General features: G+C 34.3%; 51 protein-coding genes (2 of these 51 only partly in view). 36 read left to right on the plus strand and 15 right to left on the minus strand.

Features of this window, described 5'->3' with window-relative positions; translation table 11 throughout:
- From QUH73_RS02670 to QUH73_RS02720, 11 genes are all read left to right on the plus strand, one after another.
- Positions 1 to 356, plus strand: partial view of a C25 family cysteine peptidase gene (locus QUH73_RS02670; protein ID WP_289528934.1) — the 3' end only. 2,596 nt of this gene lie to the left of the window's left edge; 356 of the gene's 2,952 nt are visible here — the last part of the coding sequence; its start codon lies off the left edge, out of view; its stop codon occupies positions 354 to 356.
- Between the two features lie 139 nt (positions 357 to 495).
- Positions 496 to 900 carry an acyl-CoA thioesterase gene (locus tag QUH73_RS02675; protein WP_289528935.1) on the plus strand — a complete coding sequence of 135 codons (405 nt, stop codon included), beginning with the start codon at positions 496 to 498 and terminating at the stop codon, positions 898 to 900.
- A 396-nt stretch (positions 901 to 1,296) separates the two neighbouring features.
- Positions 1,297 to 2,523: an ABC transporter permease gene (locus QUH73_RS02680; RefSeq protein ID WP_289528936.1), complete on the plus strand. Its 1,227-nt coding sequence runs from the start codon at positions 1,297 to 1,299 to the stop codon at positions 2,521 to 2,523.
- Positions 2,524 to 2,549: 26 nt separating this feature from the next.
- On the plus strand, positions 2,550 to 3,812 hold the full coding sequence (locus QUH73_RS02685) for an ABC transporter permease (protein ID WP_289528937.1): 1,263 nt from the start codon (positions 2,550 to 2,552) through the stop codon (positions 3,810 to 3,812).
- Between the two features lie 410 nt (positions 3,813 to 4,222).
- Positions 4,223 to 10,036 carry a gliding motility-associated C-terminal domain-containing protein gene (locus QUH73_RS02690; protein WP_289528938.1) on the plus strand — a complete coding sequence of 1,938 codons (5,814 nt, stop codon included), beginning with the start codon at positions 4,223 to 4,225 and terminating at the stop codon, positions 10,034 to 10,036.
- A 1-nt stretch (position 10,037) separates the two neighbouring features.
- Complete coding sequence (locus QUH73_RS02695; protein ID WP_289528939.1) at positions 10,038 to 10,958, plus strand: PorP/SprF family type IX secretion system membrane protein; 921 nt, start codon at positions 10,038 to 10,040, stop codon at positions 10,956 to 10,958.
- A 10-nt stretch (positions 10,959 to 10,968) separates the two neighbouring features.
- Complete coding sequence (locus QUH73_RS02700; RefSeq protein ID WP_289528940.1) at positions 10,969 to 13,068, plus strand: PKD domain-containing protein; 2,100 nt, start codon at positions 10,969 to 10,971, stop codon at positions 13,066 to 13,068.
- A 26-nt stretch (positions 13,069 to 13,094) separates the two neighbouring features.
- Positions 13,095 to 14,093 carry a hypothetical protein gene (locus tag QUH73_RS02705; RefSeq protein ID WP_289528941.1) on the plus strand — a complete coding sequence of 333 codons (999 nt, stop codon included), beginning with the start codon at positions 13,095 to 13,097 and terminating at the stop codon, positions 14,091 to 14,093.
- Between the two features lie 14 nt (positions 14,094 to 14,107).
- The gene (locus QUH73_RS02710; RefSeq protein ID WP_289528942.1) at positions 14,108 to 17,239 is read left to right on the plus strand and encodes a ligand-binding sensor domain-containing protein; all 3,132 of its coding nucleotides are present in this window, start codon (positions 14,108 to 14,110) and stop codon (positions 17,237 to 17,239) included.
- Positions 17,240 to 17,318: 79 nt separating this feature from the next.
- Positions 17,319 to 20,507 (plus strand): ligand-binding sensor domain-containing protein, encoded by a 3,189-nt coding sequence (locus tag QUH73_RS02715; RefSeq protein ID WP_289528943.1) that lies wholly within the window; start codon positions 17,319 to 17,321, stop codon positions 20,505 to 20,507.
- A gap of 158 nt (positions 20,508 to 20,665) precedes the next feature.
- Positions 20,666 to 21,346, plus strand: a complete 681-nt coding sequence (locus tag QUH73_RS02720; protein WP_289528944.1) for a TonB-dependent receptor plug domain-containing protein — start codon at positions 20,666 to 20,668, stop codon at positions 21,344 to 21,346.
- A 90-nt stretch (positions 21,347 to 21,436) separates the two neighbouring features.
- On the opposite strand, the gene cysK is transcribed toward QUH73_RS02720, so the two are convergent.
- Positions 21,437 to 22,348: a cysteine synthase A gene (gene cysK, locus QUH73_RS02725; RefSeq protein WP_289528945.1), complete on the minus strand. Its 912-nt coding sequence runs from the start codon at positions 22,346 to 22,348 to the stop codon at positions 21,437 to 21,439.
- 109 nt (positions 22,349 to 22,457) lie between these two features.
- Positions 22,458 to 23,297 (minus strand): serine O-acetyltransferase, encoded by an 840-nt coding sequence (locus QUH73_RS02730; protein ID WP_101311488.1) that lies wholly within the window; start codon positions 23,295 to 23,297, stop codon positions 22,458 to 22,460.
- Positions 23,298 to 23,752: 455 nt separating this feature from the next.
- Here QUH73_RS02730 and QUH73_RS20835 point away from each other — a divergent pair, with 455 nt between their 5' ends.
- The 3 genes from QUH73_RS20835 to QUH73_RS02740 are packed head-to-tail and all read left to right on the plus strand — an operon-like array spanning position 23,753 to position 25,347.
- A complete protein-coding gene (locus QUH73_RS20835; RefSeq protein WP_442913378.1) occupies positions 23,753 to 24,001 on the plus strand; it encodes a zinc ribbon domain-containing protein in 249 nt (82 codons plus the stop codon).
- Between the two features lie 9 nt (positions 24,002 to 24,010).
- A complete protein-coding gene (locus QUH73_RS02735; protein WP_289528946.1) occupies positions 24,011 to 24,481 on the plus strand; it encodes a low molecular weight protein-tyrosine-phosphatase in 471 nt (156 codons plus the stop codon).
- Positions 24,478 to 25,347, plus strand: coding sequence for a fructosamine kinase family protein (locus QUH73_RS02740; protein WP_289528947.1), 870 nt, complete (start codon positions 24,478 to 24,480; stop codon positions 25,345 to 25,347). The genes QUH73_RS02735 and QUH73_RS02740 overlap by 4 nt, the downstream gene beginning before the upstream one ends.
- A 4-nt stretch (positions 25,348 to 25,351) precedes the next feature.
- Here the strand turns inward: QUH73_RS02740 and QUH73_RS02745 are convergent, their stop codons facing one another.
- Both QUH73_RS02745 and QUH73_RS02750 read right to left on the minus strand, forming a co-directional pair.
- Positions 25,352 to 26,650 (minus strand): cobyrinate a,c-diamide synthase, encoded by a 1,299-nt coding sequence (locus QUH73_RS02745; protein WP_289528948.1) that lies wholly within the window; start codon positions 26,648 to 26,650, stop codon positions 25,352 to 25,354.
- A gap of 130 nt (positions 26,651 to 26,780) precedes the next feature.
- Positions 26,781 to 27,485 carry a TapB family protein gene (locus QUH73_RS02750; RefSeq protein WP_289528949.1) on the minus strand — a complete coding sequence of 235 codons (705 nt, stop codon included), beginning with the start codon at positions 27,483 to 27,485 and terminating at the stop codon, positions 26,781 to 26,783.
- A 191-nt stretch (positions 27,486 to 27,676) separates the two neighbouring features.
- Between QUH73_RS02750 and QUH73_RS02755 the strand changes: the two genes are divergently transcribed.
- The gene (locus tag QUH73_RS02755) at positions 27,677 to 28,183 is read left to right on the plus strand and encodes a CAP domain-containing protein (RefSeq protein WP_289528950.1); all 507 of its coding nucleotides are present in this window, start codon (positions 27,677 to 27,679) and stop codon (positions 28,181 to 28,183) included.
- 101 nt (positions 28,184 to 28,284) lie between these two features.
- Here QUH73_RS02755 and rplI read toward each other — a convergent pair whose 3' ends face one another.
- The 3 genes from rplI to rpsF are packed head-to-tail and all read right to left on the minus strand — an operon-like array spanning position 28,285 to position 29,371.
- The gene (gene rplI, locus QUH73_RS02760; RefSeq protein WP_101311495.1) at positions 28,285 to 28,728 is read right to left on the minus strand and encodes a 50S ribosomal protein L9; all 444 of its coding nucleotides are present in this window, start codon (positions 28,726 to 28,728) and stop codon (positions 28,285 to 28,287) included.
- Between the two features lie 22 nt (positions 28,729 to 28,750).
- Complete coding sequence (rpsR, locus tag QUH73_RS02765; RefSeq protein ID WP_101263476.1) at positions 28,751 to 29,020, minus strand: 30S ribosomal protein S18; 270 nt, start codon at positions 29,018 to 29,020, stop codon at positions 28,751 to 28,753.
- 3 nt (positions 29,021 to 29,023) lie between these two features.
- Positions 29,024 to 29,371, minus strand: coding sequence for a 30S ribosomal protein S6 (gene rpsF / locus QUH73_RS02770; RefSeq protein ID WP_197092725.1), 348 nt, complete (start codon positions 29,369 to 29,371; stop codon positions 29,024 to 29,026).
- Between the two features lie 228 nt (positions 29,372 to 29,599).
- Between rpsF and QUH73_RS02775 the strand changes: the two genes are divergently transcribed.
- Positions 29,600 to 30,724 carry a universal stress protein gene (locus QUH73_RS02775; RefSeq protein ID WP_289528951.1) on the plus strand — a complete coding sequence of 375 codons (1,125 nt, stop codon included), beginning with the start codon at positions 29,600 to 29,602 and terminating at the stop codon, positions 30,722 to 30,724.
- Positions 30,725 to 30,770: 46 nt separating this feature from the next.
- Here QUH73_RS02775 and mtaB read toward each other — a convergent pair whose 3' ends face one another.
- The 8 genes from mtaB to bioA form a co-directional block, all read right to left on the minus strand.
- A complete protein-coding gene (mtaB, locus tag QUH73_RS02780; RefSeq protein WP_289528952.1) occupies positions 30,771 to 32,051 on the minus strand; it encodes a tRNA (N(6)-L-threonylcarbamoyladenosine(37)-C(2))-methylthiotransferase MtaB in 1,281 nt (426 codons plus the stop codon).
- Entirely contained in the window at positions 32,048 to 33,391 is a 1,344-nt protein-coding gene (gene miaB, locus QUH73_RS02785; RefSeq protein ID WP_289528953.1) for a tRNA (N6-isopentenyl adenosine(37)-C2)-methylthiotransferase MiaB, read from the minus strand. The genes mtaB and miaB overlap by 4 nt, the downstream gene beginning before the upstream one ends.
- A gap of 104 nt (positions 33,392 to 33,495) precedes the next feature.
- Positions 33,496 to 34,140, minus strand: a complete 645-nt coding sequence (locus QUH73_RS02790; RefSeq protein ID WP_289528954.1) for a ferredoxin--NADP reductase — start codon at positions 34,138 to 34,140, stop codon at positions 33,496 to 33,498.
- Between the two features lie 404 nt (positions 34,141 to 34,544).
- The gene (bioD, locus tag QUH73_RS02795) at positions 34,545 to 35,228 is read right to left on the minus strand and encodes a dethiobiotin synthase (RefSeq protein WP_289528955.1); all 684 of its coding nucleotides are present in this window, start codon (positions 35,226 to 35,228) and stop codon (positions 34,545 to 34,547) included.
- A 2-nt stretch (positions 35,229 to 35,230) separates the two neighbouring features.
- Positions 35,231 to 35,998 carry a malonyl-ACP O-methyltransferase BioC gene (gene bioC, locus QUH73_RS02800; protein WP_289528956.1) on the minus strand — a complete coding sequence of 256 codons (768 nt, stop codon included), beginning with the start codon at positions 35,996 to 35,998 and terminating at the stop codon, positions 35,231 to 35,233.
- On the minus strand, positions 35,979 to 36,671 hold the full coding sequence (locus tag QUH73_RS02805; RefSeq protein WP_289528957.1) for a DUF452 family protein: 693 nt from the start codon (positions 36,669 to 36,671) through the stop codon (positions 35,979 to 35,981). The genes bioC and QUH73_RS02805 overlap by 20 nt, the downstream gene beginning before the upstream one ends.
- Complete coding sequence (locus QUH73_RS02810) at positions 36,661 to 37,782, minus strand: aminotransferase class I/II-fold pyridoxal phosphate-dependent enzyme (protein WP_289528958.1); 1,122 nt, start codon at positions 37,780 to 37,782, stop codon at positions 36,661 to 36,663. The genes QUH73_RS02805 and QUH73_RS02810 overlap by 11 nt, the downstream gene beginning before the upstream one ends.
- Before the next feature lie 7 nt (positions 37,783 to 37,789).
- Positions 37,790 to 39,079 (minus strand): adenosylmethionine--8-amino-7-oxononanoate transaminase, encoded by a 1,290-nt coding sequence (gene bioA, locus QUH73_RS02815; protein WP_289528959.1) that lies wholly within the window; start codon positions 39,077 to 39,079, stop codon positions 37,790 to 37,792.
- Positions 39,080 to 39,269: 190 nt separating this feature from the next.
- Here bioA and QUH73_RS02820 point away from each other — a divergent pair, with 190 nt between their 5' ends.
- From QUH73_RS02820 to QUH73_RS02915, 20 genes are all read left to right on the plus strand, one after another.
- Positions 39,270 to 39,755, plus strand: coding sequence for a thioredoxin family protein (locus QUH73_RS02820; protein ID WP_289528960.1), 486 nt, complete (start codon positions 39,270 to 39,272; stop codon positions 39,753 to 39,755).
- Positions 39,756 to 39,888: 133 nt separating this feature from the next.
- Positions 39,889 to 40,431 carry an FKBP-type peptidyl-prolyl cis-trans isomerase gene (locus QUH73_RS02825; protein WP_289528961.1) on the plus strand — a complete coding sequence of 181 codons (543 nt, stop codon included), beginning with the start codon at positions 39,889 to 39,891 and terminating at the stop codon, positions 40,429 to 40,431.
- Between the two features lie 105 nt (positions 40,432 to 40,536).
- The gene (locus QUH73_RS02830) at positions 40,537 to 41,820 is read left to right on the plus strand and encodes a dicarboxylate/amino acid:cation symporter (protein ID WP_289528962.1); all 1,284 of its coding nucleotides are present in this window, start codon (positions 40,537 to 40,539) and stop codon (positions 41,818 to 41,820) included.
- Positions 41,821 to 41,948: 128 nt separating this feature from the next.
- Positions 41,949 to 42,236 carry a hypothetical protein gene (locus QUH73_RS02835; protein ID WP_289528963.1) on the plus strand — a complete coding sequence of 96 codons (288 nt, stop codon included), beginning with the start codon at positions 41,949 to 41,951 and terminating at the stop codon, positions 42,234 to 42,236.
- Positions 42,237 to 42,287: 51 nt separating this feature from the next.
- Complete coding sequence (locus QUH73_RS02840; RefSeq protein WP_289528964.1) at positions 42,288 to 43,010, plus strand: M48 family metallopeptidase; 723 nt, start codon at positions 42,288 to 42,290, stop codon at positions 43,008 to 43,010.
- Between the two features lies 1 nt (position 43,011).
- Positions 43,012 to 43,389, plus strand: a complete 378-nt coding sequence (locus QUH73_RS02845) for a hypothetical protein (RefSeq protein ID WP_289528965.1) — start codon at positions 43,012 to 43,014, stop codon at positions 43,387 to 43,389.
- A gap of 1,060 nt (positions 43,390 to 44,449) precedes the next feature.
- A complete protein-coding gene (locus QUH73_RS02850) occupies positions 44,450 to 44,878 on the plus strand; it encodes a helix-turn-helix transcriptional regulator (protein WP_289528966.1) in 429 nt (142 codons plus the stop codon).
- Between the two features lie 62 nt (positions 44,879 to 44,940).
- Positions 44,941 to 45,702 (plus strand): dihydroorotate dehydrogenase electron transfer subunit, encoded by a 762-nt coding sequence (locus QUH73_RS02855; RefSeq protein ID WP_289528967.1) that lies wholly within the window; start codon positions 44,941 to 44,943, stop codon positions 45,700 to 45,702.
- Positions 45,696 to 46,610 (plus strand): dihydroorotate dehydrogenase, encoded by a 915-nt coding sequence (locus tag QUH73_RS02860; RefSeq protein ID WP_289528968.1) that lies wholly within the window; start codon positions 45,696 to 45,698, stop codon positions 46,608 to 46,610. The genes QUH73_RS02855 and QUH73_RS02860 overlap by 7 nt, the downstream gene beginning before the upstream one ends.
- A gap of 170 nt (positions 46,611 to 46,780) precedes the next feature.
- Positions 46,781 to 47,809: a pyridoxal phosphate-dependent aminotransferase gene (locus tag QUH73_RS02865; RefSeq protein WP_289528969.1), complete on the plus strand. Its 1,029-nt coding sequence runs from the start codon at positions 46,781 to 46,783 to the stop codon at positions 47,807 to 47,809.
- Positions 47,788 to 48,735: an adenosylcobinamide-phosphate synthase CbiB gene (gene cbiB / locus QUH73_RS02870; RefSeq protein WP_289528970.1), complete on the plus strand. Its 948-nt coding sequence runs from the start codon at positions 47,788 to 47,790 to the stop codon at positions 48,733 to 48,735. The genes QUH73_RS02865 and cbiB overlap by 22 nt, the downstream gene beginning before the upstream one ends.
- Positions 48,736 to 48,834: 99 nt before the next feature.
- Positions 48,835 to 49,347 carry a bifunctional adenosylcobinamide kinase/adenosylcobinamide-phosphate guanylyltransferase gene (locus tag QUH73_RS02875; protein ID WP_289528971.1) on the plus strand — a complete coding sequence of 171 codons (513 nt, stop codon included), beginning with the start codon at positions 48,835 to 48,837 and terminating at the stop codon, positions 49,345 to 49,347.
- Positions 49,348 to 49,382: 35 nt separating this feature from the next.
- Complete coding sequence (gene cobT / locus QUH73_RS02880) at positions 49,383 to 50,435, plus strand: nicotinate-nucleotide--dimethylbenzimidazole phosphoribosyltransferase (protein ID WP_289528972.1); 1,053 nt, start codon at positions 49,383 to 49,385, stop codon at positions 50,433 to 50,435.
- Between the two features lie 39 nt (positions 50,436 to 50,474).
- On the plus strand, positions 50,475 to 51,524 hold the full coding sequence (gene cobT, locus QUH73_RS02885; RefSeq protein ID WP_289528973.1) for a nicotinate-nucleotide--dimethylbenzimidazole phosphoribosyltransferase: 1,050 nt from the start codon (positions 50,475 to 50,477) through the stop codon (positions 51,522 to 51,524).
- Entirely contained in the window at positions 51,525 to 52,286 is a 762-nt protein-coding gene (locus tag QUH73_RS02890; RefSeq protein ID WP_289528974.1) for an adenosylcobinamide-GDP ribazoletransferase, read from the plus strand.
- A 1-nt stretch (position 52,287) separates the two neighbouring features.
- Positions 52,288 to 52,824, plus strand: coding sequence for an alpha-ribazole phosphatase (gene cobC / locus QUH73_RS02895; protein WP_289528975.1), 537 nt, complete (start codon positions 52,288 to 52,290; stop codon positions 52,822 to 52,824).
- A gap of 197 nt (positions 52,825 to 53,021) precedes the next feature.
- Complete coding sequence (locus QUH73_RS02900) at positions 53,022 to 53,867, plus strand: glucosaminidase domain-containing protein (RefSeq protein ID WP_289528976.1); 846 nt, start codon at positions 53,022 to 53,024, stop codon at positions 53,865 to 53,867.
- Positions 53,868 to 53,993: 126 nt separating this feature from the next.
- On the plus strand, positions 53,994 to 54,725 hold the full coding sequence (locus QUH73_RS02905; RefSeq protein ID WP_289528977.1) for a tetratricopeptide repeat protein: 732 nt from the start codon (positions 53,994 to 53,996) through the stop codon (positions 54,723 to 54,725).
- A 366-nt stretch (positions 54,726 to 55,091) separates the two neighbouring features.
- Positions 55,092 to 57,350 (plus strand): NADP-dependent malic enzyme, encoded by a 2,259-nt coding sequence (locus QUH73_RS02910; RefSeq protein ID WP_289528978.1) that lies wholly within the window; start codon positions 55,092 to 55,094, stop codon positions 57,348 to 57,350.
- A 105-nt stretch (positions 57,351 to 57,455) separates the two neighbouring features.
- On the plus strand, positions 57,456 to 57,671 hold the 5' end (the start) of the coding sequence (locus QUH73_RS02915; protein WP_289528979.1) for a trimeric intracellular cation channel family protein. It continues 390 nt past the right edge of the window; the window shows 216 of its 606 coding nt (coding positions 1–216); its start codon is at positions 57,456 to 57,458; the stop codon falls past the right edge of the window.

The following is a 57,671-nucleotide window of genomic DNA, read 5'->3' on the forward strand; positions in this document are numbered from 1 at the left end:
TTCGTGTTACCTATGACACAACACCTTTGGCTTGCGGCAATACAAGCTATGGCGAAATAGAAGATTATGGAATACAAGTACAGGATAGCAGGAGTGAAAGAGAACGCGCTATTGCTGACAATGTAACAATCAGCCTCTATCCCAATCCAGCCAGTGATTCTTTCAAAATAGAATTCAACGGCATTTCAACCCAGCTGACTGTTAAAATTGTTAACCTTACGGGAAGTGTAATTCGAAGTTTTAAGATGGATGTTTCAAAAGAAATTGATGTAAGTGGTTTGAATACAGGAATGTATATGGTTCAAGTTGATGCAAATGGCAAAAGCTGGACTAAAAAATTGATTGTAAACCGATAAATTGATATGCTTTACAATTCAGAACTGTTGAGATTCCCGCTCAGCAGTTCTTTTTATTTTGATGATTTGTTGAAATGTAATTTAACCGTTATTTCTTTTATTATTATTAAATTTAGCTTTTCAATAAAAAACGAATTTAATGGTAAATTATCTATACAAAATTAAGTTGAAAGTACGCGATTACGAATGCGACATTCAGGGAGTTGTGAATAATTCCGTCTATCAGAATTATTTAGAGCATGCACGTCATGAGTTTTTAGAGTCCATAGGAACTAATTTTAAAACATTGCATGAACAGGGAACAGATGCTATGGTTTCGAGAATCGAGATAGATTACAAAACTTCACTAACCAGCGGCGATGAATTCGAAGTGCGCTTAAGTATTGAACGGGAAGGAGTGAAGTTGGTATTTAATGAGGATATCTATCGTTTATCTGACAACAAGCTCTGTGCAAAGGGGAAAGTATATACAATATGTCTGGTAAATGGTCGTCTTTCCAAAGGAGAAGTGTTTGATGAACTGTTTTCTGAATATCTGGCTTAGATAAAAGGAATTTTGTTACAAAAAAAGGATCAGCAACCAACTGATCCTTTTTAAAACTAAATTTTAACCTTAATCTCAATCTATGATAAAACTACTTATTTTTATTTCCTTTTGTCTACATTACAAATGTAAGGCAATGCATGGTTAAGAGCTGCTAAGGAACGTTAAATAAGATTAAAAGAATACTGTATCCGCGATAGAATCCTATCTGCCAATTCGCAATATATAGCTTGGTTTACTATTTTTTTTTGATTTCTTTCAAATCTTTCTATAACTTGCGAGTAAGAAAACCTTCCGTTATTAAATACCACCAAAATTTCAGGACATCACAATTGTAACGTATAGCATGCTTCGCGCGTCTATACTTAAGTATTGTGAAATTCTAAATTGAAAATCATGTTTGATCTTGATAAGTGGCAGGAAATTTTTGAAACCATTCGAAAAAACAAACTTCGTACTATTCTTACCGGCTTCAGTGTATCCTGGGGTATTTTCATGTTAATTATTTTACTGGGATCGGGTAATGGTCTGCAAAATGGTGTTTTGGATCAATTCAAACAAGATGCCGTGAATAGCCTCTGGATTTACAGTGGTAGAACCAGTATGCCATTTGATGGCATGAAGGCTGGCCGAAGAATTCAATTTACTAATGATGACTATGAAAAAACAAAAAATTCTGGTTTAGATGTTGATAAAATAAGTTCAAGATATTCCATTTTCAGGAATAATTTAATCTCTTACAAAACAGAGTTTGTCAATTACAATATTATTGCAGTTCACCCTGATACAGAGACTTTAGAAAGCACTTCGAATATAAAAGGACGTTTCTTAAATGATATAGATGTCAAGAATTTTAGAAAGGTAGTAGCTATAAGTACTGTAGTTGAAGAAGCCTTGTTTAAAAGAGAAGATCCTATTGGTAAATACGTGAAAATAAACGGAATTCCATTTCAGGTTGTAGGAACTTTTACAGATTACTCAGAAAGGGATCTGCAACGCGTATATGTTCCTATATCTACGGCTCAAAAAGTATTTAACGGAGCCAATCGAATATCAAACATGTCCTTCACAACAAATACTCCGGATATTGAATCACTTCAGGCCATGGAGCAATACTTAAGAAAATCATTTGCCGCCCGGCATAAATTTGACGTTACAGATAGAAGGGCTATGTGGATCAATAACAATATGGAAAACTATCAACGGACAATGGCTCTGTTTTCCGGAATTCGAATTTTTGTATGGATAATAGGCGTATTTACAATTATAGCAGGAATTGTCGGAGTCAGCAACATCATGATAATTGTTGTGCGTGAGCGTACCAAAGAAATAGGTATCCGCAAAGCATTGGGAGCTACTCCAAATTCAATAGTTGGTTTGGTGTTACTGGAATCAGTTTTAATTACCAGTGTGGCCGGATATATTGGCTTGGTTCTCGGGGTAATACTCTTGGAAGTGCTGGCACCACATACTCAAATAGAGTTCTTTATGAATCCATCGGTTGATTTAAGTGTTGGCATACAGGCAACCTTGGTACTGGTTTTTGCCGGACTGCTGGCTGGTTTTTTTCCGGCTCGGAAAGCCGCCAATGTTCGACCAATAGAAGCTTTGGCTCACGAATAAAATACTAATCTGAAAAATTTAACAGGATGTTTGATCGAGATAGATGGACTGAAGTATACATGGCTCTTAAAAGCAATAAATTAAGAACCTTTTTAACTGCATTTGGAGTTTTTTGGGGAATTTTTATGCTCATTATTATGCTGGGTTCCGGGAAAGGACTTGAAAATGGTGTGTATTATGGAATGGGGGATTTTGCAACTAATTCAGTTTTTATCTGGACCCAACCAACAAGCAAACCCTATAAAGGATATAAGCAGGGGCGCAGGTATCATTTTACAAATCAAGATACTAAAGCAATTTTAGATAATATTCCTGAAGTAAAACTGTTAGCTCCAAGAATTCAGGCTCGTGGTGGTGATGGAGATAATAATGTTATCAAAGGTTTAAAAACCGGAGCTTTTAGTATTCTTGGTGATGTTCCTGAAGTGAACTTAATTGATCCGGTAATTATAACCAATGGGCGATTCCTGAATCAGGTTGATATTAATAATACAAGGAAAATTGCCGTAATTGGAGAAAGGGTGATTGAGGTATTGTTCGAAAAAGATGAAAATCCAATAGGCGAATACATTAAATTGAATGGTGTTTACTTTCAGGTGGTTGGAACCTTCAAATCCATGCACAATCAAGGATGGGGCGAATGGCAGAATCAATCTATTTTTATACCGTTTACAACGCTTCAAAAAACATATAATTATGGGAATAGGGTCGGTCATTATTCCATTACATCTAAAAGTGAATATACTGCAACCTTTGTTGAGGAGAAAGTTAAGGCTTTACTTAAAAGGCGTCACTCAGTTCATCCGCATGATGATCGTGCCATAGGCAGTGAGAATATAGAAAAGGAATTTATTAAAATCAACAATTTATTTATTGGTATAGCAGGATTAATTTGGATTGTAGGCATAGGAACGCTTATTGCCGGGATAATTGGAGTCAGTAATATTATGCTTTTTATTGTGAAGAAGCGCACAAAAGAAATCGGAATTCAAAGGGCTTTGGGAGCTTCACCATCTGTAATTATTAGTTCTATTTTAACTGAATCGGTTGTTTTAACCGCAATCGCTGGATGGTTCGGACTCGTTTTTGGAGTTATTATTTTGGAACTCATAAATAAAGCCATTCAAAATAGTGGTGGCGATAATTCCATGTTTACAAATCCAGAAGTAGATTTTAATGTGGCAATGATTGCTCTGGGAATTTTAATTTTCGCTGGAATTTTTGCAGGGATAATTCCAGCTAAACGGGCAATGGAAGTTCGTCCGATAGAAGCAATACGTGATGAATAATTGAAGAACTTTACTTTCATTCGTAAAACAGCTTCTGTAATTTTAATTGCAGAAGCTGTTTTTTTGATCAATACATCCTGAAAACTTGCCATTACAGATGTTTTCTTTGTTTTTTAGTGGAGGAAATTTACGGATTGGTGGAATCAATACTAACACTCGGAGAAGTTTTTCTTTATTAATTCGTATAAACTTGCAGTATTATTTTGTTTAATATCAGCAAGTTATGATGGCTTTTGCTTCGTGTTAAACAACAAAAAACAATATTTGAATGGTTTGTGGAACCAACCATATTATTTGTATTTTTTGTAGATTTACTTTTGCGAAGGAATATCGATAATATATATAATAATTAAATGAAAAGACCTTTACTCCTTGTTGTACTTTTTTTAATATTATTTACATCGGTTGTAATGGGAACATTTAGCCGATTATCGGCTAGTAGAAATTTTATAGATAATGTTTTCCCTGAACTCCTGTCACTTCCCAGTACACCTCCTCCTGCACCGACAAATGATTTGCCATGTAATGCAACACCTCTTTCAGTTAGTTCAACTTGTTCATTAGCTCCATATAATAATATTGATGCTACTGATAGTTGGGTTACTGATAATACGATACCTGTTCCTTCATGCGGAAGTTATAGTGGCAGCGATGTTTGGTTTACTGCTGTTGTTCCAAGTTCCGGTGAAATGGTAATTTTAACATATTCTGAAAGAACAGCAGGGTGGCTCGACAAAGTAAATTTTGCAGTATATAGCGGATCATGTACAGGTTTAACTGAAATAGGCTGTTATACTCCAACCAGTTCAGGCTTGTATATTACAACTGCTGTACTTTCTGGTAGAACAGCAGGAGAAATTCTCTACATTAGGGTATACGATCAAGAAAATACTATAGGTAATTTCCAAATTTGTGCTTCGGGTCCATGTGGTGATATTATTGCTAATGCAGGTTTAGGAGGAGAATCCTGTGATTTAAATTTTAAATTTAGTGGTACTGCACCAGTCAATGGAACAGGTACCTGGTCTATTGTTTCAGGTCCAGGCACTGCTAGCTATTCTACCAGTCCTGCTGATCCTGTCGCTACAGTTTCTGTAACAGCACCTGGCACTTATAGATTTGCATGGACTGTTGATAGTGGAACTTGTACAGATGCTGATTCGATAAATGTTATTTTTAGTCAGCCCGTTTTTTCGGCTCCGGAGGATGACAAAGATCTCTGTAATACTTTAAGCAGCACACTAACAGTATTTAGTGCGAGTGTTGGGAATCCAGAATGGAAAAAAACTTCAGGTCCGGGTATTGCTCATATAAATACGCCAAACTTATTTACTTCTAATGTTGATGTTACAGAATATGGTGTTTATGTATTCACATTAACAGTTACCAATGGAACTTGTTCTGCTTCAGATGATTTAACGATTGGTTTCTATGAAGAACCAACCGAGGCAAGTGTTGCCGGATCCATAAGTAATTGCGGAACATTAACAAGTGATCCTCTTGGTGGAAATACGCCTACAGTTGGAACAGGTGAGTGGTCTAAGATTTCAGGTCCCGGAACTGTTAGTTTTAGTAATATCAACTCAGGGAGTTCAACTGCAACAGTTAATGCATATGGCACATATGAATATCAGTGGAAAATAAGTAATGGATCTTGTACTGCGAGTGCAGTAACTTTAACAGTTACATATTTCGATCCTCCAACTGCTGATGTCGGTACAGGAGGCGATGAATGTGATTTGGATTTTTCCTTATCTGCAGTACCGAGTATTGGAACAGGAACATGGACAAAGACAGGTGGTTCAGGTAATGCTGTTTTTTCACCAAATGTTAATTCTCCAAATGCAACGGTAACTGTTGATGCCTACGATGCTTATCAGTTTACATGGTCAGAGATTAGTAACGGTTGTTCAGATGATGATACTGTGGGTGTCAACTTTTTCGAGCAACCAATAGCCGATGCCGGCACAGGAGGTGATGAATGTGGTTTGAATTTTATTTTATCGGCAGTGGCTAGTTCAGGTACTGGAACCTGGACAAAAACAGGTGGTTCAGGCAATGCTGTTTTTTCACCAAATGTCAATACTCCAAATGCAATGGTAACGGTTGATGCCTACGATACTTATCAGTTTACATGGTCAGAACTTAATAATAGCTGTACGGATAGTGATGCAGTAAGTGTCAACTTTTATGAACAACCAGTTGCAAATGCCGGTTCCGGAGGAAATGAGTGTGATTTGAATTTCACTTTGTCAGCAAGCGCAAGTTTAGGTATAGGAACCTGGACGAAGACAGGTGGTTCAGGTAATGCTGTTTTTTCACCCAATGCCAATACTCCCAATGCAACAGTAACAGTAGATGCCTACGATGCTTATCAGTTTACCTGGACAGAGATTAGTAATGGCTGTTCAGATGATGATACTGTGGGTGTCAACTTTTTCGAGCAACCAGTTGCAAATGCCGGTTCCGGAGGAAATGAGTGTGATTTGAATTTTACCTTATCGGCAACAGCAAGTGTTGGAACAGGAACGTGGACAAAACAAACGGGTACCGGAAATCTTAGTTTCGCTCCTAATGCCAATGATCCAAATGCGGTAGTAACCTCAGATACTTACGGAAGCTTTACATTGAGATGGACAGAAGTAAATGGAAGCTGTTCCGGTTTTGATGATGTAGTTGTTAATTTTTATGAGCAGCCAATTGCAAATGCCGGCTCTGGGGGAAATGAATGTGATTTGGATTTCGCCTTATCTGCAACACAAAGTGTTGGAACAGGAACTTGGACAAAACAAACGGGTACCGGAAATCTTAGTTTTGCACCCAATGTCAATGATCCAAATGCTGTTGTAACTTCAGATACTTACGGAACCTTTACATTAAGATGGACTGAAGTAAATGGAAGCTGTTCCGGTTTTGATGATGTAGTTGTTAATTTCAATGAGAAACCAGTTGCTAATGCCGGCTCCGGGGGAAATGAATGTGATTTGGATTTCACTTTGTCAGCAATCGCAAGTTTAGGTACAGGAACTTGGACGAAGACAGGTGGTTCAGGCAATGCTGTTTTTTCACCAAATGTTAATTCTCCAAATGCAACGGTAACCGTTGATGTTTACGATACTTATCAGTTTACATGGTCAGAACTTAATAATAGCTGTACAGATAGCGATGCAGTAAGTGTTAACTTTTATGAGCAACAAATAGCTGACGCAGGTTCTGATGGAAATGAGTGCGGTTTGAATTTTACTTTATCCGCTGTGGCTGGTGTCGGGGTAGGAACATGGTCACAAATATCAGGACCTGGTACAACACTATTCAGCAATATTAATTCCGGCACTTCAATGGCTATTGTAACTGACTACGGAACTTACATTTACAGATGGACAATTAGTAATGGAACTTGTACACCATTAAGCGATGATGTTACAGTAAATTTCTATGAAACACCAACAATAGCCACAGTAGGAACAGATCAGGACATTTGTGATGCCAAAGTTAGTTATGCATTACTTGGAAATACTCCAAGTGTTGGTATTGGTTCTTGGTCACAAGTATCAGGTCCCGGCACAACTACGTTTAGTAATGTTAATTCCGGTGGTTCAACTGCAAGCGTAAGTGAATATGGCATCTACGTATACAGATGGACAATAAGTAATGGAACCTGTACTTCCAGTAAGGCTGATGTAACAGTAACTTACTTTCAAAAACCATCTCTCGCAAGTGTTGGGGGAGATCAGAATCATTGCAGTAATCTTTCAAGTACGAGTTTAGGTGGTAATACTCCTTGGGTCGGAATTGGTTCTTGGTCTCAGGTATCAGGTCCCGGTACAACATCATTTAGCGATGTTAATTTTGGAAATTCAACAGCAACTGTTAGTCAATATGGAACATACACTTATAGATGGACTATCATCAATGGATCTTGTGCTTCATCTGAAGCGGATATTGTAGTAAATTTTAATGAAGAACCAACCGCTGCAAGTGTTGGTAGTGATCAAAATTATTGTGACGGATTAATAAGCGGAAGTTTGGGAGGAAACACTCCGACAATAGGAGTTGGTTCTTGGTCTCAGCTATCAGGGCCCGGCACAACAACTTTCAATGATGTTAATGCCGGAACCTCAAATGCTGCAGCAACAGATTACGGAACCTACATTTACCGCTGGACAATTACCAATGGCATATGTGTTAGTTCAGATGATATCACCGTTAATTTTAATCAAACTCCAATTTCATATGCTGGTGCAGATGATAATATTTGTGGGGGCAACAGTTATACTATTTCCGGCAGCAATTCTGCAAATGGCCCCATTGTATGGAGTACCAATGGCAACGGAACATTTGATGATAACACCATTGATAATCCGACCTATAATTTTGGAATTGGCGAATCGGGTATTATAACGCTTACAAAAACGGTTGAGAACCCATCTTGCTCTTCAGTTAGTGATGATATGATCATAACATTTTCGCCGGAGCCAATAGCCAATGCAGGTTTAGGAGGTAATGAATGTGATCTTGATTTCAGTTTATCCGCAACAGCAAGCGTTGGTATAGGAACATGGACAAAGACCAGTGGATCAGGGAATGCAGTTTTTTCACCTAATGCGAATACTCCCAATGCTATTGTAACTGTTGATGTCTACGATACTTACCAGTTTACCTGGACAGAAGTTCGGGATGGTTGTACAGATAGCGATAATATAAGTGTAAGTTTTTATGAGCAACCCATCGCAAATGCAGGAGTTGGTGGTGATGAATGTGATTTAGATTATGATCTTTTGGCAACACAAAGCTCAGGTACCGGAACATGGACAAAAGAATCCGGTCCGGGGAATCTTAGTTTTTCTCCTGATGCGAATGCACCCGATGCAAAAGTTACGGCCGATAGTTATGGATCCTATAAATTAAGATGGACAGAAGCAAATGGAGCCTGTTCGGAATTCGATGAAATAATTGTTAATTTTTATGAGCAACCGATTGCAGATGCCGGAGTTGGTGGTAATGAATGTGATTTAGATTTTATTTTTAATGCAAAACCAAGTGCAGGATCAGGGAAATGGACACAAGTATCAGGCTCAGGAATATCAAGTTTTTTTCCAAATAGTAGTTCTTCCAATGCTGCCGTAACTGTTAGTGATTTTGGATCTTATCAGTATTTGTGGACTGAAACGAATGGAAATTGCACTGATTCTGAAATGATTGATGTTAACTTTTACGATCAGCCAGCAACAAATGCAGGTGTTGGTGGAAATATGTGTGGTTTAACATTTTCTTTATTGGCAACACCAAGTTTGGGTACTGGCACGTGGACCAAAACTTCCGGTAATGGCAACGCAAGTTTCTTCCCAAATCCCAATTCCCCGAACAGTGCAGTCACTGTAGATAGTTACGGAATATATTCATTTAGATGGACAGAAGATAATGGTACATGCTCTGCAAGCGATGAAGTTGTTGTTAATTTCTACGAACAACCAATCGCTGATGCCGGCTTTGGAGGGGATCAATGCGGACTTGAATATTCTCTTGCAGCAACTTCAAGCGCAGGAATAGGAGTTTGGACTAAAATATCAGGAGTTGGGAATGTTACCTTCACTCCAGATGCTAATTCTCCTAACGCCACAGTCATGGTTGATGCGTATGATAGCTACCAGCTTATGTGGACCAAAACAAATGGTGACTGTACCGATAATGATGTTATTGATATTACTTTCGAGGAACAACCGATTGCTAATGCCGGTATGGATATAAAAATGGAATATTCTGACCGGGCACAGTTAGGAGCTGTTTTGTCAACTGCAGGTATCGGCGAATGGACTGTAGTAAGTGGTTATGCTAATTTATTTGATCAGTATTCTCCAAATACTGAAGTAGATAAATTAGGAATAGCTGAAAACATTCTTCGATGGACAGAAACAAATAAATTCTGTAGTGATTATGATGATGTGAAATTAACAGTAGACAAATTGTTCATTCCTACGGTAATAACACCTAATGGTGATGGTAAAAATGAATTTTTCATGATTAGTGGTTCTGATAATTTAGAGAATATTCAATTAACTATTTTTAATAGAAATGGGGTAGAGATATACACCGATTCAAATTATAAAAACGATTGGAACGGACTGGATCGAAATGGAAATGAATTAGTGACGGACACTTATTTTTATGTGCTGAAAATAGAAACAAAAAAGGTTTTTAAAGGATGCATTGTTATAAAGAGATAGAATGAGAAAAACGATTATCATCATATTTTGGCTTCTTGTTCCTCTTTTTATATTAGGACAGAATACTCAATTCACAAACCAGTATATATTTAACCCAATAGCCTTAAATCCTGCTATCGCCGGTAGTGGAGATGCGTTAAGTGCTAATATGTTATACCGAAATCAATGGGTTGGTTTCCAAGGTGCTCCAAAAACATTATCATTTTCGGCACATTCACCAATGAGGAAACAAAATATGGGACTGGGAATTTCAGTCATCAATAATAAAATTGGAGTTAGTGACGAAACAAGTGTAATTGGCAATTATTCCTTTAAAATAAAGATGAGAGAAGGGAATTTGGCTTTGGGATTAGGTGGTGGATTTATCATGATGAACACTGCTTGGACTGAACTACGGGCCAATGATCCCAGTGACGAATTAATTCAAAACAATTCTCCTACCTACTTAATTCCTGAAGTAAGTTTAGGAGTGTATTATTCAATGAAAAAGTATCATGTTGGATTTTCATTGCCTTGCATGCTTTCCTATACATTTAATTCATCGAGAGATAAATATCTGGTAACTAATGATATTTCGAAATATAATTATATTCTTAGTGGTGATTATGAATTTGACTTACAACAAAATTTCCAGTTTGTTTCAAGTATAATGTTGAAATATCAGAAAGAAGATAAATTAGATTTAATTCTTATAAACAAACTAATTTACATGACTAAATATTCAGTTGGAATGGCTTATGACAGCCAACAGAAATTTTTCAAAGGATTGTTTCAATTTCAGCTAAACAAACAGTTTCAATTAGGATATGCCACCGATTTTAATTCAAATAAATTAAGCGAGTACAAAATTGGTTCACACGAATTAATGATTCGTTATGATTTTAAATATACAATTAAAGTTCACAGTCCTAGAAATCTATAAAGAACGAATTATGAATAGAATTTTCACCATAATACTATTAATTCTATCTATTTTGGTTTTTCCATTTTTTGCGAACGGACAAACAGTAAACTATGAGGTCAATCCAGCTTCTTTTTGTTCTGCACAAGATGATGAGTATTCATCTGCATACCATAAAGATGGAATCGTATTTTGTTCGAATAGAAGAACGGATCTTTTTGTTACATTTTCAACTCCTGAAGACAAGGAACTATTTAATATGTTCTATGTTCCCGTTCAAGGAGATAGTTTAGGTAAATCTCCTACAATTCTGGCTACGGAACTAATGACCAATTTTAACGATGGTCCTGCCTGTTTTGGAGCTAATGACTCAATTATAATATTTTCAAGAAATAATGAAGTAACCAGTAAAAAAAAGGATACTAAAGATGATAAAAATACATTGGGTTTATTCACCTCATATTTAAATGGAATTATATGGAGTGATCCCGAACCTTTCGAATACAATAGTTTGAATCATCATATAACCATGCCTTCCCTAAGTAAAGATGGATCGCAATTGTTCTTTGTTTCTGATATGTCGGGAGGATTTGGCGGATTAGATATATATGTATGCAAAAAAGTCAATAATGCATGGGGTACTCCCAAAAATTTAGGAGCTAAAATTAACACCAAAGGGAATGAGAGTTTTCCTTTCATTTCTGATTCAGGCGAACTGTTTTTTGCCTCCGATGGTCATAATGGTTTAGGTGGTTTAGATATCTTTTCAAGTAAAATGATTGATGGTGAATGGCAAGAGGTTTTGCACATTAATACACCAATTAATTCAGAGTTTGATGATTTTGGACTAATTACTGATCGTAATTTTGAAAAAGGCTATTTCTCAAGCAATAGAAATGGCAGCGATGATATTTTTGATTTTAAAACAATGTTTCCACAATTTACCAATTGTGATACAATTAAAGAAAATCAATATTGTTTCCTGTTTTACGATGAATATTATACTCCGGTGGATACTGCAATGACCTATTATGAATGGATTCTTGGTGATGGTGTAAAAGTAAAAGGGAAAGAAGCAGAACATTGTTATGACGGGCCGGGAAAATACGCTGTAGAGCTAAATATAATCGACAAGCGTACAGGAGAAGTCTTTATGAGACAAACCAATTATGAATTTGAACTTCTGGACTTTGAACAAGCTTATATCAGTTGTGTTGATGAAGCTTTAACCAAAAATCAGATCAATTTTGAAGCATCTAAAACGAACTTACCTTCAATTAATTTGGAGAAGTATTTTTGGGATTTTGGTGATGGTATCCTTGATGAAGGAATCAGTGTAAATCATTCATACAGTGACGCAGGAGCATATAAGGTTGTTTTGGGTGTTCTAAGTGAAAAAGACAGTTTAGGAGATAGAAAAAAAATATGTGTTGAGAAAAATTTGACTGTTGTTAAAAACCCAACCGCATTAATGCAGATGAAATCAGAAAATGAATCGGGTCGAGATGAAAACGCTTTTACAAACCTAAACTTTGTTGAGAAACAACAACTATATGATTCATTTATACTTAAACCAAAACTTATTCAGATTACTACTGATGCAAGAAGTATTATGAAGGCGTTTGATTTGGCTTTTTTTGAATCTTTTGAGAAAGAGAAGCATTTTATTAATTCTTATAAAGAAGAAAGTGAATCTGAAGAGATCGATTTAAATAGTAATCCAGCAAAAGCATTGGCTCTGGAAAGCTTATTGAATTCAAGCAGAAAAAGTAATGCCAAAATACATTCAATTGAAAAAGAATTGCAGGTTCTTTCAACTCAGTTTCAATATTCATTTATAGAGGTTGAAAAACAATCTTTTTCAGATTCGGCAGTACCAATATTGAATCGATTGTTAAAAATTTTACTGTCAAATCCACTGCTCGAACTTAAAATTGGCTTTCACGTAAACACGAAAAGTAACCATTTTTTTGATAGTGCAGGAAAAGTGACTCAAGGAATTGCTGATTATCTTATTGAACGCGGTGTCGAAAAATTCCGCTTACGAACCGCAGTCTATGAAATAACAAATGAATTAGGCGAAGAGAATAAAAATCCGAACAGTCTGGAGTTTAAACTAATAAAGGAATAGTCCTAACTAAAATCCCAAAAAAAAGAATGGCAAAAATTAAAATATTCATCTTTAGTCTTATTATCTGCAGTGTTTTATCAAATGCAGCCACCGTTAACGCTCAGGCAGTTCCTGCAGCAGAAGAAAATATACCCTATTTAGTCACTTTTGGAGCTGATGCGGAAACCTCTTGGGGTGATGATGATTTTAATCAAATTTATTTTTTCCTAATCCCGGAAAATCATACCGAACCTGTTTATTTTAGAGTTTATGATCCTGAAATTGGAGGCATGAATGATGAACAAAAAGGAGAATACAATACTAAAGTTAATTTTTCTGTTTACGGAGGATTTGAATGCTGGTCTAATAAAGATGCTCAGAATATAGATCCAGTTGGGAAATTTGATAGCGGAAATCTTCTGGCTTCGGTGAATTTTGATAATGACCCTAAATATGATAATGATTGGTATACTTTTGGCCCGTTTAATCCTTTCGAAGGCGAAATGATAGAAAAATTTGGAGGAAGGGTTTTCAAAGTTATTGTAACAGGGAAATCAGGTGATGATGGAAATCTCTACCGCTTTTTTCTGAGTACAAGCTCCAAAGAAAATAAGGAAGTTGAAGGTGGAAATGTTTTTACTTACGAGTATACCTTTCGCCTTTCGAATGATATGAACGATATTTCTCAAATTTATCCTTTTGCAGATGACAGAACTATTTCTGTAGAAGTAACAAATTTTGATTGGGATAATGATGGATACATTAGAATTAATTCTGTCGCAAAAAATGGGATGCTTTGCGATTTGTCAAGCGAAAATCAATGGATTAGAAATAAATTTCCAATAAGTGACCGAGAAAAAAATTCATCTCTGGAAATACAATTTATTAAACGTCGTACCGAATTAGTGAAAAATAATAATGTGGTTATCTCAATTAAAAATCAATACGGTGAGGCATTGCCTTTCTTTTCAATACCAATTGGAGGTGTTCCTGTTTATACGCCAAAAATTAAAATGAAGGCAATTGGTAAAAAGAAGAAGAGTTGAAAATATTTATTTGGATGGGACAATATAAAATTTTGATCAAACTTTTAGGGGTATTCCTACTCTTAGTTCCTGCGTTTGCTTTTTCACAAGAAAACAGATTCATCAACTTTAGTGTTGATGATGGCCTTGCTCAAGCCTATGTGTATAATATTACGCAAGATGCAAAAGGAAATTTGTGGGTTGGCACTGGCAATGGTTTATCAAAGTATGATGGTTATACATTTAAAAATTATACAGAACAAGATTCTCTTGGTGGAGACTTTATAACATGTAGTCTTAAAACAAGCAAAGGATTATGGTTTGGACATTTGAACGGACGAGTAAGTTTCTATGACGGCGTTTCTTTTAGATATTATATTAATGAGACAAGCAGTATTGTAGATATTGAACAAGATTCGGACACAAACATTTGGATTGCCAGCCAAAATAAAGGTTTCTTAAAAAGAATAAGTGAAACTTCCAAAGGTGAATTGTACCATAATTCCTTTGCGCAACCTATTTTCACTTTTAAGTTTATTAATAAAGATAAACTATTGGTGGGAACCTCAGAAGGAGTTAAGTTGTGTCAAATAACTAAGAACAATGAAGTTGAAGTAAATAATGATATTCTTGAAATTCCTCATAATAAAGTGGTTGATATAGTTCAATCCCAAATAAATGATCAATTATATATTCTGACAGAAAACGAAGGTTTGTATCAAATTAAACTGGATTCAATTCATTATAAAGTCAGTAAAATTGCAGGTAATTATGAATTCTCAAAAGCCCAGAATCTATTTGAAGACAAACAAGGAAATTTATGGATAAGTACATTGGGAAGTGGTGCTTATAAACTTAAGTTTTCACAGAATCAAAAGCTCACCGAAATTGAAAATTACGGTGAAAATAATGGTTTGCAAACCAATGCAGTTAAATCTGTTTTTGAAGATAGGGAAGGGAATATTTGGATAGGTAAGTATGGAGGAGGTATAAGCCGTTTAGTGCCATCTGCAAACTCATTCATAAATTTCGATGAAAAACGATACAGTAATAGCATCCATTCCATATGTATTACAAATGAAATAAAATGGATTGGAACCGGAAGTGAGCTTTTAAAAGTTGATGCAAAATCAAACAAAGTATTACATTCTTATGACGTGAATGGTATTTTGGAGAATGAAAAAATTACAGCTCTTGCTGATTGGAATGATGAAGAACTATGGATTGGAACTGAAAAATCAGGAGTTTATCGTTTAAATTATAAGACTGGCATTATAAAACCTCAATTTCTTCGTCTTGGGAATCTAGAGAAATCAATTAATTCAATTCTAACCGAGAACCAATACATTTGGATTGCAACACAAAAGGGACTTTGCAGATACAATATCAACACCAATAATAAAAAGTGGTTTACGATGCAGGAAGAGGGATTGCCACATAATTCCGTAAATCATATTACTAAGGATCATCAAAACCGTATTTGGGTAGGAACACTTAGCAATACATTATCATACATTCAGGATGGTGAATTAACAAATATCAGATTAGCCAATAGAAATAGTCTTTTAAATATTACTTCTATTTTGGAAGATAAAGATGGTCTGATTTGGGTTGGGACTCAAGGTAATGGGGTTTATGTTTTGAATCATGATTCGATAATGAATATTAACTATCAGCATGGATTATTATCTGATTATTGCTATTCCCTGAATTGTGATGAAAAGCGCGTGTGGGTAACTCATAGAGGAGGAATAAGCCAAATTCGACTCTCCGATTATCATGTAAAAACAATACAAAAAAATGCTGGAATTCAATCATCAATTGAGTTTAATAAAAATTCTACTGCTATAGGGAAAGAAAATACATTGCTTTTTGGATCTAATCAGGGAATTTACTCTTATGCTGTTTCTCAGGAAGTCAATAGCGTAGTTCCCCCAAGTTTGGAGATTTCAGCATTACATGTAAATGGGGATGATTATCCGGTTAATAAAAACTTGGTGTTACCTCCTGGATATTATAAAATTCAGATTGGATTCAAAGGAATTAACTTAAATGAACCGGAACTAATTCAATATCAGTATGTATTGAAAGGTTATGAGCAAGATTGGTCAAAACCTGATAGCAGACGAGCAACTGAATACAAACAATTAGGATCAGGAGAGTATGAGTTTCAATTAAGTGCCGTGAATGGCAATGGAATAAAATCAGAGAAGCCCTTAAGTTTTAAGATTAGAATTAAATATCCTTTGTGGCAAAAAACATGGTTCCAGATATTGGCTCTTGTTAGTCTTATTTTCGGAATCTATTTTCTGGTTGTACTCCGAGAGAAAAATTTAAAAAGAATTCAAAGAAGATTAATACAAAACTTAGATGATAAAACCAGAGAAGTTATTGCTAAAGAAGAGGTGATAAAAGAACGGAAAAGAACGGAAAAAGAATTAATTCTGGCAAAAGATAAAGCTGAAGAATCGGATCGTTTAAAAACAGCTTTTTTATCAAATATGTCCCACGAAATAAGAACTCCCCTAAACGCTATTGTTGGTTTTTCAACCATGCTTCAGGAACCAAATATAAATCCCGCTTCTAAAGGTAGGTATATGTCAATACTTAAGTCTAACACAAACGATTTATTGTCATTAATTGATGATATAATGGATATCTCAAGTATAGAAGCAGGACAACTTAAAATGAAAATACAGGAATGCAATTTGCATGAAATATTCTTAGAATTATATGAGGTTCACGTTAAGAAATTATCAGAGTTAAAAACAGAAAATATAACGTTAAATTACATTGAAAAATTTACAGATCTTACGATTCAGTCAGACCCTTTACGATTGAAACAAATCTTATCTAATTTGATAGGAAACGCAATAAAATTTACTGAAGAAGGTTCTATTGATTTTGGTATTGTATATCATAAAGAAGGAATGGTTAAATTTTTTGTAAAAGATACAGGGATAGGAATTCTAGAAGATCAAAAAGAAGTTATATTTGAGAGGTTTAGAAAAGAATTTAGAGATGGATGGAAAAAAATCTATAGGGGAGCAGGCCTGGGTTTGGCAATTTCAAAAAGTATTGTGAGTTTGCTTGGTGGTGAAATTGGTGTAGAATCGGTTCCCGGAGAGGGCTCATATTTCTATTTTACTTTGCCTGCGAACAACTAAGTTCTGTTAAAACCTGATGAAAATAAAGTTGACATAATTTTTTGGTAATTTTTTTATAAGTTGCGGTACAAATAATTGAATGAAAAAACCACAAAAATACCTATTGCAAACATTGTTGCCCTTGCTAATGTTTTTCCTATCTCAGGAAATGCTGAAAGCTCAGGATAATCGGTTTATTACTTATGGTGTCGATCAAGGCCTCCCTCAGGCTTATGTTTATACTATAAGTCAGAATTCGGAAGGCTATTTGTGGATAGGAACCGGAGATGGACTTGCAAGTTTTGATGGAGTTAATTTTACTAATTATAATACATCTGATTCTCTCGCAGACAACTTTATTTCATGCAATCTAAACACTCCAAAAGGAGAATGGTTTGGCCATATGAATGGTAATTTAAGCTACAAAAGTAAAGCTGGCTTTCAGAAGTTTATTTCTGGCACCAATACTAAAAGTAGTGTAACAAATATTCATATGCATAGCTCAGGAACCATTTGGTTTTCCAATCAAAACGATGGCCTAATGCAAATTGGTGAAAATGGTAAGGTTGAGCCAATCGTTTTTTTGGACGGTGCATTTCCTGTTTTCTCTTTTGAATTTATTAATTCGAATGAGCTTTTAGTCGGAACCATCGATGGATTAAAACATTGCCGGATCAATGAAAATAAACAACTGGTTATTGTTAGTGACATTAATGGAATCAATAAAAATAAAATAAATTGTATTTGCAAAGCTAGAAGCGGGAAGGGGTTTTTTATTTTAAGTGGTACCAACAGTATTTATTTTTTAGAAGTAACAAAAAATGGATTTACCACTTCTAAAATTGGAGAAGGAACTGATCTACAAATGGAAGGGATTCAAAATATTTTTGAAGATCAAGATTCCAATTTATGGATTTCTACATTTGGTGAAGGAGTTCATAAACTGACAAAAGATGAAAAAGGATTTCATTTGGATAAAACTTATGATACAAGTAATGGACTTCAAAGTGACAATATAAAACTCGTTTTTGAAGATTCTGAAGGAAATATCTGGCTAAGCGTTTATGGGAAAGGTTTAGCGCGTTTAATTGATCCTGCGTACACATTCTATTCTCCGGAAGAAGAACAATACGGTTCAGAAATTTCTGCTATTTCAATAGATGAAAAGTACGAATGGTTTGGTTCCGAGAAAGGCTTACTACGAAGAAATATTTCAAATCACAACGAAATTCGTCTTTTCGATAGTTACAGAGGATTGCCATTTGATAAAATTACAGCACTATATCCTAGAAATGAGAATGATTTATGGATTGGTACTGAAAAAAATGGTGTTTATCGATTGGATATCAAAAATGATATGTTAGTTCGTCAATTTATTGCCAATGGAATATTGGAGAATTCTATTAATTCAATTACAGGAACTAAAGATCAGATTTGGATTGCAACTAAAAAAGGAGCTTGCTCTTATGACGTGTCTGCAGATAAATTTAATTGGTATACAATTAGTAAGGGTGGCTTACCTCACAATTGTGTTAACCACATAATGATAGATTCTAAAGATCGAATTTGGTTGTCCACACTTAGTAATTCTATTGCTTTTATTCAAAAAAATGAAATTACAAAGTTTAATTTGTCAGCTGACAATTCTTTTATAAATATTCGTTCTATTTCAGAAGACTCTAAAGGGAATATCTGGGTAGGAACACTAGGCAATGGTGTTTTTATCTATCAGGAAGACTCCATTACTAATCTGACATCAAATGATGGGCTCTTATCTGATTATTGCTATTCTCTGACACCAGATAAGCAAAATAGAATGTGGGTAACTCATCGTGGCGGATTAAGTAGGATAAATATATCTGATTTTGAAATTAAACTGCTTCAAGAAAATATAGGCATTAGTAAAAGTGATGAATTTCAGGTTAATTCTAGTTTTATTGATAGAAATGACAACCTGTGGTTCGGTCTAAATAAGGGTTTACTAAGATTTAACCCTTCACTTGAAAAGGTAACAACTTCACCTCCTGTACTCAAAATTAAAGATGTAAAAATTAATGACGAATCAGTTCCAATAAATGAAAAAATCATACTGTCTCCAGGTCGATATAAAATTAAAATAGCGTTCATTGGGGTATATTTTAAGGAACCGGAACTAGTTAAATATCGCCATATACTTGAAGGATATGACGAAAAATGGACTGATTTTTCAACAACCAGTGAGGTTACCTATCATGGAGTAAGTGATGGTCGTTTCAAATTCATATTAGAGGCCTCAAACGGTGATGGTATTATTTGTGAATATCCTGTAAGTATTAATATTTATATTAAAACTCCTTTTTGGAAACAGGCATGGTTCTACTTGTCGTTATTTTTCCTTTCAGTACTATTAATTGTACTCTACATTAAAAACAGAGAGAAAAAATTAAAGAAGGAAAACCGAATTTTAGAGGAAAAAATCAATGAAAGAACTATTGAAGTAGTCAGACAAAAAGAAGAAATTGAGAAACAGAAAGACCTTATAGAAAGTGCTAACAAAGACATCACCGATAGTATTAAATATGCCAGTAAAATTCAAGCCGCTGTTATCCCGCCCATTAAATATTTAGAAAAGGTTCTTAACGAAAGCTTTATAATAAATAAACCAAAGGCAATCGTAAGTGGTGATTTTTATTGGGTAACTAAAGTTGATGACAAAACTATTGTTGCCTTGGCTGATTGTACAGGTCACGGTGTTCCCGGAGCCTTTATGAGTATGTTGGGGGTTACGCTTTTGAACGAAATAGTAAACCACAAAAAGATTACCAATACAAGCGAAATTTTAAATATTCTACGTAAGAATATCATCATTTCACTTCGACAAAGTCATGAAGATACCACGCCAAGTGATGGCATGGACATATCTTTAATAGTACTTGACCATGCCAATAATAAATTAACTTTTTCAGGGGCCTTTAATCCCCTCTTAATATTGCGAAATGATAAAATAATTACCTTAAAGGCCGACCGGATGCCAATTGGAATTTATCATCAAAATAATATTGATTTTACCAGTCATCAAATTGATTTAAATACTGGTGATATGCTATATCTGTATACTGACGGATATCCTGATCAGTTTGGTGGGGAAGATGACAGAAAATTTACTACCCGTCAATTTAGAGATGTTTTGTTAGATATCCATCAAAAACCTATGATGGTGCAGAAAATAATTTTAGAAAACACGATGGAGAAATGGATGAACGGTACTGAACAATTGGATGATATCACTGTTATGGGCATTCGGATTTAAATATATTTCAAACTAATTAAGTATTTATTTTTTTAATAAATACTTAATTAGTTCATAGTAATTAGCTGATAAATCTATTTTGTTTTAACTTAGTTCAACGTTATGAGAAATATAAAGCTTAAGTTTAGATGTCTATTAGGAATCAAATCTATCGTAAAATGAAAAAACTAAACGTTTATGGATTGTTAATTTTATTTTTATTTATTTTTTCATCAAGCTATGGTCAGAAAAGAACATTTACAGGAACCGTTTTTGTTTTTGATAGTATTCCTGTCATGAATGCAGAAATTTTGATTTCCAGCTCAAAACAAATTGTAAAAAGTGACTCAGAAGGGAATTTTAGTTTTGATGGAGTATTAAATGAAAAAATAAAAATAAGTGCAGATGGATTTGTAAATAAAAGTCAAAAATTAACAGGGGATTCAAATTTTTACAAAGTTAACCTTAACTTAAAAAATTCTAAAAAATCTCAGAAGTTAGCCGTTGATTCCGGGCACATAAAAGATTCAGATCAATTTTCCACTTTAATACTGTACTTTAAAAACAACACTGATTATTCGCATTATACAAACACTCTTCAGATTATTAAGGATAAATATCCCGGGGTAAGAATAGAAGATAACGGAGTTATAATTAGAGGAAGACAATCTATAAACGGTCCTAATGATGCCATAATTGAAATTGACGGTATAATAGTAGATTTTAATGCTCTTGAAAATCTGGCACCTGCCACAATAAAAAGTGTAAAAATTCTAACTCAAAGCTCATCAGGAATGTATGGATCAAGAGGTGGGAATGGAGTTGTTGTTATTAAAACTAAAGATGGGGTTAGAAAGTAATTCTCCTAATTATATTAGGACGGCAATCAGTTTTGAACAACACCCTAAATTTTCACTTAGGGTGCTGTTTGTTTGATATCCTCTTTCAGTCTAAAACAATCCTTCAATTGAAAGGTATCTTTCACCAGTATCATAATTAAAGGTGAGTACAGTGGCACCATTTTCAATTTCAGTAAGTTTTTTGGCAACTGCAGCAAGTGAAGCTCCCGTCGAAATTCCTGCGAGAATCCCTTCCGAGACAGCTAATTCTTTCACTTTCATAAATGCTTCCTCTTTCCCAACAGAAATAGCACCGTCTAAAATCTCAGTATTCAGATTTTTTGGTAAAAAGCCCGCACCAATACCTTGTAATGGGTGAGGCCCCGGTGCACCTCCTGCAATTACAGGTGAAGCTTCGGGCTCAACTGCAAACACTTTTAATTTAGGAAATTTAGCTTTCAATATTTCTGCGACACCGCTAATGTGGCCTCCGGTTCCAACACCTGTAATAAGATAATCCAGGCCATCAGGAAAATCAGCAATAATTTCTTTAGCGGTTGTAGTTCTATGAATCTCAACATTTGCTTCATTGTCAAATTGTGAAGGCATCCATGAATTTTCATTACTGGCAAGTAACTCTTCTGCCTTTTGAATAGCACCTTTCATTCCCAGTTCTCTTGGTGTAAGTACAAATTCAGCTCCATAGGCAGCCATTAAACTTCTTCTTTCAACCGACATAGACTCAGGCATTACCAAAATAATTTTATATCCCTTAACGGCAGCAACCATTGCTAATCCAACTCCTGTATTACCAGAGGTCGGCTCAATAATTAAAGATCCTTCTTTAAGGGATCCATCTTTTTCCGCTGCTTCGACCATTGACAGAGCAATTCTATCCTTAATACTTCCACCAGGATTAGATCGTTCCAACTTCATCCATACATTAGAATTCTTACCAAAAACTTTATTAAGTTTTACTATTGGAGTATTCCCAATCGCCTCTAAAATGTTATTAATTTTCATATGATTATAATTTGTTTTTTAATTGCCATATGGAACTTCCATACTGAGATAATCATCTCCCTGTGTGTCAAAATCGCTTTGACATGGACGTTTCATACAACTACATTTTTTATATTTGAAAATTTATGATTTTACTTTCATCAAGGTTTGTTCTAACCTTAGTCTCGTGTTTGTGATATACAATACTATTTGACTCTACACTTGACGTTAACCAAACATTACCGCCAATAATACTGTTTCTTCCAATTACCGTATCACCTCCTAAAATGGTTGTGTTTGAGTAGATTATTACATTGTCTTCAACAGTCGGATGTCGTTTTTTCTTGGCAAGACTCTTCTTCACCTGCAATGCCCCAAGTGTAACTCCTTGGTAAATCTTAACGTTATTTTTAATAATTGCCGATTCTCCAATAACAACACCTGTACCGTGATCTATAAAGAAAGATTCCCCGATAGTTGCTCCGGGATGAATATCTATACCTGTTTTTGTATGCGCGTACTCACACATTAAACGCGGAATTAAAGGAACATTTAAAAGATAAAGTACATTGCTTAGGCGATAGACCATAATTGCAAAAAAACCAGGGTAAGCAATAATTACTTCACCTATACTGCGTGCAGCAGGGTCAAATTTCTGAATTGCTTCAGCATCCATTAATAAATCACGATATACTTTTGGTAAAGTCTTCATAAAATCATGAGTAATCTTTTCCAGTGGCACATCCAGTTCATTTTTGACCGGAAGCAGCAATAATCTCAATAATGACTCTAATTGATACAATAATGACTCTTGCTCATAGCAACTATTAGACCGACGGGCATTGATAGGAAACAAAGAATTCATAGCTTCTTCCACAAACCGATGAGCTAAATCCCTGCCAGGCATATCGTATTCTGAATTTTTTCTGGAAGCTTGCAGTTCTTCCATAACTTTGGACAAATAGGACATTGTTTTCTTTATTTAGAAAGTGATGAAAACACGTATGGAAAACTTATGGGATACAAGAATCCTTAGTGCAATATTTAATTATTTTGAAGTGGTTTGTCTTTTATTACCAACAACAAGAATATGAGCAACAACAGCAACATATTTGATTGTTATTATAGTTGAAAGCAAATAATCTTTGGCAATAAATTGGAATTTGAGATTCAACAGAGTGCATAACTAATTTATCCGAAGAGATTCGGATTTCATTTTTGTTGGCGTTATGCATTAATTCTCTTTCCATTTAGAAGTTTCTTGCTACAAACTTATAAAAAAAATATTAAAAGGAGTTATAGGTCTTAATTTTTTTTCAGATAATAGAATGCTACCCATTAATTTTAAAAAATGAAATATTTACACAATTTTGTTACTTCCATTGTGAAAGGGTAAAAATCATTTGATTCTGAATCAAACAGGTTATTAAGTGTACTAAATGCGGAAATAAAAATTATGAAACAGATGAATTCCAGGTTGCTGGTGGCATCTTTTCAAAAGTATTCAATATTCAAAATAAGAAATTCACCACTGTTAGTTGCACCAGATATTTTTATCTGAAATTTATACAGCAAGTAGTAGTCAATTGGAAAATATATTTTATTTCTTCAAGAATTAAATTAGTAAATTTTCATTTTAGAATTCATATTTATACTTTGCTTAATAAACTTTAATTATTTTGAATGAAAAAGCGATTACTTTTTGTTTGTTTGGGAAACATTTGCCGATCTCCTAGTGCAGAAGCCGTAATGAACGGCTATATAAAAGCAAATCAACTTGGTGATAAGTTTGAATGTGATTCAGCAGGAACAGGAGGGTGGCACGCCGGCGATAAAGCCGATGAAAGAATGCGGCGACACGCTTTACGAAGGAATTATAATTTAACGAGTATTGCAAGAAAATTTGATGCGAAAATAGATTTCGATAAGTTCGATCTTATTTTTGGAATGGATCAGCAAAATGTTAATGATCTTAAAGTTTTAGCAAGAAATGAAGCTGATTTAAAAAAGATCAAATCAATTACAACTTATTGTTCTCATTATTCAAATTACAGCTCAGTCCCAGATCCCTATTACGGCGGGGATGATGGATTTGAATTAGTACTTGATATTCTTGAAGATGCCTGCAAAGGTTTACTTAATAATTTAACATGAGAATTGAGGGAGTTTTTTCTAGAATTGAAGATTTAATTGGTCAGAAAATTACTGGTTTTAAATCTATTTCTGGTGGGAGTATTGCCACAACAAATCAAATTCGGTTTGAGAATGGTCATTACGCCTTTTTAAAAACAGAACCTTATTCTGATGATATGTTTTTTAAAGAAGCAAATGGCTTAAAGGAAATTCGTAAAACTGCATGCATAAGAGTTCCGGAAGTTCTATTGGTTGATTCAGACGTTTTGTTGCTTGAATTCATTGAGGAGGGAAGAAAGGATAAAGATTTTTTCAGTCGTTTTGGAACACAAATGGCAAATTTGCATAAAATAAGTGCAGGTAAATTTGGATTTAAAGAAGACAATTACATCGGAGCTACACCTCAATTAAACATCGCTGTAAATACAGAAAGTGATAATTGGTGTGATTTTTACTATAATAGACGTTTATTATATCAATACAAATTAGCCGAAAAAAACGGGCTGGTTGGAAATGAATTAAAAAATGGCTTTTTGGTTTTAGAAGGACGAATTGAAGAAATTTTAGAAGGGAGTGAAGAAAAACCAACTTTATTGCATGGTGATTTATGGAGTGGTAATTTTATCTGCGATAAAGATTCGAATCCTTGCTTAATTGATCCTGCAGTATACTACGGTCACCGAGAAGCCGATTTGGCCATGACAAAGCTATTTGGAGGCTTCAGTAATGATTTTTACAATTCATATCAAAAAAAGAAGCCTCTCCCGCAAGGATATGATTACAGAGAGAATATTTATCTTTTATACCATGTTCTTAATCATCTGAATTTATTTGGAAACAGCTACTATGGGCAAGCAGTTCGGCTTGTGTGGTCTTATCTTCATTAGAAGATCAAGATAACAAATCCATAATGTTTTTTTCTCCCCAATAAAAATGGATATAAGAAGCAATTGTGTTGTTTTTTCTAAACAAAAATGTGTCTAACTTTTGATCTCTGGCCGAATAAATTTCGCCAACAGAAAATTCAGTTAATGGATTAACAATATGAGAATAATGAAATTCATGTCCGAAAAAAATATTTCCATTTACATGAATCTTTCGATATCCCAATTTCAATTTCATATTCTCCATACTGGTTTTCTGATCAAAATATCCAACCATTGGGAATTCATTAGAATTTGAATCGATTATACTATCACCTAAATACATCATACCACCACATTCCGCTAAAACACGTCCTCCTTTTGAACAGAACTCCTTTACGGCATTTCTCATAGATTCATTTGAACTCAATTCATTAAGATAAAGTTCAGGATAACCGCCTGCAAAATAGAGCAAGTCCGTAGCCGGTAAATACTGATCCCTTAGGGGAGAAAAGAAAGTAACTTCGCCTAAATTTTCTAACGCAGCTAAATTTTCATGATAGGTAAAGTTAAATGCTTCATCTCTGGCAACTAAAATTTTAAGTTTGCCTCGTTCAATAGTTTCATCAACTTCCGGTTCCTGAAATGGAATTGCAGTTAATTCCAATAATTTCTCAATATCAACTGTTTTAGAGATATGTTTCGCAATTTCTTCAATAGTAGAGTTATATTGTGACGAATCAGAAATCTGCAAACCAAGGTGTCGTGAAGGCAGATGAAGTTTTTCATTTTTAGGAACGTAACCAAGTGGTATCACTCCAACATCTTCACATGCATCTTTTAAAAACTGATAATGTGATTCACTTCCTACAAAATTGAAGACTACACCGGCAATCTTAATAGCTGGATAAAAGTTTTTAAACCCAAATAGTAAGGGCGCAACCGAATAAGCCGTTGCCTTAGCATTAACCACCAGTATTATGGGAATATCTAATAACTCAGCAATTTGCGCAGAACTTCCTTCCATTTTCTTTGCTCCGTCAAACAAACCCATTACGCCCTCAACAACAGAAACATCAGCCTGAATAGAATATTTACCGTAAATATTCTTAACATGATTATGGCTGCTCATAAAGGTGTCTAAGTTGATTGAGACACTGCCAGCCGCCCATGAATGATGTTTTGTGTCAAGATAATCCGGACCGCACTTAAATGGCTGAACTTGTAGCCCTTTGTTCTTTAAATAGCGTAATATTCCTTGAGTAATAGTTGTTTTTCCTGACCCGCTGGAAGGTGCAGCAATTAAAAACTGAGGTTTCTTCTTCATATCTAACTTTCAAAAACGAAAGGTCAAAAATAAATGAATATTCTTAGCATTAAAGCAAGATTTGGAATTCATTTCTAGAAAAGTTGAATGTTCGCGGTTAAGAAAACGATAAAATCTGTTGTATAATATCTTAAGGCAATAAAAAATCTTCGGCGAGAGATTCCAATATTTTATATGAAATTAATTTTCCATTAGGATGATGTTCCTCCATTCGAACCAACCCCACATTAATAGCATACCATTCAAATACCTTGGTCTTATTTTTTGAAATTCCTCCATAGGTAATTTTATCTGTCGAAATTTTGAAACAGTTAAAGTTTCCTGCCAAAGTTCTTATATTTTCAATCGCATCCACCTTTCGATTAATAAGAAGAACATTCATCGACATCAAAACAGATCCGGTTCCTCTTAATATGCTAGCCTCACAACCCGATTCCGGCAACATTTGTCCAACCGTTGGTTTAATAGGAATAACAACACTATCCGACGAAATTTTTATAACCATCTTCTGATAGGAATCCAATTTTATAGGATCCATATATCGCTCTGAACCCACAAAAAAAGTAGAGTCATTGCTAACCAAGCGAAAATACTGGTAAAAGGTGTTTTTCTTTCTGGTAGTAATCTCTGACTCAATGTTATACTGAATTAATCCATCTAGTTTTGATTTACCAACCAATTGCCATACCTCTGAATATTGTCTTCTATCTTTAGAATCGTATGAAATGTATTTAATTCTGAAATTCCTTTTTGAAGGCAAATAAGTATTGTCCCTTTGTCCGAAAGAAGAAAGTGAAATTGAAAACAATAGTAATGTGGTGTAAAATATTCTCATATACAGTGTTTTATGGCTTATCAGTACTTAAAATTACACATAATCCTTCAAGTTGAAAATAAAATTTTACATATTTAAGAAAATCAATCCAAATTGACCTCCTGGCAGTTAAGAAATATAAAAAATATTTATCTTCCCCCGATAACTAAGCTCACGCTTATCCAACTTTTAATTTTCTCAAATTATTCACTATGAATAAAACTTTTTTTTCTGCTTCTATGATATTATTATTATCAGGAATATTTATTTCTTGTTCCAAGACTGATATCGATTCTAATGATCCGATTACTGAAAATAATATCGATACACAAAAGTTATTAGATTTAGTTAATGATGTAAGATCTACTGGAACTACCTGCGGAACTACATATTACTCTCCGGTTGATGCAATTGTTTGGAATTGCAAACTGGAAAAAGCAGCTCTAAAGCATAGTAAAGATATGATGGACAATAACTTTTTTAGTCACACATCATCAAATGGGGATAAATTTGTTGACAGATTGAATGATGCAGGATATAGCTACAACAAGGCAGGTGAGAATATTGCTCTGGGTTATTCATCAGAGGAAAGTGTTATTAATGGTTGGTTGACCAGTCAGGGACATTGTGCCAATATAATGAATCCTAATTTCACCGAAATGGGAGTAGGGCGAATAGGGGACTACTGGACTCAGGATTTTGGAAAAACTAAGGAATAAAAAAACCACTCCAAGCGTTAATCGGAGTGGTCTTAATCTGTTTGTTTGAAAAGATTTAAGTTTGTCTGTTATAAACTTAAATTAATTAATTATCGAAGCGATTATTCTGAAACAACGTCAAATTCGATATCAACCTTAACTTCTTTATGAAGTTTGATGGTTGCGGTATATTTACCAATCTCTTTAACTGCGTCTTTAATTGCAATCACTTTTCTGTCAATTTCAAATCCCTGAGCAGTTAATGCTTCAGCAATTTGAATGTTGTTAACAGAACCGAAAATTTTACCGGTAGTACTAGTTTTAGCACCTACACTTAAGGTAACACCTTCAAGTTTTTTCGCAACTTCTAAAGCTTCGTTTTTGATTTTTTCTTCTTTATGAGCTCTTTGTCTCATATTTTCAGCATTCATTTTCTTAGCTGATTCCGTTGCCAGAACAGCTATTCCTTTAGGAATTAAATAATTTCTACCGTAACCGTTTTTTACAACTACGATGTCATTCATATATCCTAAACTATGAATATCTTGTTTTAAGATTACTTCCATTTCGTTTCCTCCAGTTTAAAAATTATTTCATCATGTCAGTTACGTATGGCAGCAATGCAATGTGACGAGCACGTTTAACAGCTGTAGCTACCTTTCTTTGGTATTTCAAAGAAGTACCAGTGATACGACGAGGTAAAATTTTACCTTGTTCGTTTAAGAATTTTTTCAAAAACTCAGGATCTTTATAATCGATGAATTTAATCTTGTTTTTCTTGAAACGACAATACTTTTTCTTTTTAATCTCAACTGACGGAGGTGTCAAATATCTGATTTCTGATTGATTCTGTGCCATAGCTTACTTCTCCTCTTTAGATTTAAGTTTTCCTTTTCTTTTAATAGAATACTCAAAAGCATACTTATCAAGTTTGAAAGTTAAGAAACGGATGATTCTTTCATCACGTCTGTAGTTAAGTTCCAATTTCTCGATTAGTTCACCTGGAGCATCAAATTGAAGCAATTGGTAAAAACCAGTGCTTTTCTTTTGAATTGGATAAGCCAGCTTGCGCAGTCCCCAGTTCTCCTCATTAACCATCTCACCACCATTCTCGGTGATAAGGGCTTTAAATTTTTCTACCGCCTCCTTTACCTGAGCCTCAGATAAAACGGGAGTTACAATGAAAACGGTTTCATAATGATTCAACATAACTTTAATTGTTTAATTAATTACTTAGTAAGTAACTGTTTTTTATTGAGCCGCAAAATTAACGATTCTTTTTTGATATTTCAAGAATGCCATAGATTTATTGCGATTTAGAATACATATTATCTTACAAACCTACTTTAATGCACGAATTTCCTGTATCCTAAGTCTTCTTGTTAGCTTTGGCTTTTTTTTGTAACTTAAACGTAAGGATTAACTAAACCTACAGCTATGAAGGATAGGATGATAACATTAGCAACTTATGGCTACTCCAGAGCGCAGTTACTTAAAACTCGCTTAGAATCAGAAGGTGTGGAGTGCTTTCTGAAAAATCTTAACTTAATTCAATCTGCTGTAGGAGGTGGCGTAAAATTAAGAATAAGAGCGCAGGATTTAGCTCAGGCTCTTGAAATAATTGAAGAATTGGAATTAAGCTACGCTCAGGAGGATTTTAAAAAATCCTTTCCACGGAAAAAAATAGATGTAAACCGAATTTTGGTTCCCATTGACTTTTCTGACTTTTCGCCACGCTTATGCGAGTATGCTATGAGTATTGCGAAGACGTTTAATGCGGATATTTTGTTATTCCACACCTATTTTGCTTCAGCAATCGAAACAATTCCATTTTCTGATAGTTACACTTATAATGCTACTGTTGTAGAAGTTCTTTCAGAGGTAGAAAAAAATGCCAAAGCAAGAATAAAGGAACTGTATTACGATATACGTAACAAATTGGAATTAGAGCAAGTTGAAGGAATTGAAGTCGATTATGCTTTAAGCGGAGGTACAGCTTCTTCGGAAATATTAAATATTTGCAATACCTACCAACCCGACTTAGTAATTATGGGAAGTCGAGGTGAGTCCGCAGGAACAACTAATCTTTTGGGAAGTGTTGTTTCCAACGTCATCGAGGAATCCAAAGTTCCAATTCTTGTTTTGTCTGATCAAGGAGAGGATGTAAGCCTTGAACAGATAAGAAACATAATGTACGCAACAAACTTTGATAAAGCTGATTTCAGAGCAATTGCCAATCTTAAATTTATAACTAAGCCATATGACATAAAAGTTCATTGTGTCCATTTTAATGATATTGATGATGACAATGTAACGGAACAACATCAAATGGAAGTATTGAGGAAATATTTAGATAAAACACTTGGCGATTCAAATGTTAATTGCTCCATAATACAGTTTGAGGAAAAAATGAAGGGAATTGAAGAGTACGTACAGAAAAATGATATTGGTATGATTGCCATTTTAGCAAGAAAACACAATTTATTAGAGCGTTTGTTTTTTGGGCAAATGTCAAGAAAACTATTTATAAAAACTCATATCCCAATTTTGGTATTTCACTAAACCATGGTATCAAAAAAGGCGCAATTTATAAATTGCACCTTTTTTGTTATATTATTTCTCCTTTTAAAACAGGATCAGAACCGTCTTCAATACTTGTAATCTTAACTTTATAGAATTGATTCTTTTCGATGTTTTCACCAGTGAACTGAACAGGAATATAATGTTCCCCATAGCCATTCGCAATATTTCCTTCAATCTTTTCAACTAAAACAGATTGGGTTTTCCCGATAAAGCTTTTTCTGTAATTAACTTTTATTTCATCAGATAGATTTCTGAGAATCTCACTTCTCTCGGTTTTTATTCTTTCATCCACCTGATTAAGCATTCGCTCAGCTCTTGTTCCTTTTCGAATAGAATATTTAAAAGTATGAACATGTCCAAAATTCAATTCTTTAATTGCATCACAAGTGGCTGAAAAATCTTCTTCACCTTCATTAGGAAAACCTATTATGATATCGGTTGTAATGTTGAAATCAGGGTTTTTAGCTCTTACGGTTTGCACTATTTCTTTAAATCTTTTGGCCGTGTACATTCTTCTCATTTGAAGTAAGACAGGTTCAGATCCACTCTGTAAACACAAGTGCAAATGCGGTGTCATTTTAGGATGATTCAAAAGTCCAAGAAATTTCTCTCCAAAACCATCAGGTTCTATAGAGGAAATACGAAGTCTAAAATCACCTTCAAGATTAAGAATTTGCTCGACAACATCATCAAATTGATATCCTTCAAACTCATATCTTCCAATATTTACACCGGTTATTACAATTTCCTTCGCTCCATGAGAAATTACTTCACGGATATTTGTCAGAATATCCTGTATCGGTCTGCTTGCAGCCCTTCCCCGAACCGAAGGAATAATACAAAACGTACAAAAATTATCACATCCATCTTGTATTTTAATCATACTTCGGGTATGAAAACCTTTATCTGTAGCTCCATAAGAAAATAGATCTGCATTCAATTTTGAAGGATGAATAATTTCGCCATCAAAATGTGCTTCAACCAAAGAAAACACAGAAGTTTTCTGATCATTTTCAACTACATAATTAATTTCTTCTCTACTTTCTAACTCTTCCTTTGCATTATTGGCCATGCAACCGGTAACAACAAGAACCGAATTTTTATTTCGTCTGTTCGCCTGATTAATAAAGTTTCTCGATTTGTGATCGCTTTGATGAGTTACAGTACATGAGTTAATTACGTATACGTCAGCAGACTCATCAAATTGAACAAGCTCATAACCTTTATCTTGAAATTGAGACGCCAACGCATCCGTTTCATATTGGTTTAATCTACACCCTAAGGTTTTAAACGCCACTTTCTTCACGCTACACTTTCTTTTATCGTTATCATTTCACCTTCAACTGAAAAATCAGCGGCTGATGTAATTTTTACATCTACAAATTGGCCTATCAAATTCTCTTCCTGTGATAAAAACCGTACATTAATTCTTCCTTCTGTTAATCCCGCAAGGTAACCATCGTGTTTAGCCTGTCCTTTAACCAACACCCGATAGGTTTTGCCCACCATTGAAGAATTATAATTTTTAGAATGAATCTTCAAATCCTGAGTTAAAATATGGTGTCGCTCTTTCTTAATATCCAGGCTGATATCATCAAACCAACGATGACTTAATGCGCCCGGACGGGGAGAGTACATTGCAATGTAAGCCATGTTGTATTTGAACTCATTCATTGCTTTTCTGGTATTTTCAAATTGTTCATCTTTTTCTCCTGTAAAGCCAACAATAATATCTGTAAAAAGGGTAGCCTCAGGAATTAAGCGTTTAATTGTATGAACAATTTGCCTGTACTTTTCCATTCCATGCTTACGATTCATGTGGATAAGGACTTTATCATCACCCGATTGAATTGGTAAGTGAATTTGCTTGGCAAGACATTTATACTGAGCAATTACTTCAATAACTTCATCAGTCATATCGCGCGGATGCGGAGAAGTAAAGTATATCCAAAACTCTTTGTTGAGTTGATTTCCCAAATTTCCAACTCTACGCAATAATTCAGGAAAATCTATTTCATCACCTTTTCTATCAATACCATATGAATTTACATTTTGTCCAAGTAAGGTAATTGATTTAAATCCACGCTCCGCCAAGCTTTGAATTTCTGTTACAATTTCATCGGAGGGACGGGAAACTTCTCGTCCTCTGGTATATGGAACGGCACAAAATGAACAAAACTTATCACAACCGTTTTGAATAGGAACAAAAGCCTCAAATTCTGAAGTGTAACTGGGTTTCACATGCCAGAATTCAGAAATATTTTCATTCTGGGAATCAAACCCCTGCTGCAATCCAACAGGAGTTGTAATTCCATATTGTTGAATCATTTCCGGTAATTTTGGCAAATCCTTCATCTGAAAAATGATGTCAAACAACTTGAGAAATTTATCCAGATCAGAGGGTAAGATACAACCGGAGACAAAAGTGATTAGGTTCCGTTTGTTTTTCCACAAATTCCATTTATGAATTTTAGAATAAACCTTGTCTATTGCCTTTTGACGCACAGAACAAGCTAAAATCCCAATTAGATTGGCTTCTTCTTCTTTATCTGTCCATTGGTAGCCCATATTTTCGATTACCGAACGAACTCTTTCTCCATCCGAAGCGTTCATTTGACAACCTAATGATACAAGATGATATTTCATATTTTAAAATTATAAATTACAAGTTAAGAATTATGAATTTGAAAATATTCCGCTTCTATACATGAACTATCTTAGCTCAATTTTCATAATTCTTCATTCTCCATTTAAAAGTATACCTCAGTGTGAATTGGACCTAATGAGATCCCTTGTTTTTCAAGAATGTCGTAAGCTTCATAAATCATATGACAATTACCACATAGATAACAAACTGTATCAGAAGGAATTGGGTTTTTCAATAAATAATCTGTGACTCTACCATGATAATCACCTGATTTTTCGCGGGAGGTACATAAAATGTACTTTCCATTCGGATAACTATCTTTTTCATACGCTTCTTCTTCAATTCTCACACCATGAAGTACCCGATAATCCATTTCAGGGTGCGTTTCAACAAAACTGTGAATTGGAGATATGCCAGTACCTGTAGCAATAAAAAGAAACTTTTTCCTGCCAATTTCCGATTCTTCTAATGAGAAATGACCAAAAGGTCCATCAACATCTAAATAATCACCAGTTTTACAACGCTTTAGCTTTTTTGAAACTAATCCGTTTTCAACTTCTTTAATTAGCACTTCTAAAAAATTATCATTTTCAGAACTATATATAGAATATTCTCTTCGATCAATACTTCCGGAAAATCCAAGAGTTATGTATTGCCCTGTTTTAAATGTAAAATCATTTTTTTCCATCCTTATAATATAGGTGGAAGAAGTCAAATTTCTTATTTCAATAACTTTGTGTGATCTCATTCCTAATTTATGTATTCAATATTATTCATCCATAAATTTATTTGTGCTTAACTCAATAATACGACGAATATTTTATATGGAATCATTACAAATAAACGAGTACAAAAAAAGATAAAATCCATCGAATAAACAAGTATAATAGGATCTTTAGATCCGTTTTAACAAAAATCAACAATAAATGTGCAAAATTCCAGAAAAAACCTCATTTTCTTCTAGAATACACATAAATCAGAGATGAATTAATTCAGTTTTATTTATTGATTATGTGATATTTAATGTGGTATTTTTATTATTTAAGCCCCTGAGAATTGAATAAATTACATTCTTACTGCAGTAGGGTAAGCATATTTCTTTCTGAAAGGCTTAAAAAATAATCTGAATTTTGTGATATTCCTCACATGCTGTTATTCTGCAAAAAATAGTTTGCCAAAATCAACATTTGACATTTCGCCTTTCTTCAATTCCGGAATCTCGATGATTGGACAATCAAATCCATATTTTTTCAAATAGGTTTTAAAAACCTGAATTGAATCTTTTAAAATGAATTCACTGTTTGCAGGATATTGATTGTAGACTAATCCTTTAATTGGAATTTGTCTTAATTTTGCAATTTCAAGACTGAGAAGAGTGTGATTAATACTACCCAGTTTTGATGATGTAACTAAAATTACCGGATATTTTTTCTCTTCCATGAAATCAAGAAGTGAATAATCCAAAGTTATTGGAACATGCATACCACCAACACCTTCCAAAAGAAGATAATCAAATTGATCTTCAAGAATTGTTGTTGATTTTTCTATTCTTTTAATATCAATTTCCTGATCTTGCATTTGTGCAGCCAGATGCGGTGATGCCGGGTAGTCAAAAACATATGGGCATGTGGTTCCGTCTTTATCAACCTCTTGAATTTCCATTCCCATTATTTCCCGATGCATTAAAATATCTTCAGAAATTCCTTTGCAACCGGTTTGTGCAAATTTTTGAGTTATTACTGATTTTTTATGCTCCAATAGATACCTGGCCATTAAACCAGTAGCAAATGTTTTGCCGGTATCAGTATCAATTCCTGCAATAAAATAGGTTGGCATTATTAATTTATCTTTTTTGGTTTAGCAATAAAATATAAGGGTTGGTAGGTGAGAGGCACACCCAAGTCCGTACCAAACAAATCCTGATAATCCTCTTTAAAATTCTTTAAATCACTTTTTGTCCAGGCCTTTCCAGGAATTCCGTTTACACCTGTTTGCTTCATATGAAATAAAACACCAAGAGGATCTGAGAAAAAACGGGTAATTGTTTCTTTGTCACTCCAAATAATTTCAAATTTATCCGACAAAAGCCGCTCATGTATTCCAAACGACAAATAGTTTAATCCTTTGCCATTCACTTCGCGTATTTCTCTGTAATTATCAGGGCCAAAAGTGCTAAATACAAGTAAACCATCAGGTTGTAAAGCTTTGTGTATTTTTGTCAAAAAACCATCTAAGTTGTTGAACCATTGGAATGTTGAACTCGAAATAATTAAATCCAAAGAATCTGGTAAGTCCATAGACTCAATATCACCACCCAAAAATTGTATGTCCGAATGAATAGAGCTAAGAATGTCTGAATATTCTTCTACAATATCATTTGCATAATACAAATCGGCATTAAATTTTTGGAAGAACTTCTCAGTTAGTACAGCCGGTCCGCAACCAATTTCAAGAACTTTCGAAAAATGGCTTACAGGTTGACGTAACAATTCATTAACTAATCTGGAGGCGATAGCTTCCTGGACAATAGCATGTTTACGATAGGTTTCGATACTTTTTACGAATCCTTTTTGTACTTTATCTTTATTAATATTTTGATGTTGCACTTTTACATTCCTCCATTAAATCATCCCACGAATTCCAACTGTAAAAACAAAAATGAGGAATATTTTCCTTCTTAATTATGTTATTTTGTTCACTCCAGGCATTTTCTAAATTTTCAAATGGGAAAATTAGATCATTTTGCCCCAATAATACGGAATCATATACATTCCAATCAACAAAATGGTTTTGTACAAGCTCCTGAAGTACAATTAATTCTTCCTTTTGATCTTCAATATCCCGCTGTGGCATTTGCACTTTGAAACGATCAAATCCATTTCTACCACCACACATTCGAAGCCAAAACTTCTCAATGGTTCTTGAATTCAATCCATCTATGGTGCCTTGAAAAATAGCAGGAGGAATGCCTTTCAAATTATCAATTGCTTGTAAAGTTCCATTTATGGCAATTTTACTGGCAAATAGATCCTTCCATTGATGGTAAAGCATATTCGCGACATAAACACCAAGCGACCATGCAACCAAATGTACTTCCTGATAATTTTCAAAGAGCCTTTCAACCTGTTTGGGAATTAAGATATCCCGATAATCGAAACACATAAGCACATCGTACTCTTTTGAATTTATTGATTGAAAAGGAGTTGCATCGCACCCCCAGCCATTCATAAACAAAATGCATTTCTCGTTAGCAGATTTATGCAGCCATTCACTTTTCATCGCAATAGTTCTTTATCAGTTCCGGTAGATCTTTAAGATCTTCCCAATCCATATCTGCACAAACAGAAATACGCAGTCTTGCAGAATCTTTAGGCACTGCAGGAGGGCGGATAGGGAATACTAAAAATCCCTTTTTTTGCAAATACTCAGCTAAATTAACGCATTTTTGACTGTCTCCAACCAGAACAGGAATAATATTTGAGCTTCCCATTGTTTCTATTCCGGCATTCTTCAGACCATCTCTTAATTGTTCCGATATTGACTGTAAATGCTCCCGTTCCATTTTCATTTTCACAATGGTTCGCAACATGATATAGTTCCAGCTGATTACAATTGGAGGTAGAGCAGTGGTGAAAATCAAAGAACGCATTTTATTAATTAAATACTCTTTAAGGATAGCATCACAAATAACATATGCACCTATTGAGTTCATTGCTTTACCAAAAGTGCCAATCAGTAAATCAATTTCATTAAGACATGATTTCTCTTCCGATAAACCAAGGCCTTTAATACCTCTAACACCAAGAGCGTGAGCTTCATCAATATATAAAAAGCAATCAAATCGCTTTTTAATTTCAATCAGTTTTTCAAGGTCAGCTTCATCGCCGTCCATACTAAAAACTGATTCACTTACAACAAAAACACGATTATAATCTTTCCGTTTTGTTGTAAGAATATGTGTTAAATGATCGTAATCAGCATGTTTGAATCTAACTTGCTCTGCACTGCTCAAACGAATACCATCAATTATACTGGCATGATTCAATTTATCAGATATTATCAAATCATCTTTTCCTGCTAAAGCTGCCAAAATACCAATATTAGCATGATATCCCGAATTAAAAAATAATGCAGTCCGGCCATACAAATTTTCGAGTTCAGCTTCCAGTAACTGATATTCCTTAAAGTTTCCGGTAAGCAGGCGAGATGATCCGGAACCAAAAGAATTCCCCTTTGGACGTGGAATATTCTTTTTACTAACTCCTAAATAATCATTTGAAGAGAGGTTAATTTTATAGTTACTTTCAGAAATCATTTTTAGGGCCCGAAGGTTGCCAGACTCCTCAAGCGTCTGTAATTCCTCTTTGTATTTATTCAGTTTTTGATCCATTTCTAATTTATTGCATTGCTACTACTTTAACCAAAGCTTTGCAAAGGAAAGATAAATCTTCTTCAGATATAATAAATGGTGGCATAATGTAGACTAATTTTCCAAATGGGCGAACCCAAACTCCATTTTCCACAAATTGCTTTTGAATAGAAGCCATATTTACCGGTTCATTCATTTCAATGACTCCAATAGCACCCAAAATTCGAACATCCTTTACTTGTTTTAATTCTTTCGCCTTCGACAAATTCCGTATTAATTGTTCTTCAATCTTACGAACCTTCTCCAAACACGATGATTCTAAAAGTAAATTGATACTTGCTACACCAACAGCGCATGCCAAAGGATTTCCCATAAATGTGGGGCCATGCATAAAACAACCTGGAGCACCTGCCGAAATTCCATCGCTTACTTTTTGTGAAGTTAAAGTGGCTGCAAAACTTAAATAACCACTTGTTATCGCTTTTCCAACGCACATAATATCCGGGGATATATCAGCGTGTTCGCAAGCAAATAATTTCCCTGTTCTACCAAAACCAGTAGCAATTTCATCGAGAATAAGCAGTACATCATACTTATCACAAGCTCTTCGCAGTTCCGTTAAATATTGAGGGTGATAAAATTTCATTCCTCCAGCCCCTTGAACAATAGGCTCTAATATAACAGCAGCAAGCTCTTCATGATGCGTTTCAATCATATTTTGCATAGACTGAAAGGAGCTAGAATCCCATTCATCATAAAAACCACAACTTGGCGATTCTGCGAAGTAATTAACAGGCAAAACGCCTCTGAAAATTTCATGCATTCCGGTTACAGGATCGCAAACAGACATGGCATTAAAAGTGTCACCATGATATCCGGAACGAATGCTCAAAAATTTATTTTTGTGTTGATTTCCTATAGTAAACCAATATTGAAGAGCCATTTTCATTGCCACCTCAACAGATACAGAACCGGAATCGCTGAAAAAGACCTTTTCCATTCCCTCTGGACTTAGTTCAACCAATAACCTGGCCAACTCAATTGCAGGTTTGTGAGTGATTCCGCCAAACATCACATGCGACATCTGCTTTAGTTGCTTTTGAACAGCTTCATTCAAAACAGGATGATTATATCCGTGAACAGCACACCACCACGAGGACATGCCATCAATAATATTTTGACCTGAATCCAATGTAAGTCTTGCACCATTGGCCGAAACCACGGGGTAGACGGGTAGTGGCTCATGCATTGAAGTATATGGGTGCCAAATATGTTCTCGATCAAAAACGAGATCAGATGGCTTAAACTGTTCCGACATAGGAGTTTTTTTTCATGTAAATTCTTTGTAAAACTAGGGTTTATCCTTCTAAACCGTACCAATTCTAAAGTATTTTTACAACATATGTTGTTTCGGCTCGTCTTGAAATGTTATTTGTTCGTTAAAAATCTGAAATCTCCTTGATTTGCCTTCAATTTAATTTAAATTGCTTCAAATTTAAAACACAAACATGAAAACTAAAAAAATTGCCGTTTTAGTATGTTTATTTCTTGCATTCAGCCTAACAACAATAGGTCAAAAACCTTATGATCCATCTCTTAACGGGAAAGAAGAAATTGCTAAGGCGGTTAGCAAAGCTAAAAAAGAAGGAAAACACGTCCTTTTACAAATTGGAGGAAATTGGTGCCCTTGGTGCATAAAAATGCACAATTACCTAGGTACTGAAACTACATTAAATAAGCTTATTGAAGATAATTATATTTTCCTTGAGGTAAATTACAGTAAGGAAAATAAAAATCTGGATGCATTGGCAGAACTTGGTTATCCTCAGCGTTTTGGATTTCCTGTTATGATCGTGTTAAATGGTAAAGGAGAAAGACTTCATACACAAAACACAGGTGATTTAGAACAAGACAAAACTTACGATTTCGAGAAAGTTAAATCATTCTTGTACAATTGGAGGCCTGATGCTTTAAATCCTGAACATTACAAATAAAGTAAAAGGCAATAAATTTAGACTATCAACTCCTTTTTTATTTGAATAAAGAAATAATTGTACTTTCTTTGTACAGAATTCTCAGGTTTTGGGATCCAAATTAAGGATATAATACTAAAAAAAAGAAAATATTATGACAATTTCAAAAGATAAGGTTGTTTCAGTTATTTATGAATTAAAAACTGATCTTTCGGGAGAGATTATTGAAAAAGCAGTAGCAGAAACTCCACTTACATATTTATGTGGTGCTGGACAGATGTTAGAAAAATTTGAAGAAAAATTGATGGGGCTGAAAGTAGGTGATTCTTTTGATTTCAAATTGGAAACTGAAGAAGCTTATGGTGAAGCTTCAGAAGAAGCAGTAATCGATCTTCCTAAAAATATATTTGAAGTTAACGGTGAATTTGATTCAGAAGTTATTGCGGAAGGAAATGTAGTGCCAATGCAGGACAATTCAGGCCGTAGAATGAATGGAATCGTTCTTGAAGTAACAGATGCTACTATCAAAATGGATTTCAATCATCCACTTGCCGGAGATACTCTTTTCTTCAAAGGTGAAGTTATTGAAGTTAGAGATGCTTCAGAAGAAGAAATGAAAGAAGCTTATGCACCTCAAGGTGGTTGCAATAGCGGAAGTTGTGAGAGTGGTGGATGTGGCAGCGGATGTGGATGCTAATTCTTTTCTGAAAAGATATTTCAGCCCGAAAGCCTTTGGTTTTCGGGCTTTGTTTTTCTAGTCTTATCAAGTATCTTTAAAGCACAATAAAAAAAAATCTTGATTATGTGGAAAAGATTACCTCTTTACGTGAAAATTTTAGTTGGAATGGGATTTGGAATTATAGCGGGATTAATTGCCGTTTATTTTGAATTGTCTGAATTAACCAATGATTGGATCAAACCTTGGGGCGATATTTTCTTAAACTTATTAAAATTGATTGCTGTTCCTTTAATTTTTGTTTCGTTGGTGAAAGGAATATCAAGTCTTTCCAATATTTCGAAATTATCAAGAATAGGAATTAAAACCATTTCTCTTTATGTCCTTTCTACAGTTATTGCCGTAAGTTTTGGTTTAATACTCGTGAATACTATTGAGCCAGGCAATACTTTTCCCGACTATAAAAAGATAGAGTTACAGGAAAAATACCATACAACAATTGATTTAAAGAAAAATCAGGCTTCAGATTTGAAAGAGGAGTCTCCACTCAAATTTCTTGTAGATGTTGTTCCATCCAATTTCTTTCATGCAGCCACAGATAATTCTAAAATGCTTCAGGTCATATTCTTTGCGATTCTATTTGGCATTGCAATGGTTATTTTGGAAGAAAAGAAAGTCAAGGTAGTTAGAGATTTTTTTGATGGGATAGATGCAATTATCCTTAAGATAATTGACCTCATTATGCTTTTTGCTCCTTATGGCGTATTTGCCCTTATCGCAGGTTTAATAGTCGATTTCTCTGGTGATCTTGATTTATTTTCAGCTTTAGGATTATATGCAATCACAGTTATTTTAGGTCTCTTGGTAATGATATTTATTATCTATCCATTGTTCCTGAAATTTTTTACCCCAGTTAGATACACTGATTTTTACAAAGCCATTTCACCTGCCCAACTGTTAGCATTTTCTACAAGTTCAAGTGCAGCAACCCTTCCGGTTACCATGGAGTGTGTTGAAAAAGAAATAGGTGTTGCTAATGAAGTTGCGAGTTTTGTACTTCCGGTTGGTGTTACCATTAATATGGATGGAACCAGTTGTTACCAGGCAATTGCTGCAGTTTTTATCGCGCAGGTGTTTGGTGTAGATTTGGATATTTACGACCAATTGATAATTGTGGTCACAGCAACTCTGGCATCTATCGGAACACCCGGAGTTCCGGGCGGGAGTATTATAATGTTAATCATTGTTTTAACATCGGTAGGAATACCCATTGAGGGTTTGGCATTAATATTAGGTATTGACCGGCCTCTTGATATGCTTCGCACAGTTGTTAATGTTACAGGGGATGCTACTGTTGCAACAATAGTTGCGGCAAGTGAAGGTCAATTAAATCCTGTCAGGAAAATTTAAGTCAAAACTATTTAGGTAATTATCAATTCATAACTTTTCAAAGGAACAAGGAAATTCAATAAGTGTTTATTATCTTTGTGGACGAATAACAGTATCTTCTGTTATGCAACTTATTCAAAAATATAGATATGGCAAGTAGAAAACGCTTAAAAAAGGATATCGATTACCTTAGTTTTGAGGTAATTTCAGATTGCTACAATTATAATTATTTACATCCTGAAAATAAGGATAAAGTAATGGACATTGTAAAGAATACTATTGTTTCCCGTAATCAATTAATTGCACGTGTAAATCATCCTGATGGTAAGGACAATCCTAAAATTGTAAAGGCTTACTACAAGGCTGTATATACTGATTTATTCAAGAATGTTGACGAATCTTTCACAGAATTGAGCAATTTAATTAAAGAGAAATAATTTCTTTCAAAAGATATTTCTGATAGCTTTGCGTATTGCAAAGCTTTTTTTATGCCCGAAGAAAAAATTATACTATTAGAGGATATTGGGGATGTTCTCTTTAAGAAGAGTCGAAGATTCAAACGTTTATCTGTACGGATAGCACCAAAAAAAGGAATTTGGGTTAATGTGCCTTATGGTATAAGTTATCAGGATGCCATCAATTTTGCCAAACAAAATAAAGCATGGATTATCAATAATAAGGCAAAAACAAAATTAAAAGAGAACAAACAAACAATTTTCACTCCTGAGATCCAATTTAAAACACGTTTCCATCAATTAAAGCTTAGTCCCGGAGAGGTGAGTTATTATTCTGCAAAACTCTCTAATGGAGTACTGGAAGTAAAGTATCCTGCCAATACCGCGATTCAAAATTCAGATTTACAAACATTCATTCGAAATTCTATTATAGAAACCCTGCGCAGAGAAGCAAACCATCATCTTCCAATTAGAATCAAAGAATTAGCAAAACTTGGTGAGTTTTCCTATAAATCCGTTAAAATTAAAAATACAAAAAGTCGTTGGGGATCATGTTCGCATGATAATAATATTAACCTCAATCTTCATTTAATGAGGTTACCTAATGAACTATGCGATATGGTTATTCTGCATGAATTATGCCATACTAAAGTTAAGAATCATTCCAGAGAATTCTATCAATTACTGGAAATCCATTGCCCGGAATTGACCAGAAAAAGAAAAGAAATTAAAAAATACTCTACAACAATATATTAACATGAATAAGGAAATTTATATTTTAGTTGGCATATGTGTATTAACATTCTTAATAGGGAATAAACTAAAACAAAAATTAAGCAACCCGGAACCAAAAAAGCTGACAAAAAGAGGCAATAAGACAAAAAATAACATTGTTGTATCACCAACGACTTCCCGCAGAAAAGAAAAACTAAAAGTTATCTTTTTATACATACAGCTTATTTTAGTATTTGGCTTGTTAATCTTTATGATTCCTGCCTTATCGCGCGATATCCTCGCAAGCAATCATGATATCAACCAAAATTTAATACTTCGAATATTAATCGTTGCGTTCGCAGCTTACATTTTATTTATTGGTTTCTTACAACTTAGAAAACCTCCGGAGAATAAAAATTAATAAATACCCAACTCAAAAAAACACAGAGTATTGGATTTATTCCTGAATATCCGAATAAATAAAGGAAAATTTCCATTTTATCCAGATAGCAACATTCTTTGTCATAAAGAAAACCAACTCATTTGTTTAATTTTGTGATACTTACGAGAGAAATTCCTTCCTTTTAACCTTCTTAGAATTTAATATCTGTAAACTAACGGAGTGTTGTTTACAAATTTCATTAGAATTTCGCCTGATATTGTAATCTACGGTCAAAAAAATCCAATTCAAAATTTACAAAAAGAAATTTAATCTAGTTTAGTATTGTAACTTACTCTAGTTGCACTAATCAACACATGTAAACAATTAAGGTGTGTAGTCTTGTAATTAATTTTGCATTGTAATTTACATGGGTAATGTTATAATGAATATCAATGTTCTGAATTTCAATTGAATTTACAATTGAAACAAGTTATGATCTTCTTACTAGCAAACTATAAATAATACAATTATTGACCTGTATACCAGTTGTTTAAAATACATAGGTAAAGTAATACTTTAATTTACTAATTACATATGTATAAAAATCGCGTTAATCTATGTGTATAATGTAACTTTTGATATCATAATAGTCAATATATCAGTAATATACGCGATCCACTTATAGTAAAATAACAAGCAAAATTATCCGTTAATATCATTTAATTTATATTTTTTGTAAATACTTATAGTATAGTATTGTAAATTTATTTAAAGGTTTGATATACAGTGATTTTACCATACTATTATTAATCCATTCAATATTGTTTACGAAATAGAATTTTACGGAGTAATTAATTGAATGTCTTTTAAAGATACATACTGTGCATAAACACTCTATTAGTAAGACGAATGGAATGTTTACAAAAGTAATAATGTTTAATGATTACAATCTGAATATATATTTTCCTCTGAATTACATTAGTGAATTACATTAGTGAATATTCTTTTTCTAAATATTTTGACTTTTGTAATTATTATTTTAAATTTGTGATGTTGTTAAAATTAACATCTGTAAAATTCACATATAAACAACTTAAGAATGAAAAATCGAATAGTTCAGCTGATTAATAGTGAAGGGTTAACCTCTTCTAAGTTTGCAGATACCATAGGCGTACAGCGATCGAGTATTTCTCATATTTTATCGGGTCGTAATAACCCAAGCCTGGACTTTGTTCAAAAAATTCTAATGTCATTTCCTTCAATAGACCCTAATTGGCTTATTTCAGGCATGGGTAATATGTATAAATCACAAGATTCACCTTCTTTGTTTCAAGAACCGGAAACGAGCCGGACACCACTTGAAACTCAACCTAATCATCCGCCTAAATTAAATAAAGAAACAATTAATATTCCGCGCTCAAACCCTGAACCTGTGCTGGAAATGAGTGCATTTACATCTGGAAAACAGATAGAGAAAGTAGTGGTGTTTTACACGGATAAAACTTTTAAAGAATACAATCCTTCTTAAATATTTTTTAGCTTATCTTTGCCTGCGTTTATACTTAACAGTTTAAAATACAACCAGGCACCATGAAAAAATTAGTACAGGACTTTAAGGTACTGCACAAGAAAGAGCTTAATGACGGAACTTTTGTTATTGATGTAAAGGCATCTACGCCCTTACCAGACATTAAACCAGGGCAATTTGTTAACGTTCTTGTCGAAAATGCAAACAACACCTTTCTTAGAAGGCCTTTATCCATCCATTTTGTTGATTACGAAGAGAATATAATCAAATTATACATTAAAAAAATTGGAGAAGGCACAACCAAATTAGGCGATTTAACTATTGGCGACAAACTCAATATCGTTTTCCCCTTGGGAAATCAATACTCTATCCCTAAGAACTCTAAAACTCTTTTAATTGGTGGTGGATGTGGTGTCGCTCCTTTATTATACTTGGCAAAATATCTTAAGGATGCAGGAAATGAGGTTACTACCATACTAGGTGTACGTTCAGCCTACGATGCTGTTGAATTAGATCCTTATAAAGAATACGGACGTATATTTGTTACTACCGAAGACGGTTCTGTTGGTGAAAAAGGCTATCCTACGCAGCATTCTATACTTAACGAGAAGTTCGACTACGCGTTTACCTGTGGTCCGGAACCTATGATGAAAGCTGTGGCTGCTTATTCCAGGAGTAAGAATATTACATGTGAGGTTTCCCTTGAAAACACTATGGCTTGTGGATTTGGAGCATGCTTATGCTGTGTAACTGATACAAAAAGAGGTAATATATGTACATGCACTGAAGGTCCGGTGTTCAATATAAATGAGTTGAAATGGTAAATTTGGAAGTTAAACTTAAGGATCTGATTCTTAAAAATCCGGTAATGACTGCTTCCGGAACCTTTGGTTACGGTGAAGAATTTGAAGATTTTATTGATATCAGCCAATTAGGCGGCATATTAGTTAAAGGCACTACAAGACATCATCGGGAAGGAAACCCTTACCCTAGAATGGCTGAAACACCTTCTGGAATGCTAAATGCTGTTGGACTGCAAAATAAGGGAGTAGAATATTTTTGTGATAAAATATATCCTAGAATTAACCATTACGACACGAATATTTTGGTTAATGTTTCCGGCTCTGTAATAGAAGATTACGTTGAAACAGCTGCAATAATTAATAATTTAGATAAGATTCCGGCAATAGAGCTGAATATATCTTGTCCGAACGTTAAAGAAGGCGGAATGGCTTTCGGAACTAGCTGTTCATCTGCAGCATCTGTGGTTCGAGCAGTTCGTAAGGTGTACAAAAAGCATTTAATGGTTAAATTGTCACCAAATGTAACGGATATTACTGAAATAGCTAAAGCTGTTGAAGCGGAAGGTGCTGATTCTGTATCTCTTATCAATACATTACTAGGAATGGCTATTGATGCAGAAACAAGAAAGCCCCTTTTATCTACTGTTACAGGAGGTTTGTCTGGTCCATGTGTGAAACCAGTTGCCTTACGAATGGTTTGGCAGGTTTTTAACGCTGTTAATATCCCAATTGTTGGTTTAGGTGGCATTATGAATGCGAAAGATGCCATTGAGTTTATTCTGGCCGGTGCATCTGCTATTCAAATTGGAACTGCTAATTTTATTGATCCTCAGGTAACAGTTAAAGTTGTTGAAGGAATCAAGGAATATATGATCAGACATCAGGTTGAAAATGTGACTGATTTAATTGGAGCGATTAAAACACAATAGATAAGATACTTATATTAGGGAATTATTTCTTTAATTGACAATTTGAGAGTTTACAATTGTAATTACAGTTGTAAACTCTTGCCGTTTTATTTGAATTTTGTTCTATTTTTATACAATTTTTTCGACACAAATAACGAATGTATTTTTATCATTAAACCCTATATAACAAGATGTTACACGGACATGGAGATGATGGTTACCAATATAAACAGGCAATTGTGGCTAATTTCAGCAGTAATGTTTGGTTTGGGGGTAAATCCGAAGATCTAAAACAGCACTTATTCAAAAATTGGAATACTATACATTCTTATCCTGAAGCATCTGCTGAGAGTCTTGTGAAGGCATTGACAATAGATTTAGATGTAAATAAGAATCAAATTATTGCAACCAATGGCGCTACGGAAGCCTTCTACCTTATTGCACAATGTTTCTCTGGATCTAATTCAAGTATTATAATCCCTACCTTCTCCGAGTATGAAGACGCTTGCAGAGTCAATAAACACAAGTTATTCTTTATTAATTGGGCAGAATTAGACAGCAAAACAATTTTTGAAGAAGGCTTGGTTTGGATTTGCAACCCTAATAATCCAAATGGAAATATTCTAGAATTGGATGAACTTGAGAAAATTTTAAAAATCAATTCAAAATCTGTTTTTGTGATTGATGAAGCCTATATTGATTTTACTGATGAGATTAACTCATGCATAGATTTACTTGATAAGTATGAGAATTTAATTTTGGTGAAATCACTCACTAAAAACTTTTCAATTCCCGGCCTGAGATTGGGATATTTAGTCTCAAACAAGGTATTGGTACAGAATATTCAATTCTACAAGGCTCCTTGGACGGTAAATTCACTGGCAATTGAGGCTGGAAAGTTCCTTTTGGCAAATAAAACAGATTTTATGCCATCTGTAAACTATTATAAATCAGAAACTAAAAAATTCAAGGGAAATATTCAAAAAATTTCCGGTCTGCAAATTCATCCTTCAAAAACTTCCTTCTTTTTAGTTGAACTAGAAAAATTATCTGCTTTTGAGCTTAAAAAGTTTCTAATTTCAAATTTTGGGATATTAATTCGCGATGCAGCTAATTTTCGTGGATTAAATTCTTCCTTCTTCCGATTAGCCACCCAAACCGATGAAAAAAATCAATTATTAATAGAAGCGTTAATTCAATGGAGCAAATTAAACTCATAATTATCCCTCTTGTTATAGGATACATTTTGGATCTCATTTTTGGTGATCCAAGAAGCTTGCCACACCCAATCGTTTTATTCGGTAACACGATTGCTTTTTTCACTAAATATCTGACTAAAGGAAAATACCAATTGTTTAAAGGAGCAGTAATGGCTTTAGGATTAGCAACTAGTGTGTATTTTATTTTTTCGTACCTAAGCATCATCACTTTAAACTGGAATAGTACAGTTTATATTGTATTTACCTCGATAATGGTTTTTTACGGATTAGCGAACAAAAGCTTGTTACAGGAAGGATTCGAAGTCTTTAAACATCTTAATGAAAAAGGATTAGAAGCAGGCAGAAAAAGATTATCATGGATTGTCGGTCGGGATACATCAAAATTATCGAAACAGGAAATACGTTTGGCTGTATTGGAAACTTTATCAGAGAATTTATCGGATGGCGTTGTTGCTCCTCTTTTTTACTTTGCCATTGCCGGAGTTCCGGGAATGATGTGTTATAAAATGATTAATACAATGGATTCCATGATTGGATATAAAAATGAAAAGTACATTTTGTTTGGACGTATTGCTGCCCGATTGGATGATATTGCAAATTTTATTCCCGCTCGTATTACTGCACTTCTAATGGTATTATTCACGCTAAATACAAAAGGCTTTTTATACATCTTTAAATATGGACATGCTCATCTCAGTCCTAATGCCGGTTACCCGGAGTCAGCACTCGCAGGAATAATGAATTGTCAATTTGGAGGACCTCATGATTATGGCGGGAAAAGTGTACACAAACCATTTATTGGAGTTAATAATCGACCAATACTGAACGAAGATATCTATAAACTTTTTTACATCAACCATTCGGTGTGTTTCGCAAGTGTTCTTATAATTATTGCTGTCTATTTTCCATATGAAATTCTGTTGTAAAAAAGGAGAATTTAATTCCAGCTGGAATCTTTAATTTGTAACTTCACACTTTAAATATTCCACATTTATGAAGGATACTGATCCAAAAATAAATTAGCAATGATTCATTTAATTACAGGAGGACAACGTTCCGGGAAAAGTTTATTTGCTGAAGATCTGGCACTATCCTTAAATGATCAGCCTGTTTATCTGGCAACCTCACGAATTTGGGACGAAGCACATCGCGAAAGAATTGAAATACACAAAAACAGACGTGGAAATCAATGGACTACTATTGAAGAAGAGAAATTTTTGAGCCAGCACGATTTTACGGGGAAAGTAGTTCTTTTAGATTGCATCACCTTATGGATAAACAACTTCTTTTTTGACAATGGTGAGGATGATAAAAAATCATTACTTGAAGCTACTCAAGAACTTGAAAATATATTTGCTCAAAATTGCAACTGGATAATTGTTACCAATGAATTGGGATTAGGAGGATATCCGGGAAACAAAATAGCAATGAGATTCAATGATCTGCAAGGAAGCATTAATCAGTACATCGCAAAAAGAGCAGATCGTGTTACATTAATTATATCTGGTTTACCACTTGAAATTAAAAATACTTTATAACAGAACAATCAAATCCGAACCTTTAAATAATTATAATGGAATTTAAGATATCCTCCGTATCCACATCCTTGGATCAGGAGTTGTTAAATAAAATCAATGGGAAAACAAAACCCCTTGGTTCGCTTGGAATACTTGAAAAGATTTCATTTCAAATAGGAAGAATTCAAGAAAGTCTATCTCCGGAAATTAAAAATCCTGCAGTGGTTGTATTTGCTGGGGATCATGGAATAGCAGATGATGGTGTAAGTTTTTATCCTAAATCTGTTAGCTATGAAATGCTTTACAATTACATGCAGGGAGGTGCAGCCATAAATGTATTTTCCCGTCAGCATAATATTGATTTTAAAGTTGTTGACGCAGGTATAGATCATGATTTTAATCCATCATTAAATATTATCAATAAAAAAATTGCTTACGGAACTAAGAATTACCGATTTGGCCCTGCAATGACAAAAGATCAATGCCTGGAAGGATTTAAGAGTGGTGCTGATGTTATTGAGGGAATTCATAAAGAAGGATGCAACTTTATTGCTTTTGGAGAAAAAGGCATCGGAAATACATCATCGGCAGCATTAATACTTAGCCTTTTAGCTGATATTAGCCTGGAAGAGTGCGTAGGAAGAGGAACTGGATTGGATAATAATGGCGTAAAATCAAAATTTGAATTATTGAATGAAGCTTTGCATAAATACAATGGTGGTAATGATCCCCTTAATGCATTGATTCAATTTGGTGGTTTTGAGATAGTTATGATTGTAGGTGCCATGCTGAAAGCTGCAGAGTTAAAAATGACCATGTTAATTGATGGATTTATCATTACTTCAGCATTGCTTGCCGCATCCAAAATCAACTCTAAAGTATTGGAATATTGCCTGTTTGCTCACATGTCGAATGAGCAGGCACATATCAAAATGCTAAACTACCTAAATGCAGAACCAATTTTGGATATCGGCATGCGATTGGGTGAAGGAACAGGAGCTATGGTTTGTTATCCGATTGTAAAAAGCGCCGTTCAATTTATTAATGAAATGGCTTCATTTCAGGAAGCTGGAGTAAGTGAATCAGAAGAGGTCAAAACAATCAGCTAATTGTTTTATATTTAATTTTACATTTAAAAAGTCGCATCAATGAATTTCAATATAAGTAAACCTAATAACGAGCTGACCGAACAACTTCAACAGAAAATTGATTTAAAAACCAAACCCATTGGATCGTTAGGTGTCTTAGAAAAGTTAGCCGTAAAAATTGGATGTATTCAAAACACTTTGAGTCCGGAATTAAAACAACCGACTATCATGGTGTTTGCTTCAGATCATGGAATTGCACTTGATGGTGTGAGTCCGTACCCACAAGAAGTTACCTGGCAAATGGTAGCTAATTTTCTTAATGGCGGTGCTGCAATTAATGTTTTTGGTCGTCAGAATGGAATAGATATTCGGATAATTGATGCCGGTGTAAATTTCGATTTTGACAAAAGCTCCGGAGTAATTAACGCTAAAGTTGATTACGGAACAAAAAGTTATTTGAACGAATCAGCAATGACTGCAGAACAATTTAAAACAGCAATTAAACGCGGTTCAGATCTTTGCGATAAAATGCATAGAGAGGGATCCAATATTATCGGTTTTGGTGAGATGGGAATTGGAAATACCTCGTCTGCAGCTATTTTACTGCATATTTTAGCTGGCGTAGATTTAAAAGAATGCGTTGGTCGTGGTACCGGATGGGATAATGAAGGTTTGAAAAAGAAATATGAAATACTGAAAAAAGCTGTTGATAATTACAATGGCGATAATTCTGTTGAAAATATTATAACTCATTTTGGTGGCTTCGAAATTGTCATGATTGTTGGAGCGATGTTAAAAGCAGCCGAATTGAAAATGGTGATTATGGTTGATGGTTTTATTATTAGTTCTGCACTTTTAGCGGCATCAAAAATAAATTCTGACGTTCTGGAATATTGTATTTTTACACACAAATCGAATGAAAATGGTCACAAGCATATGCTTAAATATTTAAAAGCGGAGCCAATTTTAGATTTAGGAATGCGCTTAGGCGAGGGCACAGGAGCAGCGGTAGCCTATCCAATTATTGAATCGGCGGTAAATTTTCTAAATCAAATGGCTAGTTTCGAAGATGCTGGCGTAAGCAACAGCGATCAAATTTCACAAGCATAGATGAGAAGAGAAATTGACATATTTTTTACTGGATTATCCTTTTTTACGCGAATTCCATTTCCGAAATGGGCTCGGTTTGAAAAAGAATATCAACATGAAGCTATCAAATATTTCCCCATTTCAGGTGCAATTATTGGTGGATTAGCCGGTTTGGTTTTTTATCTCGCTAATTTAATTTTCCCCTTTAATCTATCGGTAATGCTAAGTATGGGATTCACGGTTCTGTTCACTGGGGCATTACACGAGGATGGCTTTATGGATGTCTGTGATGGATTTGGTGGAGGCTGGACACCTGAGCGGATCCTTGAAATTATGAAGGATTCCTTAATTGGAGCATTTGGAGTTACAGGTATTGTTTTCCTGGTGATGACAAAGTTTTTTTGTCAGTATTCTATATCTGCAACTCAATTGCCCTTGATTTTAATTGCCGCCCATTCTGTAACAAGAATGTTTGCTGCTACATTGGTAAATTCGCACCAATATGCACGAACCGAAAATTCAAAAGCAAAAGATTATTCCCAAAAACTATCAACCAAAAATCTAATTTTCACTATTATTACAGGAATTCTGCCTTTGGCATTATTGGGGAATATAAAGTTTTTCTTAATTCTTATTCCTGTTTATTTAAGTAAAGTTTTATTAGGTAGATATTTTAATAAATGGATAGGTGGTTTTACCGGCGATTGCATTGGGGCAACGCAACAGGTTTGTGAGATTGTATTTTATTTATCCTATATGGTAATTATTAATCAAGTTTTATAAGATGGAAATATATTTAATCAGACATACAAAAGTAAATGTTGAGCAAGGTGTTTGCTATGGACAAAAAGATGTTGATTTAGCTGAAAGTTATGCGGAAGAATTGGAAGCTGTAAAAAATCAGTTGAAAGATATTGAATTTGATCTTATTGTATCAAGCCCGCTATCAAGAGCAAAGAGGTTAGCCAGTGACATATTTGGGGAACAGGTAATAGAAGATATACGATTAATGGAATTAAACTTTGGAGATTGGGAAGGCAAAGTTTGGGACGAAATTAAAGATCCTTTATTCCCAGTCTGGATGGAAGATTTTGTAAATAAGAAATGTTCAAATGGAGAATCCTTTGTGATGCTTCGCGATCGGGTTCTTGAATTTTGGAACGAAATCAAACTAAAAGACAGTAAGAAAATAGCGATTTTCACTCATAGTGGTGTTATACGCACTATAAATGCTATAGAAAAGGATATTAAATTAGAAGATTCTTTTAACGAACCAGCAGCAGATTTTGGTGAAGTAACGGTTATATTAATCTCAAAATAAAGTATACTTCCACAAAAACATATAGAAATCAGAGACAAATTTGTTTCTGATTTTTTTTGTGCTTATATATAAAACAAGCAAATTTAGCATCTATGAAGTCTTGTATTTCATTGGATTTATCTTATTTAAAATGTTTAAAAGCTAATTCTGAGAAAGAAATTCTTATTTTAGCAATTCTAAAATAACAATAATAAGTAATGCGCGTTGTAATTCTTTCCATTATTAGTCTTGGATTTATTCTTGTAAGTTGCAAAAAGCCCAGCACCTTCACTCAAATATCTATTCTTCCACAATATGCAGTAATTGAGAATATAGAAGATGTACATGCAATTGTTGACTCTTGCATAACCCCTTATATTTATACTAAAGTGATATCCTTAAGAGGATTACCCGTTGATGAGAAAAAGGTAAAATTTGTAGAGATGTTATTACCATCCATATTAGTTTCACAACAATATCTGTATCAAGAAATTACAAGAGTTGAACACATCGAAAACTGGATACTTACGCACCCGAAGATGATGAAAATGGATAGTCTTTTTCTTTACAAATTGTTTGAAACCTACAACTGTAATGAAATACCGGAATTAAAAATAAGGCTGAAACCACATCCTGCAAGTATCGTGCTGGGACAAGCAGCGTTAGAATCAGGTTGGGGGTCATCACGCTTTTTTAAAGAAGGTAATAATGTTTTCGGCATATGGTCTTATGATGCTGGTGAAGACCGAATACAAGCGCTTACAGGAAGAGATTCAACGAGTATTTATGTAAGAAGTTATCCATCCATCGAAGAATCAGTAAACGATTACTTTGAAACAATTGCCAGGGTGAATGCTTATGAAGAATTTAGACAAAAAAGATATGTATCTGAGAAACCATTTGAACTAATTCCTTTGCTTAATAAATATTCAGAAATAGGAGATGTATATACTGACAAGCTTAAACAATTAATCGAAAGTAACGACTTAACTAAATATGATTCTTATGTCATAAGAAAAAATTATTTTGTTGAAGAGGTAATTGAACTATCTCAGTCGATATAAATTGAATAAAAAAATATTGAATAATATTTTTTCGTTATTTTTATTTGATTTCTATATGAAATCGTTATTTTTAGGCTTGTTTTAAAAGAAAATCAATTAATTAATTAATCATAAAAGTAATTTAGTATGAAAAAAATTATTCTGATTCTTGCGATTTGTTTTAGTGCAGTTGGCGTGTTTGCTCAATCAGCAGCTCAATTTAAAAATGATGGCAATACCGCTCTGAAATCGAAAGATTATAAAACAGCTCTTGTAAACTACGAAAAATATTTAGCTGCTGAAGACACTGAAAAAGATCCTGCATTGGTGTTTAATTTAGGATATTGTGCAATTAAACTGAAAAAATACGCGAAAGCAGAACAGTATTTTGGTCAATCAATTGAAAATAAATACAAAACATCAATCGCATATCAGTACAAAGCTAAAGCTCAAAAAAGCCAGAAAAAATATGAAGATATGATTGTGACTTTAAATGAAGGCATTGCTGCTTGTCCAACAAAAAACTCAAAATTAGTTTCTGAACTTGCAAAGCATTATCTACTTGAAGGACAAACTGCTCAAAAGGCTGATAAATTTGAAGTTGCAGAAGATTTATACAAAAAAGCCGGTAACGTAAAATCTAAATTGCAAGTTGATGCATTGTTTAGCTTAGGTACTTTGTATTATAACAAAGGAGCTAAAATTATGCAGGCCGCAACTCCTACTGCAAATACTGAACCTGAAAATTATAAAGCAGAATCTGCGAAAGCTAAAACTTACTTTCAAAAAGCTATTGTTGAATTAAACAAGGCAAAAGCTATAGCTCCTGCCAGAGAAGATGTTACTTCTACAATTACAACTATCAAAGGTTTGTTATAGTAATTCTTCCAAAAAATATAATTAAACTGGGATACCTTTTTTGGGTATCCCTTTTTATTTGCCTTCGAATCTAATATTTCATTGTCTATCAGGAAAGCCCACTGGAAATATCCTTAAAAAAGAGATCAAAAGCAGAATAGGTGAGAAGTAAATTAACTTCAATTCCATATGTAACAATCTGACTATATAAATCTAGAAATATTCCTTTATTTGTCATTTTTTCTAATTGGTAGAGTCCCAGTCAAATACTGATTTCATAATTATTTTGAGACGTTTCGCACATTAATCCGATACAATAATTCCCATCTTTGTTGCTAACAACAAATAATAAACTATTGATTCAATATTTTAAAAACACTAAGGATAATGTCAAAAAACAACACAGATGCTTTAAAATATCACTCAGAAGGTCGCCCTGGTAAAATTGAAGTGATTCCTACAAAACCTTATAGAACTCAACGAGATTTAGCTTTAGCCTACAGTCCCGGGGTTGCAGAGCCATGTCTGGAAATCGAGAAAGATCCTGAGAATGCTTACAAATACACCGCAAAAGGTAACTTAGTTGCCGTAATTTCTAACGGAACAGCTGTTTTGGGATTAGGAAATATTGGTGCATTGGCAGGTAAACCTGTAATGGAAGGAAAAGGTTTGTTATTCAAAATATTTGCAGATATCGACGTATTTGATATTGAAGTAGATTCAACTGATGTGGATAAATTCGTTGAAACCGTTAAAGCGATTGCCCCAACTTTTGGCGGAATAAATCTTGAGGATATCAAAGCTCCTGAATGCTTCGAAATAGAACAACGCTTAAAGGATGAGTTGGATATTCCTGTTATGCACGATGATCAACATGGAACGGCTATTATTTCAGCCGCAGGTTTATTAAATGCTTTGGAAATTAACGGAAAGAAAATTGAAGATATCTCTGTTGTTGTTAATGGAGCAGGTGCTGCCGCTGTTTCATGCACAAAATTATATATTTCTCTTGGTGTTAAACCGGAGAACATAATTATGTGTGATAGCCGTGGGGTGGTAAATAAAAAAAGAACCAATTTAAACAGTCAGAAAAAACAATTCATAACTGAACGCGATATTGACACATTGGAGCAGGCATTGGTTGGTGCTGATGTATTTTTAGGATTATCTATTGGAGGAATCGTAAATAAGGAAATGGTAAGTTCCATGGCTGATAATCCAGTTGTATTTGCGCTGGCAAATCCTGATCCTGAAATTGACTACAATGAAGCTATTGAATCCAAAGAAGGAGTAATTGTTGCCACGGGTCGTTCAGATTATCCAAACCAAATTAACAATGTGTTGGGATTTCCATATATTTTTAGAGGCGCTTTAGATGTTCGGGCAAGTACAATTAATGAAGAAATGAAAATCGCTTCGGTTCATGCCATTGCAAAACTGGCAAAAGAACCTGTGCCGGAATCTGTACATGCAGCTTATAATGAATCAAATATCATATTTGGTCGTCATTATATTATCCCTAAAGCAATGGATCCACGTTTGGTGTCAAGTGTGGCTGTTGCGGTTGCTAAAGCGGCTGTAGAATCGGGTGTCGCCCGAAAAATAATTACCGACTGGGATGCATATGCAGAAGAATTGAAACAACGTTTAGGTACTGAAAATCAATTAATTAGAACAATTTTCGACAAGGCAAAATGCAACCCAAAACGTGTGGTTTTTGCTGAAGGAAATAACTTTAATGTTTTAAAAGCAGCTCAAATTGTTCTTCACGAGGGAATTGCAAAGCCAATTATTTTGGGTAATCCTGAAAATATTCAAAGAATTGTGTTGGAAAATGAATTGGATCTTAACGGGGCTGAAATTATCGATATCCGTTCTCAAGCAGAAGCGGGAAGAAGGAACCATTACGCAAATGTTTTGTGTGAAAAACGAGGTCGTAAAGGTTTAACTCTTAAAGAAGCTGTTGAAAAAATGTTCGACCGCAACTATTTTGGAGCAATGATGGTTGAAAATGGTGATGCTGATGCTTTTATCTCCGGATATGCAACACGTTATTTTGAAGCTCTAAAAGTAGCAAGTAAAGTAATTGGTATCGAAGAAGGTATGAAAACTTTAGTTGGCATGAATATCATCATGACGAAAAAAGGGCCTCTGTTTTTTGCAGATACCACTGTTAATGCGGAACCTACATCAGATTCGTTGGTTGACACTACATTGAGTACTGCCCGCGCCTTAAAAACTTTTAATATCGAACCGGTAATGGCTATGGTGTCCTATTCTAATTTTGGATCAGTGAGAAAGGGAAGTCCCGTAAAAGTTAATAAAGCAATCTCAAAATTACACGCAAATCATCCTGATTTATTGATAGATGGGGAAATGCAGTTGAACTTTGCTCTTGATAAGAATTTAAGAGATCAAACATTTGGCTTTACTAAAATTAAAGGAAAAGATGTTAATACCATAATATTTCCAAATCTAAGTTCCGGAAATATTGCCTATAAATTAATGAAAGATTTAGATGGATCAGAAAATATTGGACCAATTTTATTAGGAACAGCAAAACCATTCCACATTATTCCGATGGGTTGTTCTGTTCGTGAAATTATTAACATGACAGCCATTGCTGTTGTTGATGCTCAATCGTAACAATTAGAATATTTAATAGATAAGGATGAGATTTAATAAAATCTTATCCTTTTTTTCTCTATTCAATTATTTTATTGATTTTTGTGCAGTATTATAAATTTGACTATGACGATCTTATACGGATTAGATTTATTAGGAACTCTTGTATTTGCTATCAGTGGCACATTATCTGCGGCGAATAAAAAGCTCGACCTTTTTGGCGCCTACTTTACTGGTTTCATTACTGCAATAGGCGGTGGAACGCTTCGCGACGTAATTCTGGGAAATTTTCCAGTTGGTTGGATCAGTGACATTAATTACCTAATTGTTATATCTATTGGT

The organism is Labilibaculum sp. K2S (assembly GCF_030372765.1).
Lineage (GTDB): Bacteria > Bacteroidota > Bacteroidia > Bacteroidales > Marinifilaceae > Labilibaculum.

Bases quoted from the DNA above. Each gene is read 5' to 3' on its own strand.
- QUH73_RS02700 (WP_289528940.1), top strand. From the start codon at position 10,969: ATGAATAGAATTTTCACCATAATACTATTAATTCTATCTATTTTGGTT.
- QUH73_RS02825 (WP_289528961.1), top strand. From the start codon at position 39,889: ATGACAATTTCAAAAGATAAGGTTGTTTCAGTTATTTATGAATTAAAA.
- cobC (WP_289528975.1), top strand. From the start codon at position 52,288: ATGGAAATATATTTAATCAGACATACAAAAGTAAATGTTGAGCAAGGT.
- QUH73_RS02675 (WP_289528935.1), top strand. From the start codon at position 496: ATGGTAAATTATCTATACAAAATTAAGTTGAAAGTACGCGATTACGAA.
- rpsF (WP_197092725.1), bottom strand. From the start codon at position 29,371: ATGTTGAATCATTATGAAACCGTTTTCATTGTAACTCCCGTTTTATCT.
- QUH73_RS02840 (WP_289528964.1), top strand. From the start codon at position 42,288: ATGCCCGAAGAAAAAATTATACTATTAGAGGATATTGGGGATGTTCTC.
- cbiB (WP_289528970.1), top strand. From the start codon at position 47,788: ATGGAGCAAATTAAACTCATAATTATCCCTCTTGTTATAGGATACATT.
- QUH73_RS02905 (WP_289528977.1), top strand. From the start codon at position 53,994: ATGAAAAAAATTATTCTGATTCTTGCGATTTGTTTTAGTGCAGTTGGC.
- QUH73_RS02715 (WP_289528943.1), top strand. From the start codon at position 17,319: ATGAAAAAACCACAAAAATACCTATTGCAAACATTGTTGCCCTTGCTA.
- miaB (WP_289528953.1), bottom strand. From the start codon at position 33,391: ATGAAATATCATCTTGTATCATTAGGTTGTCAAATGAACGCTTCGGAT.
- QUH73_RS02790 (WP_289528954.1), bottom strand. From the start codon at position 34,140: ATGAGATCACACAAAGTTATTGAAATAAGAAATTTGACTTCTTCCACC.
- QUH73_RS02855 (WP_289528967.1), top strand. From the start codon at position 44,941: ATGAAAAAATTAGTACAGGACTTTAAGGTACTGCACAAGAAAGAGCTT.
- QUH73_RS02890 (WP_289528974.1), top strand. From the start codon at position 51,525: ATGAGAAGAGAAATTGACATATTTTTTACTGGATTATCCTTTTTTACG.
- QUH73_RS02835 (WP_289528963.1), top strand. From the start codon at position 41,949: ATGGCAAGTAGAAAACGCTTAAAAAAGGATATCGATTACCTTAGTTTT.
- QUH73_RS02910 (WP_289528978.1), top strand. From the start codon at position 55,092: ATGTCAAAAAACAACACAGATGCTTTAAAATATCACTCAGAAGGTCGC.
- QUH73_RS02850 (WP_289528966.1), top strand. From the start codon at position 44,450: ATGAAAAATCGAATAGTTCAGCTGATTAATAGTGAAGGGTTAACCTCT.
- QUH73_RS02680 (WP_289528936.1), top strand. From the start codon at position 1,297: ATGTTTGATCTTGATAAGTGGCAGGAAATTTTTGAAACCATTCGAAAA.
- QUH73_RS02865 (WP_289528969.1), top strand. From the start codon at position 46,781: ATGTTACACGGACATGGAGATGATGGTTACCAATATAAACAGGCAATT.
- QUH73_RS02860 (WP_289528968.1), top strand. From the start codon at position 45,696: ATGGTAAATTTGGAAGTTAAACTTAAGGATCTGATTCTTAAAAATCCG.
- QUH73_RS02775 (WP_289528951.1), top strand. From the start codon at position 29,600: ATGAAGGATAGGATGATAACATTAGCAACTTATGGCTACTCCAGAGCG.
- cobT (WP_289528972.1), top strand. From the start codon at position 49,383: ATGGAATTTAAGATATCCTCCGTATCCACATCCTTGGATCAGGAGTTG.
- QUH73_RS02705 (WP_289528941.1), top strand. From the start codon at position 13,095: ATGGCAAAAATTAAAATATTCATCTTTAGTCTTATTATCTGCAGTGTT.
- QUH73_RS02730 (WP_101311488.1), bottom strand. From the start codon at position 23,297: ATGTCCTATTTGTCCAAAGTTATGGAAGAACTGCAAGCTTCCAGAAAA.
- QUH73_RS02735 (WP_289528946.1), top strand. From the start codon at position 24,011: ATGAAAAAGCGATTACTTTTTGTTTGTTTGGGAAACATTTGCCGATCT.
- cysK (WP_289528945.1), bottom strand. From the start codon at position 22,348: ATGAAAATTAATAACATTTTAGAGGCGATTGGGAATACTCCAATAGTA.
- QUH73_RS02755 (WP_289528950.1), top strand. From the start codon at position 27,677: ATGAATAAAACTTTTTTTTCTGCTTCTATGATATTATTATTATCAGGA.
- QUH73_RS02685 (WP_289528937.1), top strand. From the start codon at position 2,550: ATGTTTGATCGAGATAGATGGACTGAAGTATACATGGCTCTTAAAAGC.
- rpsR (WP_101263476.1), bottom strand. From the start codon at position 29,020: ATGGCACAGAATCAATCAGAAATCAGATATTTGACACCTCCGTCAGTT.
- QUH73_RS02900 (WP_289528976.1), top strand. From the start codon at position 53,022: ATGCGCGTTGTAATTCTTTCCATTATTAGTCTTGGATTTATTCTTGTA.
- QUH73_RS02740 (WP_289528947.1), top strand. From the start codon at position 24,478: ATGAGAATTGAGGGAGTTTTTTCTAGAATTGAAGATTTAATTGGTCAG.
- QUH73_RS02710 (WP_289528942.1), top strand. From the start codon at position 14,108: ATGGGACAATATAAAATTTTGATCAAACTTTTAGGGGTATTCCTACTC.
- QUH73_RS02750 (WP_289528949.1), bottom strand. From the start codon at position 27,485: ATGAGAATATTTTACACCACATTACTATTGTTTTCAATTTCACTTTCT.
- QUH73_RS02805 (WP_289528957.1), bottom strand. From the start codon at position 36,671: ATGAAAAGTGAATGGCTGCATAAATCTGCTAACGAGAAATGCATTTTG.
- rplI (WP_101311495.1), bottom strand. From the start codon at position 28,728: ATGGAAGTAATCTTAAAACAAGATATTCATAGTTTAGGATATATGAAT.
- QUH73_RS02810 (WP_289528958.1), bottom strand. From the start codon at position 37,782: ATGGATCAAAAACTGAATAAATACAAAGAGGAATTACAGACGCTTGAG.
- QUH73_RS02830 (WP_289528962.1), top strand. From the start codon at position 40,537: ATGTGGAAAAGATTACCTCTTTACGTGAAAATTTTAGTTGGAATGGGA.
- QUH73_RS02690 (WP_289528938.1), top strand. From the start codon at position 4,223: ATGGGAACATTTAGCCGATTATCGGCTAGTAGAAATTTTATAGATAAT.
- QUH73_RS02720 (WP_289528944.1), top strand. From the start codon at position 20,666: ATGAAAAAACTAAACGTTTATGGATTGTTAATTTTATTTTTATTTATT.
- QUH73_RS02875 (WP_289528971.1), top strand. From the start codon at position 48,835: ATGATTCATTTAATTACAGGAGGACAACGTTCCGGGAAAAGTTTATTT.
- bioA (WP_289528959.1), bottom strand. From the start codon at position 39,079: ATGTCGGAACAGTTTAAGCCATCTGATCTCGTTTTTGATCGAGAACAT.
- bioD (WP_289528955.1), bottom strand. From the start codon at position 35,228: ATGCCAACCTATTTTATTGCAGGAATTGATACTGATACCGGCAAAACA.
- QUH73_RS02845 (WP_289528965.1), top strand. From the start codon at position 43,012: ATGAATAAGGAAATTTATATTTTAGTTGGCATATGTGTATTAACATTC.
- cobT (WP_289528973.1), top strand. From the start codon at position 50,475: ATGAATTTCAATATAAGTAAACCTAATAACGAGCTGACCGAACAACTT.
- QUH73_RS02745 (WP_289528948.1), bottom strand. From the start codon at position 26,650: ATGAAGAAGAAACCTCAGTTTTTAATTGCTGCACCTTCCAGCGGGTCA.
- QUH73_RS02820 (WP_289528960.1), top strand. From the start codon at position 39,270: ATGAAAACTAAAAAAATTGCCGTTTTAGTATGTTTATTTCTTGCATTC.
- QUH73_RS02695 (WP_289528939.1), top strand. From the start codon at position 10,038: ATGAGAAAAACGATTATCATCATATTTTGGCTTCTTGTTCCTCTTTTT.